The sequence below is a fragment of the Bradyrhizobium sp. B124 genome (assembly GCF_038967635.1).
In the GTDB taxonomy this organism is placed as follows: domain Bacteria; phylum Pseudomonadota; class Alphaproteobacteria; order Rhizobiales; family Xanthobacteraceae; genus Bradyrhizobium.
Genome location: NZ_CP152413.1, coordinates 6,626,861 through 6,680,870 on the forward strand (window position 1 = coordinate 6,626,861; position 54,010 = coordinate 6,680,870).

Below are 54,010 nucleotides of genomic sequence, written 5' to 3' on the forward strand. Positions count from 1 at the left end.
CATGTGGGCAAGCCCACTGCCGGTTGCCGCCATGGTCGTTGCCTGCATCGCCACCAATTCCCGATACTTACTGATGGGCGCCCATCTGCGCCAGCTGTTTGGCGCGTTCGCCCCCCGGAAGATCCTGCTCAGCCTGTTTCTGCTCGCGGATGCATCGTGGCTGATGACGAGTTCGGATGCAGACCGCAATGGACCCGACGCCGGCTATCTACTCGGATCGAGCATCCCCATGGCGATCGGCTGGGTCGGCGGCACTGCACTTGCCTATGCCGCCCCGCTCGCAACCAACGGACCACTGAAGCTCGCCGCCGCACTGCTGCCGACGATGTTCATTGCGACCCTGCTTCCCAGCCAGTGGAAGAACGCGACGTCGCCGTGGCCGTGGCTGACCTCAGCGGTCGTCGCGCTCCTGGTCAGCCGATTCGTGGATCCCAGCTGGTCCATGCTGATCGGGGGCGGATGCGGCACCGTCGTCAGCATGATGGAGCGGACCGATGCGTGACCTGATGAAGAACCTGGACGTTCTCGGCGTGATCTTCATCCTCGGGCTGACATGCTATGCCATGCGCGCCGGTGGATACGTCCTCGCCGCGTCGATGCGCGACGACGGCATCGCCGCCCGGTTTCTCCGGCTCGCGCCCGGCAATCTGTTCATCGCATTCATCGTTGGCGGCTGCCTGTCCGGCGGGCTGGCAGGTCTCGTCGGAACGATGGTCGCGCTCGTGACGATGGCCGTCACGGCGAGGGAATGGGCCGCGTTAGGTGCCGGCTTCGGTGCGGCCTTGGCGGCGTCTACGATCGGGCTGTGACGTCAGCGGTTACTTCGACGCGATCTTGTCCCACTGCTCGCGGGTGCGCGTTTTCAGCAGGTTCCAGTCATGGGCTGCAACATCCCAATTCACGATGGTGCGGGTATCCTGCGCCACTTCGCCATTGGCGACGCTCGACGTCCGCATCGAATCGTAGACGTAGACGCCGCAAACCAGCAGCAGCGCGCCCAAAATCATGCCGAAAAACGTCCGCATCGCTCAATCCCTCCAGTGTCGGTGGAATAACGTCGCGAGGTTCGCTGTGGTTCCGGCGATCGATCAACTGCGCGCGAACACCCGCATCACATAGTCGATGAACACGCGCACGCGTGGCGACAGTTGGCGGTTGCGCGGATAGAGCAGCGATACCGGCACCGACGGCGGCGGGCATTGCTGCAGCACCGGGATCAGCGTGCCGTTGGCGAGGTCGGTTTCGGCATGGAAACGTGGCACCTGCACGAGGCCGAGGCCGAGCCTGGCGCTTGCGAGATAACTTTCGGGGCCGGTCACCGACATCGGCGCGGGCAACGGAAATTGTTTGAGCGCGCCGTCGATCACGAACTCCATCGGGCGCAAGCGGCCGGTCGTCAGCGAGCGAATCCCGATCATGCGATGGCCGTCGAGCGCGAGCGGATCGGTCGGCATGCCGAAGTGCGCAAGGTAGTCCGGCGTGGCGCAGGTCAATCGCTCCAGCATCGTGACCTGCCGCGCGATCATGTCGCTGTCGGGCAATTGGCCGAAGCGCAGCACGCAGTCGACGCCTTCGCGGATCAGGTCGACCCAGCGATCGCTCTCGCTCATGTTGATCTCGATATCAGGATATTGGGCGAGGAAGCCGGGCAGGTTCGGCAGCAGGAAGTGCCGCGCCAAGGTGCCCTGCACTTCGAGCCGCAGCAGCCCCTTCGGCCGCGCGCCGCCGAACGCGCCTTCGGCGTCTTCGAGGTCGGAGATCAGCGACAGGCAGCGGCGGTAATGCGCCTCGCCGTCGAGCGTCGGGCGGACCGTGCGCGTGGTGCGCTCGAGCAGCCGCACGCCGAGCCGCGCCTCCAGCCCCTTCACCGCATCCGTCACCGTCGAGCGCGGCAGGCCAAGATCGTCGGCGGCGAGAGAAAAGCTGCGGCGTTCGACCACCCGGGTGAATACGCGCATCGCGTCGAAGCGGTCCATTATTATCCGGAAAATACGAATAGTGATGCCATAAGATGCATGATTATCCGGCTAATGCCAAGGCCTAGTGTCCTCCCATCGAACGCGGCCTTGGCCGCCAACCTGATGGGAGACTGAAAATGACCAACCAAACCAACAAGGTAGCTCTGGTGACGGGTGCCTCGCGCGGGATCGGCGCGGCGGTTGCCGAACGCCTCGCCAAGGACGGCTTCACCGTCGTCATCAACTACTCCGGCGATGCCAGGCCCGCCCAGGCGGTGGCCGACCGCATCGAGGCCGCCGGCGGCCGGGCGCTGACCGCGAAGGCCGATGTCAGCGACGCCAATGCGGTGCGCGGCCTGTTCGACGCGGCGGAAGCGGCGTTCGGCGGCGTCGATGTGCTGGTCAACAATGCCGGCATCATGAAGCTCGGCAAGATTGCCGACAGCGACGATGCGGCCTTCGACCAGCAGGTCGCGGTCAACCTGAAGGGCAGCTTCAACACCATGCGCGAGGCGGCACGCCGGCTGCGCAACGGCGGACGCATCGTCAATTTCTCGACCAGCGTCGTCGGCACCAAGCTGGAGACCTACGGCATCTATGTCGCGACCAAGGCCGCGATCGAGTCATTGACCGCGATCCTGTCCAAGGAATTGCGCGGCCGCGGCATCACCGTGAATGCGGTCGCGCCCGGCCCGACCGCGACCGATCTGTTCCTCAACGGCAAGTCGGACGAACTGATCGATCGCTTCGCCAAGATGGTCCCGCTGGAGCGGCTCGGCACGCCTGACGACATCGCGAACGCCGTGTCGTTCCTCGTCGGTCCCGACGGCTCCTGGATCAACGGCCAGACCCTGCGCGCCAATGGCGGCCTGGTCTGACGTCCCAACACTTCAACCCAGCTCTCATTCAACCCGCCATCACAAGGATACGTGTCATGAAACAGGTCATCGTCATCACCGGCGCTTCCAGCGGCTTCGGCCGCCTCACCGCCAACGCGCTCGCCAGGGCCGGCCACACCGTCTACGCCTCGATGCGCCACACCACCGGCCGCAACGCCGCCGCGGTCGCCGACATCGAGGAGTTCGCCCGCGACAACAAGGTCGATCTGCGCTCGCTCGAACTCGACGTCGGCTCGCAGGCGTCGGTCGATAAAGCCATCGCCCAGATCGTCGCCGAGGAGGGCCGCCTCGACGTCGTCATCCACAATGCCGGCCACATGGTGTTCGGGCCGGCGGAGGCTTTCACGCCCGAGCAGCTTGCCGAGCTCTACGACGTCAACGTGCTCTCGACCCAGCGCGTCAATCGCGTAGCGCTGCCGCAGCTGCGCAAGCAGGGCAGGGGACTTGTGGTGTGGGTGTCGAGCAGCAGCTCGGCCGGCGGCACGCCGCCCTATCTCGCGCCATACTTCGCGGCGAAGGCCGGCATGGATGCGATGGCCGTGATCTATGCCCGCGAGTTGTCACGCTGGGGCATCGAGACCTCGATCATCGTGCCCGGCGCCTTCACCGGCCGCACCAACCACTTCGCGCATTCCGGCCGTCCCGCCGATCAGGCGCGGGCCGCCGAGTATGAAGCCGGTCCCTATGCCGGCTTCGGCGACGAGATCATGAAGGCGTTTTCGGCGATCGTGCCCGAGGACGCCGACGCTGGCTCGGTGGCCGATGCGATCGTTGAGGTCGTGGACACGCCGTTCGGCAAGCGGCCGTTCCGCGTCCACATCGATCCGACCCAGGACGGTGCCGAGGTCGCCTTCGGCGTGATCGACCGCGTCCGCAACGAGATGCTGCACCGGGTCGGCTTCTCCGACCTGCTCAAGCCGCGGGTGAATGAGTAGTTCGGCACGCGCTCTGTCCACGTCAACGATAAGGATAGTGCCACGCGCATCATCCGTCCCCGTCATCCTGAGGTGCGAGCCTTGCGGCGCACTTGCGCCGCTGGGCGAGCCTCGAAGGGTGCACGGCCTCGATGCAGCCGCGGGGCCGTCGACCCTTCGAGACGCGCTTCGCGCTCCTCAGGGTGACGGGGAGAGAAGTCCCTGTGACGGGGGCATACTTCAAGTGCCGTCAGTTCGTTCACCGTTCAGCCACCGAAAAATCTCCGCATTGATCTCGCGCGGATAGGTGTGGCTGAGATCGTCGATCTCGCGATAGATCACCCTGGCGCCGGCAGCCGACAGCAAGCCTTGCGTCTGCCGCGCGGTCTGCACCGGGAACATCCAGTCGAGCCGGCCATGGGTGATGAAGATCGGCAAGCCGCGCAGCCGCTCGGCATCGGCCATCTCGGCCATCAGCGGATGGAAAGTCGCGGCCACCGGCGCCAGATGCGTGAAGCGCGAGGCGCCGTCGAGCCCGCTCACATAGCTGAACGTGCCGCCGTCGCTCATGCCGGTCAGCAGCATGCGGGTTTCGTCGATACGCCAGCGCGCGCGCGCCTGGTCGATGATGCGGTTGAGGTTCGGCGTATCGGTGTCGTCGCCCATCAGCGCCCAGGTCTGGCCGGTTGCAGTCGGCGCCACCAGGATGGCGCCGCGGCTGCGCGCATCGCGCAACCAGCTCCACAGGAAACCGCGGCCGTTGCCGCTGCCGCCATGCAGCGCCATCACCAGCGGCCAGGTGCGATCAGGCGTGTAATACTCAGGCACATACATCGAGAAGCCGCCGCGGCTGCCCGGTCCGTTGCGCTCGTGGAAGATGCCGGTGTCGGAGTTGGGCGCCGCCGCGAGCTTCGCCTGCAGGTCGGCGTCCTCGCGCAAGTCGGGCGCGATAAAGAAGCCGCTGACCGGGGGCAGCTCGGTCAGCGGATAGAGCGCCTCCTGTGCGCGCGGCAGATAGCGCAGCGCGCGGAACACGCTGACCAGATCGCCTTCGCCATTCTGCACCGCGCGCAGGCCCGCATAGCCGGCCAGTGCCGGTTCGATCGCAGCTTCCAGTGCGGTCTGGATGTGCGCGAATTTCTCCGGCCAATCGGCAAGCCGCGGCCGCACCGCCTGCAGGGCCTTCTCGGGCTCGCCCGCGATCTGCATCACGCGATCGAAGTCCGGTGGGTTGAGGTTGCGCGCGACAAAGGACAGCGATTCCAGCGTCTGCAACAGCGGCGGCAGCACGGCCACGATGTCGTCAACCACGGCCTCGCTCATCGTGCTGCCTCTTTTCTGTCTCTTAATGCAGCCGCGGCGCCTTCAACAGCTTCATGCGGTCGATCGAGGTCAGCGTCACGTCGAAGGTGACGCCCTCGTGGTAGATGGTCAACGGCACGTCGACGCCGGCCGCGCCGAGCGACCAGAGCTTGCGGTAGAAGCCGGTCTGGCTCGTCACCTTGTCGCCGTCGACCGCGAGGATCACGTCCCCGGTCTTCAATTCGGCGCGCGCCGCCGGTCCCTTGCTGGCGACGCCGACCACCACGAGGCGGTTGTCGATCTCGGTCGTGTACATGCCGAGCCACGGCCGCGCCGGCCTGTCGACGCGGCCGAATTTGCGCAGGTCGCCGAGCACCGGATTGAGCAGATCGATCGGCACGATCATGTTGACATGCTCGGCGCGGCCCGAGCGTTCGCGTTCGAGCTGCAGCGAGCCGATGCCGATCAGCTCGCCGGCATTGTTGATCAGTCCGGTGCCGCCCCAGTTCGGATGCGACGGATAGGTGAAGATCGCCTCGTCGAGCAGATATTCCCAGTAGCCGGCGAACTCCTGCTTCGCCGCAATCTGGCTCGCGACCGAGCGCGTGCGGCCGCCGGCGCCGCCGAGTACGACATTGTCGCCGACCTGCGTCGCCGCCGACGAGCCGATCGGCAGCGGCTTGATGTCGAGTTGTCCCAGCGCCTGCACCAGGCCGAAGCCGGATTCGAAATCGAAGCCGAGTGCGTGGCCCTCGACCGCGCGGCCGTCGCCGAGATGCAGCCACACCGTGGCGGCTTCGGTGATCAGATAACCGATCGTCAGCACCAGCCCGTCGTCGATCAAGACGCCGTTGCCGGCGCGCTCGGTGCCGAGCGTCTCAGCGCTGAAGGCGTCAGGCGGAATGATCGAATGCAGCCCGATCACGCTCGTCAGCGCACGATCGAGGTCGTAGCGGTAATCTTCGGGGCGGGGCTGAAAGGCCGCCGGCACTTTCCATTCGGTGGTGGAGGGCATCAAGGATCTCCTGGCGTGCAGGGCGCTGGAACCTCATGGTAGTCCGAGGTTCTGCCGGCAGGGAAGATGGAATGATATACCTTGCGCGGCGGCCTGCACAGCTCATCTGGCATGCAGAGCTGCCCCTCGCAAGATGAACTGAACCTAGTCGCTTTTTGCTGCCGCGCGCGCCGGCATGATGCGGAAGGCGCGATCCTCCTTGATCCACGCGGCGCGCTCGTCGCGCAGCATGGTGCGGCGAACCTTTCCGGAATCATCGCGCGGCGCGGTGCCGACCCGCTCGAAACTTTCCGGATGTTTGTAGCGGCTGAGCCGGTCCTTCAGGAAGTCGCCCATGCCGTCGGCGATCTTCTGCGCATCGGCGCTGTCGGCGAGTTCGAGGATCGCATGCACGCGCTGGCCGAATTCCGGATCGGGCAATCCGACCACGACGCAGGAGCGCACCTCGGGATGTTCGCTGACTGCGGCCTCGACCTCGGCCGGATAGATGTTGGCGCCGCCGCGCAGCACCATGTCGGCGAGCCGGTCGCCGAGATAGAGATAGCCTTCCTCGTCGAGCCGGCCGATATCGCCGAGCGATTCCCAACCATCAGGTCGGCGCTTCGGCGATGCGCCGAGATAGTGATAGGTGGAGCCGGCGCCGTCATTGGGCAGGAAGTAGATCTCACCGGTCTCGCCCGGCGCGACGTCGTTGCCGTCCTCACCGATGATGCGCAAGCGCGCGGTCTCGCCGATCTTGCCGACCGAGCCCTTGTGCGCCATCCATTCGACGCCCGAGATCACGCAGGCGCCCTGCCGCTCCGTGCCGCCATAGAGCTCCCAGACCCGCTCCGGCCCGAGCCATTCGATCCACTTCTCCTTCAGCCAGGGCGGCATCGGCGCCGCCATATGAAACACGATTTGCAGGCTGGAGACGTCGTAGCGGTTGCGCACCTCCTCGGGCAGCGCCCAGATCCGGTGCATCATGGTCGGCACGAAGTTGACCCATTGCACGCGCTCGCGCGCGATCAGCCGCAGCGTCTCCTCGGCGTCGAACTTCACCATGCCGGTCAGCCGTCCGCCGCCGAACAGCGCCGCGTGCGACAAGATGAACGGCGCGTTGTGATAGAGCGGGCCCGGGTTGAGCACCGACGCATCATGTGGCATGCCGAGCAGCAGCGGTGTCGTGGTTTCGAGCACTGCGGGGTTGTGATCGAGGATCACCTTCGGCCGCCCGGTCGAGCCGCCGCTCGTCATCGCCTTCCAGTAGCGCGCGACCGGTGCATCGAGCGGCTCCTCGGAAAATCCTTCCGGCAGGAATTCCACCGGCAGCGAATTCGGCGCATTCCAGTCGGCCTCGCCGCCGACCACCAGTGACGGTTTCAGGATCTCGAGCACCGCGGCGGCCTCGCCGCGCGGCAGCCGCCATGACAGCGAGGTCGGCGTCGCGCCGCATTTCCACACCGCGAAAGTGGTCTCGAAGAACGCGTTGCTGTTGGGCAGCCCGATCGCGACGAAGTCGCCGGGCTTTACGCCCTTGGCGGCAAACGCGCGCGCCCGCGCATTGGCGCGGCGCTCGAGCTCGAGCCAGGTCAGCGTATCGGCGCCGTGACTGATGGCGATCGCGTCGGCGGGCTTGCGTTCGGCATACCAGCGCGGCACGTCGGCGAGGGGGATCAGCATGGGGCGTTTCCGGAAGACAGAGGCGGCTTGAAGCGCTCTTGTTGCAGGGATGTGGCCAGCGCCACGGCCGCTACTTCACCAACTATGCGGTCCCCGTGTCAAGCCAACGACTGCCCATGCGGCCGGTATCCCGCTGATGGAGTTGCGGAATCCTCGTTCGATAAAAGCCGGGGCAAGATTCCGGTAAAGTTCAAGCGATCGCGCTAAGCCGGACTTTACGGGGCGACGGCATTGTGGCCCCTGCGATTGTGTGCCGGGCGCGTCGATCGACGCGCGCGGCCTCCAATGTTTTTCAAGGACCAATGTCTTCAAGGACGACGACGATGGCGAGCAATGGAGCACGGATCAAAATCAGTCGCGAGCCGCGGCGCCAGCTCAACAATCGTGCGGCGTGGATCACGGTGGATGACGGCGTAACCGAGAATGCCTGTGCTGTGGTCGACATCTCGCCCGGCGGCGCCAAGATCACGACCGAGGTCGAGTTCGACGTGAAGGACCGCCTCGCGCTGACGCTGCTCGCCGATCACGCCAAGCGCTACCCTTGCGAAGTGGTCTGGCGTCGCGGCAAGACCTACGGGCTCAAATTCGTGACGGACGCCGAGCCGCACGAACCGGCCGCGGAGCCCGCCGGCGCCATCTAGCACCGCGCCTCAGCGTCCCTGCGCGCTATTGACGTTGCCGGTCGTGCTCACCGAACCGCCGGGAGCGGCCGGCGCCGCGCTGAAGTTGCCGCCGGAGGACGGTGCATAGCGCTGGCCGCTCTGGGCTGGAAGCGCAGTGCCGCCAACGCCGTCCGACGAAGCAGCGCGGTCGCCCGGTCTCGGTGGCAGTGGGGAGCCTCCCGTGCTCTGCGCGAAAAGCTGAGCCGGCGCGAGGGTAAGGCCGGCGGCGAGGATGATGACGAATTTGTTTCTGAACATGGGGTTAGTCCGGATGGTGCGGTGAGGCTCGCGCGGTGGCGAGGTCCGCCAAGCCGCTCGATTGCGTCTGCAATAACGTAAGCGGTGCTGGTCCCGTTCCCAGAGGCTTCCGCCAAATCGCGAAGCAAATATCCGTGTGGTGGATGCGGGCGCCGCGTCGGCTCCGCTAGCCCCGATAGCGCAGTGCATCGACCAACAGCGCGAACGCCGGCGAGGATTGCCGGCGGCTCGGGTAGTAGAGGTGATAGCCGGGAAACGGCGCGCACCAGTCGTCGAGCACCTGGACCAGCTGACCCCTGGCGAGTTGCGCCTGCACCTGATCCTCGGCGACATAGGCAAGCCCAAGCCCGGCCGACGCCGCCTTGATCCGCAAGGCGGTACTGTTGAACACCAATTGTCCATCGACGCGGACCTTGATCGCGCGTCCGCGCTTCTCGAATTCCCAGGCATAGATGCCGCCATGGGTCGGCAGGCGGATGTTGATGCAGGCGTGCTGGGTCAGGTCCTGCGGCCGCTTCGGGCGATCGCGCCGCTTGAAGTAGGACGGCGCCCCGACCACAACCATGCGGAAATCCGGCGCGATCCGCACCGCGATCATGTCCTTTGCCAACTGCTCGCCGAGGCGAACGCCGGCGTCAAAACGTTCCGCGACGATGTTGGCGAGCCCGTTGTCGACGGTCAGCTCCACCTTGATGTCGGGATAGCGCGGCAGGAACTTTTCCAGCGCCGGCCACAGGATGGTCTCGGCTGCGTGCTCGCCGGCGTTGATGCGGATGGTGCCGGCCGGCTTCTCGCGCAGCGCGTTGAGGGCTGTGAGTTCGGCCTCGATCTCCTCGAAGCGCGGCCCGACGCCCTGTAGCAGGCGCTCGCCGGCGTCGGTCGGCGCCACGCTGCGCGTGGTGCGGGTCAGGAGCCGTACGCCCAGCCGTTCCTCCAACGCGCGCATGGTGTGGCTGAGCGCCGATTGCGACACGCCGAGCTGTGCCGCGGCGCGGGTGAAGCTGCGCTCGCGCGCCACCGCGAGGAAGGCAATCAGGTCATTGACGTCATGCCGCGGCATTGATGAATCCTGCTCATAAGTCCATCCCGATTTTTACGTCTAATGGGACGCCTGTGCACGACCTAAATCCCGCAGCGGCAGGTTCCAGCCATTGATGCGGAGAGACGTCATGCAGAAGCGTAAACTCGGTAACAGCAATCTGGAGGTATCGGCGATCGGCCTGGGCTGCATGGGCCTCAGCTTCGCCTATGGCCCAGCGGTCGAGAAAGCCGCAGGCATCGCGCTGCTGCGCGGCGCCGTCGAGCGCGGCGTCACCTTCTTCGATACCGCGGAGGTCTACGGTCCCTTCGTCAACGAGGAGTTGGTCGGCGAGGCGCTGGCGCCGGTTCGCAACGACGTCGTGATCGCCACCAAGTTCGGCTTCGATATCGGCACCATGGCCGAGCGGCATCGGTCGCTGAACAGCCGGCCCGAGCACATCAAGGCGGTCGCGGACGCCTCGCTGAAGCGGCTGAACATCGATGTGATCGATCTGTTCTATCAGCATCGGGTCGATCCCGCGGTGCCGATCGAGGATGTCGCTGGCGCCGTGAAGGACCTGATCGCCGCCGGCAAGGTCCGCCATTTCGGCCTGTCGGAGGCCGGCGTGCAGACCATCCGCCGTGCCCACGCGGTGCAGAAGGTCACGGCATTGCAGAGCGAATATTCGCTGTGGGAGCGCGGGCCGGAAGCGGAGATCCTGCCGGTGCTGCAAGAGCTCGGCATCGGCTTCGTGCCGTACAGTCCGCTCGGCCGCGGTTTTCTCACGGGGGCGATCAGCGCGTCGACGACGTTCGCCAGCGACGACTTCCGCAACCTCGTGCCGCGTTTTTCGCCGGAAGCCCGCCGCGCCAATCAGGCGCTGGTCGATCAGCTCGGCCGCATCGCGGCCGGCAAGGGCGCAACGCCGGCCCAGATCGCACTGGCCTGGCTGCTGGCGCAAAAGCCGTGGATCGTGCCGATCCCCGGCACCACGAAGCTCAATCGGCTCGAAGAAAACATCGGCGCCGCGCGGATCGAGCTGAGCTCCACTGATCTCGCCGACATCGGCAAGGCCGTCGCCGCCGTCGAGGTGCAGGGCGCGCGCTATCCGGAGCAATTGCTCGGGATGGTTGGACGCTGAGTCGAGCCACACACGCAGTGTCGTCCCGGGCTTGACCCGGGACCCATAACCACAAATGGCAATTGTTGTGCGACGCTGGGGCCACAGCCCTCTTCAACACCACAACCCTGTGGTTATGGGTCCCTGCTTTCGCAGGGACGACGATTGTGGAAGCAGGCCCCGCCACACACTCGATGTCGTCCTGGCGAAAGCCAGGACCCATTACCCAAATGCGCGTTGTTGCGCGACGCCGGGGCCACAGCCCTCTGCAACAACACAACCCTGTGGTTATGGGTCCCTGCTTTCGCAGGGACGACGATTGTGGAAGCAGGCCCCGCCACACACTCGATGTCGTCCTGGCGAAAGCCAGGACCCATTACCCCAATGCGCATTGTTGCGCGACGCCGGGGCCACAGCCCTCTGCAACAACACAACCCTGTGGTTATAGGTCCCGGCCTTCGCCGGGACGACGATTGTGGAAGCAGGCCGTGCCACACATTCAGTGTCGTCCTGGCGAAAGCGGAGCGCGAAGGCGTGTGCCACCTAGCGTTCCGTCAGCTTCAGCTCGATGCGGCGGTTGCGCTTGTAGGCGTCTTCGGTCTGCGCGGTGTCGAGCGGCTGGAATTCGGCGAAGCCGGCGGCGACCAGGCGCTGCGCCGGCACGCCGAGCGACACCAGATACTGCACCACCGAGATCGCGCGCGCGGAGGACAACTCCCAGTTCGACTTGAACAGCGGGCTGTTGATCGGCCGCACGTCGGTGTGGCCGTCGACCCGCAGCACCCAGGCGATTTCGGGGGGGATCTGCTTGTCGAGATCGATCAGCGCATTCGCCACGGTGTCGAGCTCGGTCTTGCCTTCAGGCAGCAGCGTTGCCTGGCCGGTATCGAAGAACACTTCGGACTGGAACACGAAGCGGTCGCCGACGATGCGGATATCGGGACGGTTGCCGAGGATGGCGCGTAGCCGGCCGAAGAATTCCGAGCGGTATTTCGACAATTCCTGCACCCGCTGCGCCAGCGCGACGTTGAGGCGCGAGCCGAGATCGGCGATCCGGCTCTGCGATTCCTTGTCGCGCTTCTCGGAGGCGTCGAGCGCCTCCTCGAGCGCCGCGAGCTGGCGGCGCAGCGCGCTGATCTGCTGGTTCAGCACCTCGATCTGCGCCAGCGCGCGCGACGACACGCTCTTCTCGGACTCCAGCGCCTTGTTGAGTTCGTTGGCGCGACCCTGCGCGTCGTTGCCGGAATTGGCGAGCCCCTCATAGAGCCCTTTCATGCGGTCGCGCTCGCCCTCGGCAGAGGCGAGGCCGGCGCGCAGCTGCGACACCTGGTCGTCGAGCGTCAGCTTGGAGAGCTTCTCCAGCGACAACAGGTCGTTGAGCTGGGCGATCTTGGCGTTGAGCTGCTCCAGCGCCTTGTCCTTGCCGGTGACCTCCTGCGACAGGAAGAACTGCACGACGAGGAATACCGACAGCAGGAACACGATCGACAGCACAAGCGTCGACAGTGCGTCGACAAAGCCTGGCCAGTAGTTGAAGCCGGATTCGCTGCGGCGCGAGCGGGCGAGGGCCATTCGGTTTCCCTTTATCTGTTGCCGTCAGTCCTGCGGCGCGTGGCAGACGGCTTCGATATTGTGACCGTCGGGATCGAGGACGAACGCGCCGTAGTAGTTTGCATGATAGTGCGGTCGAATTCCGGGGCGCCCGTTGTTCCGGCCGCCGGCCTTGATCGCGTCGTCATAGAAGCGATCGACGGTGGCACGATCGTTTGCCGTGAAGGCAATGTGGGCGCCGGTCTGCGGTGTAGCGCGCCGACCGATCCAGAAGAAAGCTTTTGGACGCACGCCATAGCCTGCAAACTCTGCACCCTCGGCATACAGGCGGGTGATGCCGAGAGGACGCAAGGCCGCATCGTAGAAGGTCTTGGACCGCTCGATATCGCTGATGCCGATGGTCACGTGGTCCAGCACGTTGGCCTCCGTGGCTCAGCTCTTTTCGGGCTGGCGGGCGAGGCGCTCGAGCAGCCGCTTGATCTCGCGGTTCTGCTCGCCCTGGCCGTCGGCCCATTCGCGGATCATCTGCTGCTCGGTGCGCATATGTGCAACCAGCCCCTGGATCGCCTCGGCAAGATTGGCCATCGCGGCCGTGGTGCTGCGGCCGCCGCCGCCGGCACCACCTTCCTCGAAGGTCGCACGCAGCCGGTCGATCGCGCCCTGCAGGTCGGCACCGCCGGCGCCGACACCGTCGCCGGAAATGCCGCGCACGGTGGTGGCGAGCCAGTCCTCGAGGTCGGTGTAGAAGCGGTTCTGGGCCTGGCTCGATTGCAGGTCGAGGAAGCCGAGGATCAGCGAGCCGGCGAGGCCGAACAGCGAGGACGAAAACGAGATGCCCATGCCGCCGAGCGGCGCGGCGAGGCCCTCCTTCAGCGTATCGAACAGCGCGCCGGCGTCGCCGCCGACCTTGAGCCCGTCGATCACCTTGCCGACCGAGCCGACCGTCTCGATCAGGCCCCAAAAGGTGCCGAGCAGGCCGAGGAACACCAGCAGGCCGGTCATGTAGCGCGAGATGTCGCGGGCTTCATCCAGGCGGGTTGCGATCGAATCGAGCAGATGCCGCATGGTCTGCTGCGAGATCGACATCCGGCCGGTGCGCTCGCCGCCGAGGATCGCGGCCATTGGGGCAAGCAGGGTCGGGCGGCGCTCGATCGCAAGGCCGGGATCGGCGATGCGGAAATTATTGACCCAGGCAACTTCGGGATAGAGCCGGATCACCTGGCGGAACGCCAGGATGACGCCGATCAGCAGCACGGCGCCGATCAGGGCGTTCAGCCCGGGATTGGCGAAGAAGGCGGTGACGATCTGCTTGTAGAGCACCACTCCGACCAGGCCGCAGAGCACCAGGAACACCAGCATCCGCACCAGGAAGATCCTGGGCGAGGACAGCTTGCTCAGTTCGATCTCCATCTCGGAGCGGGAAGGGGGCATTGCCGGGTCATCCGTTCGCGAAGGCCGCATCTGCCAGCAATATGGCACAGCGGCGGAGTGAGGAAAGCCGAATCCAAGGGCGGATGGCAGAACCTTGGGTTGAGACCGGGCGGAGTGTTGCCGCTTTGCGCAGCATTCCGGCGCTTCGGCGCATCAGCCTGTTCGGAAGGTGCCAATCCCGCGCGCGGGTCGCGAGACGAACTCGGGTTGCACGCATCGCTGGGCGAGGCGCGCCACGATCGGCGATTCGCGCGCCGCGCATTACGACTTTGCAATCTGCGGCATTCCCGCACAGGGAAAAGGCGCGTTCCCGCTCACGCAGTCCTTAACGCATTCCCACAGCCTGCGATGGAACCCGCTCACAATGCAGTGACCCGATAAAACATGCCGCGAAATCAGAGCGATAGCGTTCTGTGACAATGAGCCGCCAAGAAACGCATTGCGTCGCAGCAACGAGATTTTATTTTCATTGCAGCAACGCGAGCGCTGTCGCCGTGACACCGCCGTTCGTTTGTTCAAACCTCTCAGGGGCGATCATCTCAATGTCTGGACTTCGCGCGCAATCGGCATGCATTGCTCTGATGCTGGCCGTGACGGCGCCACTGCTTGCTGGCTGCGACGAACCGAATTCGGCAACCGCCGCCGTACAAGCACCCGAGCCGGACGTCAGTGTCGTCACTGTGAAGCAGCAGGCGCGCGCGATGGTGCGCGAGCTGCCGGGCCGCATCGCGCCGACCCGCGTCTCCGAGGTGCGCCCGCGCGTCTCGGGCATCGTCGTCAACCGCATGTTCCATCAGGGCAGCGAGGTGAAGGTCGGCGATCCGCTGTACCAGATCGATCCGCGCCCGTTCGAGGTCGAATTGCAGTCGACCGAGGCGGCGCTGGCGCGCGCCAAGGCGGTGCTGGAGCAGACCTCGCTGCAGGCCCGCCGTATCGCCACTCTCACCAACCAGCGCGCGACCTCGGAGGCCGAGAACGAGAAGGCGATCGCCAACCTGAAGCAGGCCGAAGCCGACGTGCAGGGCCGCGAGGCCGACGTCGCGCGTGCCAAGCTCAATCTGGATTACGCCACCATTCGCGCGCCGATCGACGGCATCATCGGTGCTGCGGTCATCAGCGAAGGCGCGCTCGTCGTGCAGAACGACGCCGCGAGCCTTGCGACCATCCAGCAGCTCGATCCGATCTATGCCGACTTCCAGCAGTCGGTCACCGAGATGAACCAGCTGCGTCGCGCCTTCGAGAGCGGCGATCTCGACCGCATCGAGGCCGACGCGATGAAGGTGCGTCTCGTGCTCGACGACGGCTCGATCTATCCGCTGCCGGGCAAGCTGCTGTTCTCCGACGCCAAGGTCGACGCCCATACCGGGCAGGTCACCCTGCGCGGTGAGTTCCCGAATCCGAATCGAGTCCTGCTGCCGGGCATGTATGTCCGCGTGCAGATCGAGCAGGGCATCGACACCGATGCGATCGCCGTGCCGCAGCAGGCGATCCAGCGCAATGGCGGCGGCGGCAGCGAGGTGTTCGTCGTCAAGGACGACAATCATGTCGCGGTGCAGCCGGTGCGCACCGGCTCGCTGCAGGGCGGTTCCTGGTTCGTGACCGAAGGCCTCAAGGCCGGCGACAAGGTCGTCGTCGAGGGTTTCCAGAAATTCGCCGCCGGCGACAAGGTTCGGCCGCTGGCCTGGCGTGACATCGACGCTGCTGCGGCACCGGATTCGCAGCAGACCGCGCACGCGGTGAAGTGATCCGATATGCCCAACTTCTTCATCGACAGGCCGATCTTCGCCTGGGTCGTCGCGCTATTCATCTGTCTGGTCGGCGCGATCTCGATTCCGCTCCTCGCGGTCGCGCAGTACCCGATCATCGCGCCGCCCTCGATCTCGATCTCGACGAGCTATCCCGGCGCGTCGCCTGAAAACCTCTACAACAGCGTCACGCGGCTGATCGAGGAGGAGCTCAACGGCGCCGCCAACATCCTGAACTTCGAATCGACGTCCGACTCGCTCGGCCAGGTCGAGATCATCGCCAATTTCAAGCCGGGCACCGACACCAGCCAGGCCTCGGTCGAGGTGCAGAACCGCCTCAAGCGCGTCGAGGCGCGGTTGCCGCGCGCCGTGATCCAGCAGGGCATCCTGGTCGAGGAGGCCTCGTCCGCCGTGCTGCAGATCATCACGCTGAACTCGACTGACGGCTCGCTGGATGAAGTCGGCCTCGGCGACTTCATGATCCGCAACGTGCTGGGCGAGGTGCGCCGCATTCCGGGCGTCGGCCGCGCTACGCTGTATTCGACCGAGCGGTCCTTGCGCATCTGGATCGATCCGGCCAAGCTGGTCGGCTACGGCCTGTCCGCCGACGACGTCAACAAGGCGATCACGGCGCAGAACGCCCAGGTCGCCTCCGGCAGCATCGGCGCCGAGCCGAGCACCGACACGCAGAAGATCTCCGCGCAGGTCCTGGTGAAGGGCCAGCTCTCCTCGCCCGACGAGTTCGGCGCGATCATCCTGCGCGCCAATCCCGACGGCTCGACGGTCCGCCTGCGCGACGTCGCGCGGATCGAGATCGGCGGCCTCAGCTACCAGTTCAACACCCGCCTCGACGGCAAGCCGACCGCCGGCCTCTCGGTGCTGCTGTCGCCGAAGGGCAATGCGCTGGCGACCGCGAGCGCGGTCGAAGCCAAGATGAAGGAGCTGTCGCGCTTCTTCCCGGCCAATATCTCCTACGAGATTCCCTACAACATCACGCCCGTCGTGAAGGCCTCGATCGAGAAGGTCCTGACGACGCTGGTCGAGGCGGTGGTGCTTGTGTTCATCGTGATGTTCTTATTTTTGCAGAACATCCGCTACACCATCATTCCGACCATCGTGGTTCCGGTGGCGCTGCTCGGCGCCTGCGCCACGCTGATGATCGCGGGCTTCTCGATCAACATGCTCACCATGTTCGGCATGGTGCTGGCGGTCGGCATCCTCGTCGACGACGCCATCGTTGTGGTCGAGAACGTCGAACGCATCATGGCCGAAGAGGGCCTGCCGCCGAAGGAAGCCACCAAGAAGGCGATGTCGCAGATCACCGGCGCCATCATCGGCATCACGCTGGTGCTGATGGCGGTGTTCGTGCCGATGGCGTTCTTCCCCGGCTCGGTCGGCATCATTTATCGCCAGTTCTCGGTCACCATGGTGGCGGCGATCGCGTTCTCGGCGCTGCTTGCGCTGTCGCTGACGCCGGCGCTGTGCGCGACGCTGCTGAAGCCGGTCGAGAAGGGCCACGGCCATGCCCGCAAGGGCGTGTTCGGCGCCTTCAACCGCGTGCTCGACAATGGCCGTGCCGGCTATGTCCGCACGGTGCAGGCCGGGCTAAAGCGCACCGGCCGCCTGATGCTGATCTATCTCGTGCTGTTCGCAGGCGTCGCCTACGGCTTCGTGCGGCTGCCCGGCGGCTTCCTGCCGGTCGACGACCAGGGCTTCATCACGACCGACGTGCAGACGCCGTCGGAGTCGTCTTATGCGCGGACCGAAGCTGCGGTCGAGCAGGTCGAGAAGTACCTGAAGAATCGCGCCGGCATCGAGAACGTCACGTTCCTCACCGGCTTCAGCTTCCTCGGCCAGGGCATGAACACTGCACAGGCCTTCATCACGCTGAAGGACTGGTCGGAGCGCGGCGCGAAGGATTCCGCCGCCGCCATCGTTGCCGATATCAACCGCGACCTGTCGTCGACGATCCGCGATGCCAGGATCTCGGCGCTGCAGCCGCCGCCGATCGACAACCTCGGCAATTCCTCGGGCTTCTCGTTCCGCCTGCAGGACCGCGGCCAGAAGGGCTATGCTGCGTTGATCGCGGCGTCCGACCGCCTGATCGCGGAGGCCAATGCCAGTCCTGTGCTGCAGAAGGTCTATGTCGAAGGCCTGCCGCCGGCGCCGCAGGTCAATCTGATGATCGACCGCGAGAAGGCCGGCGCGTTCGGCCTCACCTTCGAGGACATCAACAACACGATCTCGACCAACCTCGGCTCGAACTACATCAACGACTTCCCGAACCGCGGGCGCATGCAGCGCGTCATCGTGCAGGCCGACAAGACCAGCCGCATGAACGCGGACGACATCCTCAATTACAATGTGAAGAACAGCCGCGGCCAGCTGGTGCCGTTCTCGGCCTTCGCCACCATCGAATGGTCGAAGGGGCCCACTCAAATCGCGGGCTTCAACTATTATCCGGCGGTGCGTATCTCCGGCGAGGCGAAGCCCGGCTTCACTTCGGGTGATGCGATCGCGGAGATGGAGCGGCTTGCCGACAAGTTGCCGCGCGGCTTCGGCTATGAGTGGACCGGCCAGTCGTTGCAGGAGAAGCTGTCGGGCTCGCAGGCGCCGTTCCTGCTCGCGCTGTCGGTGCTGGTGGTGTTCCTGCTGCTGGCCGCGCTCTATGAGAGCTGGACTATTCCGCTCGCGGTGCTGCTCACGATCCCGCTCGGCATTCTCGGCGCCGTGGTGGCCGCGACGATGCGCGGGCTGTCGAACGATGTCTACTTCACCGTCGGCCTGATCACCATCATCGGTCTCGCCGCCAAGGACGCGATCCTGATCATCGAGTTCGCCAAGGACCTGCGCGCGCAGGGCAAGCCGCTGGTCGAGGCGACCATCGAGGCGTGCAGCTTGCGCTTCCGCCCGATCCTGATGACCGGTCTCGCCTTCGTTTGCGGCGTGCTGCCGATGGCGATCGCCACCGGCGCCGGCGGCGCCAGCCAGCAGGCGCTCGGCACCTCGGTGATGGGCGGCATGATCGCCGTCGTGATCCTGGCACTGCTCTTGGTGCCGGTGTTCTTCGTCAGCGTGCAGCGCGTGCTGGCGGGAGATCGCGAGAAGGCCCCCGCGAACGCCGAGGTCTATGGCCCGCCCGCGCCGGCCAGGATTGGTCATTGATGTCCGAGATCGGGGGCGCCTTGCTTTCGCAGGCCGGCCAATCCAGATTGCATCTCTGGATTGAACGGGGGGCGTGGAGGCAACCCGGGAATTGAGGGCATGTGATGCGGCCGACCGATATTGCGATCTCGAATTATCGCTCCATTCGGCGGCTCACCATGCCCATTCAGCCGCTGTCGGTCTTCGTCGGCGAGAACGGCGTCGGCAAATCCAATCTCTACAAGTCCCTGTCGCTGCTGCGCGACGCGGCGACCGGCCGGATCACGCGCACCATCGCCGATGAAGGTGGATTGAACTCGGTCGGCTGGTCCGGCATCCGCAGGCGGGGCGAGGATGGACGGCTGCGCCTGGAGGTCAAATTCGATCACGTCAAATACGCGATCGAGCTCGGACATCCCGGCCCGCTCGAGGCGGCATTTCCCGGCGAGCCGATGATCAAGTCCGAACGCATCGAGGCGATCCACGGCAAGCGAAAAGTCCTGATGATGGAGCGGACCAATTCGCACGTGAGTGTCCGCGGCGAGAGCGGCGCCTGGAGCGAGCACAAGGATGCGGTGCTGCCGTCGGAAACCGCGCTCGCGGATTTCCTCGACGGCAGGGCGTGCCCCGAGATCGACCTGATCCGAAGCGCGCTGCAGAGCTGGCGCTTCTACCACGATTTTCGCACCGATCCGGCATCGCCGATCCGAAAGCCGTGTCTCGCGATCACGACGCCCTCGCTGAGCGCCGATGGCAGCGATCTGCCTGCCGCTTTGGCAACGCTCAGCGCGATCAGGCAGGATGCGGTCGACTTGCAGGATGCGATCGAGGATGCGTTCCCGGGCGCCGAGCTCCGGGCATGGGCGGAAAACGGGCGGTGCGAGTTCGAGCTGCAGCAGGCGGACGTGCCACGTCCGTTCAAGGCGCACGAGCTATCCGACGGCACGCTGAAATATATTTGCCTGCTCGCCGTGTTCATGGGCTATCGGCTGCCGCCGTTCATCGCGCTGAACGAACCCGAGACCAGCCTGCATCCATCGCTGCTGGCGCCATTGGCGAGGCTGATCGCCAAGGCGTCGCGCCGCGCCGACATCTGGATCGTCACCCATTCGGAACATCTGATGGAGGCGCTGCGAACCGAGAGCGCGGTCCCGCTTCGCCGGGTGATCAAGGCAAAGGGCGCCACCACCATCGAGGGCCTGACCCTCGGCGGTGAATTTCGTGACGGCGAAGACGACGAAGACGAAGATGACGACGACGACGACTAGATTGCGCTGTCGCGTTACTGCCCGAGCGGCTTGAGGATCTTGATCAGCTCGCCGTGCACGAACTCGTTGCCGCAGACGACGTGGCCGGTTTGCAGCGGGTCGTCACTGCCCTGGATGCCGGAGACGGTGCCGCCGGCTTCGCGGACCATCAGCAGGCCCGCTGCGACGTCCCAGGATTGCAGATTGCGTTCCCAATAGCCGTCGAGGCGGCCGGCGGCGACGAAGGCGAGGTCGAGCGAGGCGGCGCCGAAGCGGCGGAAGCCTGCGACCTTGCTCTGCAACGCTGCCATCTCCTGCAGCGCCAGCTGGTGATTGCCGCGGCCGATATGCGGCAGGCCGCAGGCGACCACGCATTCGTTGAGCTGGCGGCGGCCGGCGACGCGCAGCCGCTGGTCGTTGAGGAACGCGCCCTTGCCGCGCTCGGCGATGTAGAGCTCGTCATTGGCGGGATTGTAGATCACGCCGGCGATGATCGTGTCTTCGCGCTGAAGCCCGATCGAGATCGCGAATTGCGGGATGCCGTGCAGGAAGTTGGTGGTGCCGTCCAAGGGATCGACGATCCAGGTGTGGCTCTTGTCGCCACCTTCGCGCTTGCCGCCTTCCTCGCCGAGGAACCCGTAACCGGGCCGGGCCTTTTCGAGGTCGGTGTAGAGCATCTCCTCGGCGCGCTTGTCGGCGAGCGAGACGAAGTTCGCCGGCCCCTTCAGCGACACCTGGAGGTGTTCGATCTCGCCGAGGTCGCGCTTGAGGCTGCGGCCGGCGCGGCGCGCGGCCTTGACCATGACATTGATGAGGGCGGAGTAGAGCATGATGAACGGTTTCTTTGCGATTGTGCTGGAGGGCCGGCCCAAACGTGGTCCCGTCATCCTGAGGAGCGGGGAACGCGCGTCTCGAAGGATGAACGGCCACCAGCCGGGCCGTTCATCCTTCGAGGCTCGCTCCGCTCGCACCTCAGGATGACGGGGCGGGAGGGGAACTGCCTTGGATTGCCGGACTGGGTGCCCTCTGGAGGCCGCCCCGTCAAGGCGTCATTTGACGTTGTTTCCGATCCATTTTCGCGCGGCTGCTTCGCCCTTGGCGCGGTCTTCCTGGCTCATGTCGGCGAGGATGTCGTCGAGATCGGGGTCGCCCTTGCCGGCCGTCTTGGCGACCGTGTGCCATTTCAGCGCCTCGACCTTGTCCACCGGGGCGCCGGCGCCGGTCGCCAGCACGTGGGCGAGGCGGTTTTGCGCGATCGCGCTGTTCTGCCGGGCCGCCTTGCGCAGCATCGCCACTGCCGCCGGCACGTTCCGCGGCGTGCCGGCCCCGTTGTAGAGCGCGATGGCATATTCGACCTCGGCATCGACATTGTCGGCCAGCGACGCGGCCTGCAGCAGCCGGGCCGCCTTTTCGAGGTCCTTCGGCACGCCGGTGCCTTCCTTGTAGAAGGTCGCGAGCGCGTATTGCGCCTCGGGGCTGCCGGCGTCCGCGGCCATCCGCAACAGTTCGGCGGAGCGCTTGAGGTCCTGCGGCAGGGTCTGGCCGTCGAGATAGAGCAGCGCGAGGTTATAGGCCGCCTTCGGCTCGCCGAGCTTGGCCGACGAGGCCAGCAGCTTGACCGCGGAATCCTTGTCCACCGTGCCGCCACGGCCCGCGATCCGCATCATCGCGAGCGCGAACATCGCCTCACGATCGCCGGCATCGGATGCGCGCTTGTACCAATCGTCCGCCTTGACGTAGTCGCGCTTGACGCCGAGCCCGTTGGCATAGAGCTCGCCCAGCATCGTCATTGCCTTGGCATCGTTGCTGTTCTGCGCGCGCACCATCGCCAGATCGAATGCGGTCTTGTACATGCCGCGCTGATAGGCGCCGTAGACGAGATCGACATTGGGATCATCAGGCGTCGGGGTCGGCGAGGGCGTCGGGGTGGCCGTTGGTGTGGCGGCGGGCTTCGGCGCGGGCTTCTTCGCGGCGGGCGCATGCACCTTCGGCTTCTCTTTCGGCGCCTCCTTCTTCGCGGGCGGCGGCGTCTGTGCCGGCGGCGTGATCGAGAGCTGCGCCATCGCACCGCTCGCCAGCATCATGCAGCCGAGCGCAACACCTATCGGACGCAGGCGGTTCATTCCGGCGTCATCCCTCGGCCTTGGCCTGGCCCAACGTGCCGGCATGCGCCTCTGCAATCGCTGCGCCGATCTCGGCGAGTGCCGCCTTGGCGCCGCGCGGATCGGACCAGAGGAGGTCTCCGACCAGCACGAAATCCGCGCCGGCCGCGGCGAATGCCTCGGCTTCCTCGCGCGAGGTCGCAAAGCCGACGCAGGGCGGCTCGAACAATTCGTCCCACCATTCCAGCCGCTCGGCGATCGCCTCAAGCGAGGGCCGCTGTCCGTTGGCGTCGGGCTCGCCGAACAGCACATAATCGGCACCGGCTTCGCCCGCGGCCATGGAATCGTGGCGCGTCGCGAGCCCGCCGACGCCTGCGATGCGGTCGGGTTTCAGCGAGGGCATCGCCTCTTCCATCGCGGCGACGCCGGTCAGATGCGCGCCGTCGGCGCCGGCGCGGGCCACGATGTCGGGATGGCCGTCGATCAGCAGTGCCGCGCCCGCGTTCTGGATCGCAGGCGCCAGCGCCTTGATGGTGGAGATCATGCTGCGCGGATCGGTCTCGCGTAGCCGCACCAAGACGGCCGCGACGTCGGCCGCTGCGAGCAGGTCGGCAAGCTCGGCCGCTAGCCGCGCGGGCTCGTCGACCGGCGGGGTTGCCAGATAGAGGCGCGGCGCCGGCCGCGGCGGAACGGGCTTGGTCGCCAACTATGCCGCCTGTTTCTCGAGGCCGGCTTCCCAATTGCCGGTGCTCGCGAGCCCGTTCATCCGGGCGCGATGCGAGAACGCGCGCTGGCCCGCCGGGACGTTGTCGGGCTTGCCGGACCACGCCTTTTGCGGCGCCGCCTGCAGCGCACGGCCATAGGAGAAGGTCAGCCGCCAGGGCAGGTGGCCGATCTTGTTCATGGCGTCGAGATGCGCGGTCGCCTCCTCGTCGCTCTGTCCGCCGGAGAGGAAAGCGATGCCCGGCACCGCGGCCGGCACGCAACTCTTGAGCAGGCGGATGGTCTTCTCGGCGACTTCCTGCACCGACGCCTGCTTCGGGCATTTCTTGCCCGAGATCGCCATGTTGGGCTTCAGGATCATGCCTTCCAGCGCGACGCGCTGCACCCGCAATTCCTGGAAGGTGCGGTTCAGCACGCGCTGCGTCACCTCATAGCAGCGGTCGATGTCGTGATCGCCGTCCATCAGCACCTCAGGCTCGACGATCGGGACGATCTGCGCGGCCTGGCACAGCGCCGCGTAGCGCGCCAGCGCGTGCGCATTGACGCGGACTGCGGTCTGGGTCGGGATTCGCGGCCCGATATCGATCACGGCGCGCCATTTCGCAAAGCGCGCACCGCGCTCGTAATATTTCTTCAAGCGCTCGGCGAGCTTGTCGAGACCGACGGTGACGAGTTCGCCCGGGCAGTTCGGCAGCGCCTGGGTGCCTTCATCGACCTTGATGCCAGGGATTGCGCCGGCCTGTTCGATCAGCTTGACCAGCGGCGTACCATCCTTGGCATTCTGCCAGATCGTCTCGTCGTAGAGGATGACGCCGGAGATGTACTTGCTCATCGCATCCTGCGAGCGGAACAGCATCTCGCGGTAGTCGCGGCGACTGTCTTCGGTCGAATCGACCTTGATGGCGTCGAAACGCTTCTTGATGGTGCCGGAGGATTCGTCGGCGGCGAGGATGCCCTTGCCCGGGGTGACCATGGCGAGTGCAATTTTGTTGAGGTCAGCGAGGTTCATCGGGGGCGTCCTCCGGAGCCATTGCCTTTGCAAACCAAAATAGGCGGTTCTCGGGCAAATGCCTAGAAAACGTTCGTCGCGGCCGATGTTTGTCGCAGCCGGCGATCAAGCTCCGGGACACCGTTTCCAACTGCGTCAGAGCCGGTGTCCCGCCTTAATGATTCAGGCGAGAAGTTGTCAGGCGATCTCTCAGGCGACCTTGTCAGGCGACTTTGGGATCGAGCGCGCCCGAAGCGTAGCGCTTGGCCATTTCCGCCGTGGTCAGCACCTTCTTGATCTTGCTGGCCTGGCCCGCGGTATTGAACTCCTGCAGGCGCTGCTTGCACAGCTTGGTCATCGCCTCCATCGCGGGCTTCAGGTACTTGCGCGGATCGAACTCTTCCGGATTGTCCTTCAGCACCTTGCGGATCTGGCCGGTCATCGCCATCCGGTTGTCGGTGTCGATGTTGATCTTGCGCACGCCGTTCTTGATGCCGCGCTGGATCTCGGCGACCGGCACGCCCCAGGTCGGCTTCATCTTGCCGCCATTGGCGTTGATGATCTCCTGCAGCTCCTGCGGCACCGACGAGGAGCCGTGCATCACGAGATGCGTGTTCGGCAGCTTGCGATGGATTTCCTCGATCACGTTCATGGCGAGGATGTCGCCGTCGGGCTTGCGGGTGAACTTGTAGGCGCCGTGCGAGGTGCCCATCGCGATCGCGAGGGCGTCGACCTTGGTTTCCTTGACGAACTTCACGGCCTCGTCGGGATTGGTCAGCAGCTGGTCATGCGACAGCTTGCCCTCGGCGCCGTGGCCGTCTTCCTTGTCGCCCATGCCGGTCTCGAGTGAGCCGAGCACGCCGAGCTCGCCCTCCACCGAGATGCCGCCGAGATGGGCCATGCCGGTCACGGTCCTCGTGACGCCGACATTGTAGTCCCAGTCGCCGGGGGTCTTGCCGTCGGCCTTCAGCGAGCCGTCCATCATGACGGAGGTGAAGCCGGCCTGGATCGCGGTCATGCAGGTGGCGGGCTCGTTGCCGTGGTCGAGATGCACGCAGACCGGGATCTGCGGGTAGATCTCGGTGACGGCGTCCATCATGTGCTTGAGCATGACGTCGTTGGCGTAGGACCGCGCGCCGCGCGAGGCCTGGATGATGACGGGTGCGTCGACCTCGGAGGCCGCGGCCATGATCGCCAGCGCCTGCTCCATGTTGTTGATGTTGAAGGCAGGTACGCCGTAATCATGCTCGGCCGCGTGATCGAGCAGTTGCCGCAATGTTATGCGAGCCATTCCATTTCTCCCTGTAATGCGCGTTCGCGGATTGACCTAAATCAACGGTTTTTCAAAACTTCGACGCCCGGCAGCGGCTTGCCTTCCATCCATTCAAGAAACGCGCCGCCCGCGGTCGAGACGTAGGAAAAATCACCGGCGACGCCCGCTTGGTTGAGCGCCGCGACGGTATCGCCGCCGCCGGCGACCGAGACCAGCTTTTTGGCCCGGGTGCGCTCGGCGGCATGCTTGGCCGACACCACGGTGCCGCGGTCGAACGGCGTCAATTCGAAGGCGCCGAGCGGTCCGTTCCAGACCAGCGTCGCGGCGTCGTCGATCGCGGCATGGATGCGCGCGATCGATTGCGGGCCGACGTCCAGGATCATGCCGTCGGCCGGGATCGCGTCGAGGCCATAGGCATGCGACGGCGCGTTGGCGGCGAACTGGTTGGCGACGACCGCGTCAACGGGCAGGATGATCGCGCAATTGGCCGCATTGGCCTTCTCCATGATCCGCAGCGCGGTCGCGGCGAGGTCCTTTTCGGCGAGCGACTTGCCGACGGCGATGCCCTGCGCGTGCAGGAAGGTGTTGGCCATGCCGCCGCCGATCACCAGCGCATCGACCTTGCTCACGAGGTTTTCCAATAGATCGATCTTGGTCGAGACCTTGGCGCCGCCGATGATCGCGATCACGGGCTTGGTCGGGGCTTCCAGCGCCTTGCCGAGTGCGTCGAGCTCGGCCTGCATGGTGCGGCCGGCATAGGCCGGCAGCTTGTGGCCGAGGCCTTCGGTCGAGGCGTGGGCGCGGTGCGCGGCGGAAAAGGCGTCGTTGACCCAGATGTCGCCGAGCTTGGCGAGTTCAGCGACGAAGCCGGCGTCGTTCTTTTCCTCTTCCTTGTGGAAGCGGGTGTTCTCAAGGCAGAGGATGTCGCCATCCTTGAGGGCCGCAACCGCCTTGGCCGCGGGCTCGCCGATGCAATCCTCGGCGAAGGCGACCGGGCGCTTGATTACCTTCGACAGCGCCTCGGCGACCGGCTTCAGCGACTCCTTGGGATCGCGGCCCTTGGGCCGGCCGAAATGGGCGAGCAGGATCACCTTGCCGCCCTTGTCGGAGATCTCGGTGATGGTGGGAGCAACGCGCTCGAGCCGGGTGGCGTCGGTGACGCGGCCGCCTTCCATGGGAACGTTGAGGTCGACGCGCAGCAGCACGCGCTTGCCCTTCACGTTGACGTCGTCGAGGGTGCGGAACGATTTGGTCATGGGCGTTTCCTGTGCGGCCGGACACAGCCGTCCAGTGGACGGCGTCGCTTTCGCTTGCCGATGTCGCGGCCGTTGAGGTCGCGAATGCGGGGGCAAACACGCAGATGCCCGGCGCTCGGCCGGGCATCACGAACAGTCGAATTTAGATCAGCTTGCCGATCGCAACGGCGGTGTCCGCCATGCGGTTCGAGAAGCCCCACTCATTGTCGTACCAGGCCATCACGCGCACCAGCGTGCCGTTCTGCACCTTGGTCTGGTCCATGTGGAAGGTGGCCGAGTGCGGATCGTGGTTGAAGTCGATCGAGACGTTCGGCGCGGTGGTGAAGCCGAGGATGCCCTTGAGTTGCTGCTCGGAGGCGCGCTTCATCGCCTCGTTGATTTCCTTGGCGTCGGTGGCACGCTTGGCGACGATCTTCAGATCGATCACCGAGACGTTCGGGGTCGGCACGCGGATCGAGACGCCGTCGAGCTTGCCCTTCAGTTCCGGCAGCACCAGGCCGATAGCTTTCGCGGCACCGGTCGAGGTCGGGATCATCGACATCGCCGCGGCGCGACCGCGATAGAGATCCTTGTGCAGGGTGTCGAGCGTCGGCTGGTCGCCGGTATAGGCGTGGATCGTGGTCATGAAGCCGGTCTCGATGCCGACCGTCTCGTTCAACACCTTGGCAACCGGCGCGAGGCAGTTGGTGGTGCAGGAGCCGTTGGAGACGACGAGCTGATCCTTGTTCAGCGTGTCGTGGTTGACGCCGTAGACGATGGTGGCGTCAGCGCCATCGGCCGGGGCCGAGACCAGCACGCGCTTGGCGCCGGCGGTGAGGTGCGCAGAGGCCTTGTCCTTGGCGGTGAAGATGCCGGTGCATTCCAGCGCGATGTCGACGCCGAGGGCCTTCCACGGCAGCTTGGAGGGATCGCGCTCGGCCGAGACCTTGATCTTGTTGTCGCCCACGCTGATCGAATCGCCATCGACGGTCACGGTGCCCGGAAAGCGGCCATGCACGGAATCGAAGCGCAGCAGGTGCGCGTTGGTCTCGACCGGGCCGAGGTCGTTGATGCCGACCACCTCGATGTCCTTGCGGCCGGACTCGGCGATGGCGCGCAACACATTGCGGCCGATACGCCCAAACCCGTTGATCGCGACGCGGATTGCCATGCTGTGTCTCCTCTAAAAGCTGCTGCCGGCCCCGTGGGAGGTGTCCCACGAGGGTTTTACGGCGGAACGCCCGGTTCAGCCGGACGCGAGCGGAAAAGATGGAGCTTTGGTAATCCTTTTTCGCGGCAAGCTCAACCTTCGACCGGCGGGTGTCAGGCCGGCGTCAGACGCGCTTCAGGGCAGCGTTAACGACGGCCTCCGCAGTAATGCCGAAATGCGGGAAAAGGTCCTTCGCCGGGGCGCTGGCGCCGAAACCGTGCATGCCGACGAATTCACCGTCGCGGCCGATCACGGCATCCCAGCCCCAGCGCACCGCGGCCTCGATCGCGATCTTGACCGGGGCGTTGCCGATCACGGCATTTTGCCGCTCGGCGGGCTGCGCCAGCAGCAATTCCAGCGACGGGACCGAGACGACCCGCGTCGCGATGCCGCGCCCGGCGAGCTGCTTCTGCGCCTCGACCGCGATCTGGACCTCGGAACCGGACGCGAACAATGACACTTTTGCGTCGCCTTGCGCCGCGACTAGTTCGTAGGCGCCGTGGCTGCACGGATTGTCGTTCGGCGCCGTGGTGCGGAGCTGCGGCAGGTTCTGGCGGGTCAGCGCCAGCACGGTTGGCCCGTCGATCCGGTTGAGCGCGAGTTCCCAGCACTCGGCGGTCTCGACCGCGTCGCAGGGACGGAACACGCGCATGTTGGGCATCGCGCGCAGCGCGGAGAGATGCTCGACCGGCTGGTGCGTCGGGCCGTCCTCGCCGAGGCCGATCGAATCGTGGGTCATCACATAGACCACGCCAGTGCCCATCAGCGCCGACAGCCGCATCGCACCGCGCGCATAGTCGGTGAACACCAGGAAGGTGGCGCCGTTCGGCGCGAAGCCGCCATGCAGGAAGATGCCGTTGAGGCACGCCGCCATGCCGTGTTCACGGATGCCGTAATGGATGAAGCGGCCCTTCGGGGTCTTGGCGGCGAACCCCACTGCCGACTTCGCCTTGTTGTTGTTGGAGCCGGTGAGGTCGGCGGAGCCGGCCACGAATTCCATCGGCATCGCGGCGGCGATCACTTCGATCGCGGCTTCCGACGACTTGCGGGTCGCGACGTTGAGCGGATTTTCCAGCAGGCCCTTCTTGAAGGCGCGCAGCCCCTTGGCGAGCGATTGCGGCCGTTCGTGACGCAGGCGGCGCTCGAACTCGGCGCGCTTGCGGTTGCCGAGCTGCGCGAACTGCTCGTCCCACGCCTTGTGCTCGGCGGCGCCGCGGGCGCCCGCCTCACGCCAGGCCTTCAGCACGTCGTCGGGCACCGAGAACGGCTCGAGCGAGATGCCGAGCTTCTCCTTGGCGCCCTTGAGCTCGGCGGCGCCGAGCGCCTCGCCATGCGCCTTGGCGGTGCCGGCCCTGGTCGGTGCGCCGAAGCCGATCGTGGTCTTACAGGCGATCATCGAAGGCTTGCTGGATTTCTGCGCACGGGTGATCGCAGCGGCGATCGCCTGCGGATCATGGCCATCGATCAATTCGGCGGCCCAGCCGGCGGACTTGAAGCGCTTCACCTGGTCGACGGAATCGGAGATCGAGGTCGGGCCGTCGATCGAGATGCCGTTGTCGTCGTACAGCACGATCATCTTGTTGAGGCGCCAGTGGCCGGCCAGCGCGATCGCCTCCTGCGAGATGCCTTCCATCAGGTCGCCGTCGGAGGCGAGCACATAGGTGTGGTGGTTGACGATCTTCTTGCCGAACTCTGCGGCGAGCATCTTCTCGGCGAGCGCCATGCCGACTGCGGTGGCAATGCCCTGGCCGAGCGGGCCGGTGGTGGTCTCAATGCCTTTGGTGTGGAAATTCTCCGGGTGTCCCGGCGTCAGCGATCCGAGCTGGCGGAAATGCTTGAGCTGGTCGAGCGTCATGTCCTTGTTGCCGGTCAGGTACAGCAACGCATAGAGCAGCATCGAGCCGTGGCCGGCCGACAGCACGAAGCGGTCGCGATCGGGCCACGCCGTGTCGGCGGCATCGAATTTCAAGAATTTGGTGAACAGGACGGTCGCGATGTCGGCGGCGCCCATCGGCAGGCCGGGATGGCCGGAATTCGCCTTCTCGACGGCGTCCATGGCAAGGCCACGGATCGCATTGGCCATACGGGTGTGATCGACCTGCGTCATGATGAAAAGTCCGCCTGGAATGAGGAGCTGAATGCTGGACGCATCGGGGCGGGCAGCCGCGATACGCGCGTGGATGGCCTTACGGGTTGGAGGGTGGATTAGCACCTCAATTCCGCAAGTCCAAGGCGATGAAACGCCCCAAAACGGGGAAAAGTTGCTCAAAATGGCCCAATTTCATTGAACGGTGCATAGTTTGGCGCCGCCGTTGCACTCGGCTCGCTTGCCACGTAAATTTCGTCCGCTAACCGCTTGCCGAACCGCCAGTTTTGCCGTGCGGCAGGCTTGTTTCCGGCAGGCTACTCCAGCTAGCCAATTTGAAGGGTCCACACCGCGTGTCATGAGTGATCGTCTCACCAACGGCTCTGGCAATACCGAGGCACCGCTCGCCGATATCGATGCTGCGACAAAGCGGCTGATGGCAGCGCTCGATGCGCTGGAGAGCTCGGTGGAGCGGCGCCGCGAGGCCGACCGCGACGAAAACGAATTGGCGAGCCGGATCCAGGCGCTCGGCGCCGATCGCTCCAGGCTTGCCGACGAACTCGACGGATCGCTGGTGAAGACGCGCAAGCTCGAGCGCGTCAATCGCGACATCGCAGAAAAGCTCGATGCAGCGATCGGCACCATTCGCGCCGTGCTCGAGGGCGGAGAAGGCAGATGAGCCACATCAACGTCACCATCAACGGCCGGCAATACCGGATGGCCTGCGAGGAGGGCCAGGAGGTGCGGCTCCTGAAGCTCGCAGAAAACCTCCAGCAGCGCGTCGAGTCGCTGCGCGGCAAGTTCGGCGAGATCGGCGATGCGCGGCTCACCGTGATGGCGGCGCTCACCGCCTGCGACGAACTGGTCGATGCGGGTGCACGCATCCGCAGCCTCGAGGAAGAGGTCGAGCAGCTACGCAATGCCCGCACAGCCGCCACCGACCGCGCCCGCGCGACCCAGACCGCGGTCTCCAACGCGCTCAACGCCGCCGCCGAGCGGATCGAGCGCACCACGCAGGTGCTCAACCGCACCATCGGCGGCGGCATCGCGATCGGCTGAAGTTCGCGGCAGCTTCACCTGCGGGCCGGACTGAAATGATCGGACGCCACCGGATGCGATCTATTTGCCCGCATCTGCCAACGATCGTTTGCCGGACCGAATGATTGGCACATGGCGCGTTAGCGCTCCGGCCGCACCGCGACCCGATATGTCGACGTGATATGGGCGCAAGGGTCTGGTTCGCCGTCGCAAGTCAGCCAGCATTCGAGATAATGCAGGCGGCGGCCGCGGCGCACGATGCGCGCCTCCGCGATCAGATCCGAAGCCCTGGCTGGCCGCAGGAAGGTGATGTTGAAGCCTGCCATCACCGGGATAACGTTGGCTCCGAGGGCCGCCAGGACGCAGCCGTACATCGTGGTGTCGGCAAGGCCCATCACCGTCGGTCCCGAAAACACGCCGCCGCTGCCGTCTTGCCACAACTCGGCTCCCATGAACGCCTGCCGATACGGAAGCCGGACGCGGATCGCGTTCGGTCCGACGTTCTCGACGATCTCGCCGTGGTGGTCGATGCTCGGCAGGTTTCGGATGATCGCCCGCCGCACTTGCTCGGCATCCAGCAGAGGCTCAATGGAGCGTGCCGTCTCGTGTTCACGCATGGTGCTCTCCGGGAGAGATTCTGAACTGCGTCTGGGGTCGGAAGTCCCTGGGGCCGCCGCGCCAACCTGCGCTTGTCCAAGCCGAATAACAATGTTATTCATTAGGAACGATGTTACAAAACCGGCAAGGAGTCAATGTCTGCCGCTGCGCAAACCTATCAGACGACCCTCGACCTTCATCGTCGTCGCGTGATCGTTGACGCCGCGCGTCGTGTATTTGAGGCCAGCGGCCTCGAAGGCGCGTCGATCAGGGCGATCGCGCAAATGGCCGGGTGCACGACCGGCGCGATCTACCCGCTGTTTCGATCGAAGGAGGAAGTATTCGCGGCGGTGCTGGGTGAATCGTTGTTGGCAGTCACTGAAGAAGTCAGGGCAGCGATGGACGGCATCGCTGTTCCCGCGAAATCCCTTCGACGCGGCACCCTTGCAATATACAAATATTACGACGCGCATCCGTCCGAGCTGACGCTGTCGCTCGTGCTGTTCAATGGGGAGCGCAAGAAGAAGCTCGGGTCCGGATTGGACGAGGCCCTCAAGCGGCAACTGGACGCTCTGCTCGCTCTGCTCGCGGAGCAGGTCCGCAAGGCCACGGCGAAGCCGTTTCTGCCGATGGTCCGTATCGAGGCCACCGCGCTTATCACGCATCTGGTCGGGTTGCTCGTGCTCAAGCACGGGGGAAGGATCGATGTGCTCGGCAACAACGCGCCGGTTCTGCTGGCGCACTACACCAAGAACATGGTTGCGCGGCTGAGCGGCAGAGGCTGATTGAGGGGCCAGCTCGGTCGGCGATCGGGCGGCGGGGCCGGCTTTGGCTCGCCCGCTTCCTCTGGTGCCGCGACGGAGCGCACGCCAGGCACCGGATGTTTTGCACTCCGGCGGAAGCCGAGCACGGCGCCGGCGCCTGATTTGCGGAAGTCCGCCCCTTGTTTGCGGAAGTCCGCCCCTTGCCGCTGGCGGAACCGGCACTTCGTCGCTACATTGGCCCTGCGAAGCTGCGTCGTGCGTCAGGAGCCATATATCCCCGGGGCCTTATCGATCCTTTAGGGAACTGTCCCTGGCCGGGTCCGTGGACCCGGACATATGGTGCCCACCTACTTTCGTAGGGAACTCCGGGATCGAGCGCTCCAACGGCCTCTGCGGCTTCGCACTGATTTTTGCTGTTGCCTTGTCGTCGCGCTGCGGCGGTTTGATTAGCAGTTCCCCCGCAATGGGTCTCGTCATCGGCTCGCCCGCTGGCAGGCTCCTCGCGGGGTGTCCAGTACGCCGCGGCCTGGTCAAACGAATGCTAGCGTTTCTGAGTGCCGGCTCGTTCGCGTTTTGCGGACGATGACAGCGGAAGATGGATCATGCACGCAGCTCCATCGAAGGCCGAGCTTCGGGCGCTTGCCCTCGCCAAGCGCGACGCGCTGAGCGATGAGCAGCGCGCGGCGGCCGCCGAAGCCCTCGCCAAGCGCGGCGCGCCGTTCGAGATCACGCAAGGCATGATCGTCTCGGGCTATGCGCCGATCCGCAGCGAGCTCGATCCGGCCCCGCTGATGAAGAAGCTTGCCGAAAAGGGTGCGCGGCTTGCGCTGCCCTGCATCAATGCGCGCGGCCAGTCGCTGACCTTCCGCAGCTGGTCGCCGCAGGACCGGCTGATGCTCGGGCCGCTCGGCATTCCCGAGCCGTCGCCGGCCGCGGCCGAGGTGCATCCCGACGTGATGCTGGTGCCGCTTGCGGCCTTCGACAAGCTCGGCCACCGCATCGGCTACGGCGCCGGCTATTACGACTATACCTTTGCACATCTGCGCAAGGCCAAGCATGTGATCGGGGTGGGGGTCGCCTTTGCTGCACAGGAAACCAAGGCCATTCCGGCGCTGTCGCACGACGTCCCGCTCGATTATGTGCTAACGGAGCGCAAGACGTTCGATTTCCGGAGTAGCTAGCCTTGCGTATTCTGTTCGTTGGTGACGTCGTCGGCAGGACCGGCCGCACCGCCATCTCAGACCACCTTCCCGGCATGATCAAGGACTGGTCGCTCGATCTCGTCGTCGTCAACGGCGAGAACGCCGCCGGCGGCTTCGGCATCACCGAGGCGATCTACCAGGAACTGCTCGATGCCGGGGCGGACGCGATCACGCTCGGCAACCACGCCTGGAATCAGAAGGAGGCGCTGGTCTTCATCGAGCGCGCGCCGCGCCTGATCCGGCCGCTGAATTTCCCGCGCCATTCGCCGGGACGCGGCGCCACGCTGGTCGACACCAAGAGCGGCAAGCGCGCGTTGATCCTCAACGCGATCGGCCGCGTCTTCATGGAGCCGTCCTCGAACGATCCGTTCAGCGCGATCGAGCGCGAACTCGAGGCCTGCCCGTTGCGCGAGGGCTGTGACGCCATCGTGCTCGATTTCCATGCCGAGGCGACCTCCGAGAAGCAGGGCGTCGGCTTCTTCTGCGACGGCCGCATCAGCCTCGTGGTCGGGACCCATACCCATGTGCCGACCGCCGATCATCAGGTGCTGCCCGGCGGCACCGCCTATATGAGCGATGCAGGGATGACCGGCGACTATGATTCGGTGATCGGCATGCAGAAGGAGGAGCCGCTGCAGCGCTTCCTCACCGGCATTCCCTCCGGTCGTTTCGAGCCGGCCGGAGGCGTTGCGACGCTGAGCGGCGTCGCGGTCGAGACCGACGATGCGACCGGGCTTGCGGTGAGGGTCGCGCCGGTGCGCGCCGGCGGGCGGCTCGAGCCCGCGGTGCCGAGCTTCTGGACGTAGCGTGTAGCCCGGATGAAGCGAAGCGAAATCCGGGGGCCCTCGCAAGTTGAGAGACTGCTCCCGGATTGCGCTTCGCTCCATCCGGGCTACGCGTATCCGTATCCGTCATTGCGAGCGAAGCGAAGCAATCCACAGTCTCGGCGTGCGCAGAGCGATGGATTGCTTCGTCGCTATCGCTCTTCGCAATGACGACTTGCCGTCAGCCCTGCCGAAAACCCATCCGGAATGCGCCCCAGTGGCGGCCGTTCACGAAGATCGGCGACGACACGTCCTTCATCAGCACGAAATTACCGCCGCCCATGTCGCGGCGATAGGTCTGTAGCAGGAACGGCTTGGTATTGGCCGCGACCTTGCTCACCGCGCGGTCGTTGAACAGCCGGCGGTTGCGGCAATTGGCGTTGTTCCACACCGGGTCCGGTCCCTGCGGCAGCCGGTAGTTCGGATTGTGGGTCGGCAGATAGCCGCTCCGCGCCCAGGCGACGCAGAACACGATGCGCGGATCGCTCTTCTGGATCGGGTCCTGGATCGCAGGCAGCACGCGGTCGGTGAAGCTGACATAGTCGGTCAGATATTGCTTCGGATTGGTGCCCGCGATCTCGCGATAATTCTCGTCCATCAATTGCGCAAGCGTGATCTCGCCGCCTGCGACGGCCTTCTCGAACAGCTCCGAGACCTGTTTCGCGGTGTCGATCACGACGCGGATCAGCGGCGCATCGCTGGTCTCGACGCCGCTGTCGGCGATGGTCACGATCAGGCTCTCGGACAGCTCGAGCAGCTTCGCGACGCGGCCGTCGGCGTGCTTGAGGTCGCGCGAGGAGAGATCGACGCCCTTGGCGAGCTCGTTCAGCTCCGCGATCACGGTGTCGCAATGGCCGAGATTGGAGGTCGCGGCGCGCGCCACGCTGCCGATCTCGGCGCCGACCGATGAGAAGCCTTCCTGCACACGCATGATGATGCCGGAGATCTGCCGAGCGCCTTCGCCGGCGCTCTTGGCGCGCAGCGAGGCGTCGCTGCTCTCGCCGATCAGGCTGCCGATCTGGCCGTCGAGATCGCGCACGGTGTCGGAAATCTGATGCGTCGCCTGGCGCGTTGCCTCGGCAAGGTTCTTCACCTCGCTTGCGACCACGGCAAAGCCGCGGCCGGCATTGCCGGCGCGCGCGGCCTCGATCGTGGCGTTGAGCGCCAGCAGATTGGTCTGCTTGGCGATCGCCTCGATCGAACCGGAGACCTTGGCGACCTGGCTCAGCGCGGAGCCGACCGCGGCGAGCCGCGCCTCGATGCGTCCGACCGCCGCGACGAGCTCCGCGATATGGCTGACCGCCGTCTCGACCGCGTTGCGCGATTCCGCGATCTGGCCGACCGCGGCGGATGCGGTCGTCTGCACCGCCTGCGATGCATTGGCGATGGCGTGATTGGCCGAGACCATGATCTCGGCGGTCTCCTGCAAATGATGGAACCGCTCCGACTGGTTGGTGACGCGGTTCGCGACCTCCTGGACGTTGCCGGCGATGTCGGCAAGCTCGACCCCGAGACCGCCGATGCGGTCGGCAAGCTGGTCGACCAGCCGTTCGGCCAGCGTCCGGTTCGATGACGTATCCAGCACTGCAAGCTGCGCCGCCGACATGTGTTTCCTCCGTTACAGCAGCCCGTCGCGCCGCCGCAGCATTCCCCATTCCAGTCTAAAGCTTGATTCGGTCCGCCGGTCTTGCCTGAGCGTGCACTGCGTAGCCCGGATGCGGCGCAGTGCGTGTCGCCGCGTAGCCCGGATGCAGCGAAGCGCAATCCGGGGTTCTCGTCCGACGGTACATTGGTCCCGGATTACGCTTCGCTGCATCCGGGCTACCTGAGCGTTCAAAGCCTGTACGCGGTGCGGAACGCGCCCCAGTGCCGGCCCCGCACGCGGATCGGCACGTCGATCTCGCGCATCATCACGGTGGTGCCGTTGCCCATGTCACGCGCGTAGCTTTGAACCAGATAGGCGCGCTCATTATGCGCGGCGGCGAGGCCCGCGGGATCGTTGAAGATACGGCGATTGCGGCAATTGGCGGTGTTGTAGGCCACGTCGCCCGGCCGCTGCGGCTGCGAGTAGATCTTGTTATGGACCGGCAGGTAGCCGTTCCGGTCGACCGTCGCGCAGAACGCCAGGCGCTTGTCCTTGGCGAGGAACGCCTCGAGCAGAGCGGGCAGCGCGCGATCCGCCCAATCCAGCATCCTGGTGCGATACTGCACCGGGTTGGTGCCTGCGATCTCGACATAGTCGGTGTCGAACATGTCAGCGATCGTGATCGCGCCGCTTGCCAGTCCGTCCTCGAAGAGCTTGCTCAGCGTGCGACCCGCTTCCATCGCCCGGGTGACGAGTTCGGCGTTCTCCTCGTGGATCGCCCACATCCGGTCTTCGATCTTCTCGCGCAGCGCGGCGGACGCCGCCTCGAAGCGCGCCTGGCTGCCTGCCTTGGAGCGGTCGCCGATCCTGATCCGGCAGCCGCCGACGTCCTGCAAGGTAGCGGTCAGCGTCTCATGGGTGGGCAGCTTCTCGGCATCGGGCCCGCCGATCAGGATGCCGTCCATCGCGATCTCGTAGACCGGCGCGGTGATCATGCCGCGCGCGGTCGTGATCTCGATTGTGAGACTGCAGGGCAGGCGCTCGTTCTTGCGCGGATCGCCGCGCTCGTCCTGGCGCAGCAGCACCGCGCAGCGCGCCTTCAGCTTCTGGGCGAAGCCGGTCACCGCCTTGCCGGCCTTGGCGACATTGTCGCCATGCGCGGCAGCTTCGCGCGTTGCCGAGTCGATCTCGCCGGCGCTGGTGCCGACCGAGACGATGAAGTGGGAGGCGGAGGCCGCGTTCTGGCCCATCTCGCCGGTGATCTGGTTCTGCTCGGCGACCGCGCCGTTGACGTTCTCGAACACCGGCCGGATCTTTTCGATCGCCTGCGAGATGCGGTGGACGGCGTCCGCCGATCCGGTGGCGTCCTTCTGCAACGCCTCGATCTTGCGCGTGATCTCTTCGGTTGCGCTCTGGGTCTGCACTGCGAGCGCCTTGACCTCGGTGGCGACCACCGCGAAGCCCTTGCCGGCCGCGCCGGCGCGCGCCGCCTCGATGGTCGAGTTGAGCGCCAGCAGCGTGGTCTGCCGCGCGATCTGCGCGATCAGGTTGACGACATTGCCGATCGCGGCCGAGGATTCGCGCAGGCGATCGACATTGGCGGTGGCCTCGCGCGCCGCGGCCGCGGCATCGTCGGCGAGCTGGCTCGCGCTGCGCACCTGCGCGCCGATGCCTTGGGCGGAATGGGTGAACCGGTCGGCGGCCTCCGAGAACGTCGTCGCGGTGCTCTGCGCATCGCTGCTGCGGCCGGTCAGCGCGTCGGTGCGGGCGCGGATGGTCGCGAGCTTGGCGGCCGTCGCCTCGGCGCCGTCGGCCACCGAGCCTGCGGCGCGCTCAAGCTGGCGCATCATCGCGCCGAGCTCGAGTTCCAGCAATTCCAGGATCTCCCTGGACGAATCCTTGGCCGAATCAGTCTCGGTCGAGGCTTCAGCCGCGGCAGCCGCGGTTGGAACCTGCTGCGCGGCCGGCTCCGGCACTTGCTTTCGAAACAAACCGAACGCCATGGGGGCTCTGTGGGGCTGTTGGAAGTTGCCTTGGAAAGTTGCGGCGGGACGGGGCGATCCTCGCATCCGGGCATGAAATCATGGTTAACAAGTGCCTCATATTCCGGCTTGCGGTAGTATTCCCGGACCAGATGGCCCCCGCCGACCTTTGATTTTGACCGCCAGGGGCCTATAAGGCCGCGTTTTCCACCCCTGTTCAGACCCTACGTTCGAAGAGACGTCGCATGGCCGGCCATTCCCAATTCAAGAACATCATGCACCGCAAGGGCCGGCAGGATGCCCAGAGGTCGAAGCTTTTCGGCAAACTGGCCCGCGAAATCACCGTGGCGGCCAAGCTCGGCACCCCGGACCCGGCGATGAACCCGCGGCTGCGCGCCGCCGTGGTCGCCGCCCGCGCCGAGAACATGCCCAAGGACAATATCGACCGCGCCATCAAGAAGGCCCTTGGCAATGAGGGCGAGAACTATGACGAGATCCGCTACGAGGGCTATGGCCCCGGCGGCGTTGCCGTGATCGTCGAGGCGCTGACCGACAACCGCAACCGCGCCGCCTCCGACATCCGCTCCTTCTTTACCAAGTCGGGCGGCAATCTCGGCGAAACCGGTTCGGTCGCCTTCATGTTCGATCACACCGGCATCATCGAATACGACGCCAAGGTCGCCTCCGACGACGCCATGCTGGACGCCGCGATCGAGGCCGGCGCCGACGACGTGGTCTCCAGCGAAGCCGGTCACGAGGTCTACGCCTCGCAGGAAACCTTCCGCGAGGTCGCAAAGGCGCTGGAAACGAAGTTCGGCGAGCCGCGCAAGGCGGCGCTGACCTGGAAGCCGCAGAACACCGTCGCGGTCGACGACGAGACCGGCGAAAAGCTGTTGAAGCTGATGGACCTGCTCAACGAGCACGACGACGTGCAGAACGTGTACGCCAATTTCGAGGTGTCCGACGCGCTGCTCGCGAAGATGGGCGGTTAAGAGCCTCGCTCATCGCCCCAAACTCCGCTGTCATCGCCCGACTTGATCGGGCGATCCAGTATTCCAGAGACCGTCGTTTGATCCGAGAGGCCGCAGCGCACTGGATCCCCGCTTTCGCGGGGATGACGAGCCAGGGCTGGATGACAAGCACGTTGCGATGCCACGCCGAGCAGGGGACGAACCTCCGTTTGTGTTTCGTTCTCCCGGCTCAGGCGGTATCACTACCCCATGACATCGCAGCCGATTCGCTCTCCCGTCCGCATCATCGGTATCGATCCGGGTCTCCGCCGCACCGGCTGGGGCGTGATCGAGACCGAGGGCAACCGTCTGGTCTATGTCGCCTGCGGTTCGGTCGAGCCGCCGGACGATCTGCCGCTGGCGAGCCGGCTGCTTGCGATCCATGAGGGACTCGCCGCGGTGCTCGGCGACTACCGACCGGCGGAGGCCGCGGTCGAGCAGACCTTCGTCAACAAGGACGGCGTTGCCACGCTGAAACTCGGCCAGGCCCGCGGCGTCGCCATGCTGGCGCCCGCAATGTTCGGTATCTCGGTCGCCGAGTACGCGCCGAACCAGGTCAAGAAGACCGTGGTCGGCGCCGGACATGCCGAGAAGAACCAGATCCAGGTGATGCTGAAGATCCTGCTGCCGAAAGCCGAGCCGCCGTCCGCCGACGCCGCCGACGCGCTCGCGGTCGCGATCACCCACGCCCATCACCGCCAGAGCACCGCGCTGCGCCTCAGGGTGGCGAACCTATGATCGGCAAGCTCAAGGGCCTGATCGATTCCTATGGCGAGGATTACGTGATCCTCGATGTCGGCGGCGTCGGTTATCAGGTGCATTGCGCGAGCCGCACGCTGCAGGCGCTGCCACAGCCGGGCGGCGCCGCCGTGCTCTCGATCGAGACCTATGTCCGCGAGGATCAAATAAAACTGTTCGGTTTCCGCTCGGATATCGAGCGCGAGTGGTTTCGCCTGTTGCAGACCGTGCAGGGCGTCGGCGCCAAGGTTGCGCTCGCGGTGCTCGGCACGTTGCCGCCGACCGATCTCGCCAATGCCATCGCGCTGCGCGACAAGGCGGCGGTGGCGCGCACGCCGGGCGTCGGACCCAAAGTGGCCGAGCGCATCGTCAGCGAATTGAAGGATAAGGCGCCGGGCTTTGCCGATGTCGATCCCGCGGTGGTGCAGCTCTCGGGCGCGATCGACAACAACCGTGCGCCGCGCCCGGTCACCGACGCGATCTCCGCGCTGGTCAATCTCGGCTACGGCCAGCCGCAGGCCGCCGCCGCGATCGCGGCCGCCTCGCGCAGCGCCGGTGAGAGCGCCGAGACTGCGCAGCTGATCCGGCTGGGGCTTAAGGAATTGTCGAAGTGAACACTCCCTCGCGCATCGTCACGCCCGAACGCCGTTCCGACGATGTCGGCGACACCGCGCTGCGTCCGCAGTCGCTGACGGAGTTCGTCGGCCAGGCCCAGGCGCGCAAGAATCTCTCGATCTTCATCGAAGCCGCCAAGAAGCGCGGCGAGGCGCTCGATCACGTGCTGTTCGTCGGTCCCCCGGGCCTCGGTAAGACCACGCTGGCGCAGATCGTCGCGCGCGAGCTCGGTGTCGGCTTCCGTGCCACCTCCGGCCCGGTCATCGCCAAGGCCGGCGACCTTGCGGCGCTGCTCACCAATCTGGAAGAGCGTGACGTGCTGTTCATCGACGAGATCCATCGCCTGAGCCCGGCGGTCGAGGAAGTGCTCTATCCCGCGATGGAGGATTTCCAGCTCGATCTGATCATCGGCGAAGGCCCCGCGGCGCGCTCGGTGAAGATCGAGCTGTCGAAATTCACTCTCGTCGGCGCGACGACGCGCGCGGGCCTGCTCACCAATCCGCTGCGCGATCGCTTCGGCATTCCGATCCGGCTCAATTTCTACACCGTGGAAGAGCTCGAGAAGATCGTCACCCGCGGCGCCCGCGTGCTGAACATCGGCATGAGCCCTGATGGCGCCAACGAGATCGCGCGCCGCGCCCGCGGCACGCCGCGCATCGCCGGCCGCCTCTTGCGCCGCGTGCGCGACTTTGCCTCCGCAGCGGATGCCGACGCCATCGATCGCGGCATCGCCGACCGTGCGCTGAGCGCGCTCGAGGTCGACAGCGCAGGCCTCGATGCGATGGACCGGCGCTATCTCACCACCATCGCCTTGAACTATGGCGGCGGTCCGGTCGGTGTCGAGACCATGGCGGCCGCGCTATCCGAGCCACGCGATGCGATCGAGGACATCATCGAGCCCTATCTGATCCAGTGCGGCTATTTGCAGCGCACCCCGCGCGGAAGACTGCTCACCTCACATGCCTTTCGCCATCTCGGTCTTGCCGAGCCGAACCGCGATCCCTCGCAGTTCGGCCTGTTCGGCGGCAATGGCGATGAAGACTGAGCCACCTCGCTCTCGAAGACGTGAACAGACGTGTTGACGCAGCGCATCGCGCTGCACGGTAACCTTGCCCGCTAACCATTGCGACGTCTCTGCAGGCCGTCTGCACAAACGCGGCCCAATTTCGCTCCAATCAAAGGGCCTATCATGGACCAGGCATCACCGATCAAGCGTCCATGATTTCACGTCGACATTTTCTGCGCACCGCCGGCGGATTGACCGCTGCCACCGCTTCGACCGCGGCCTATGGCTTGAGCGAGCCGGTCGTCCGCCTCACGCTGACGCGCTACGATCTGTCGCCGCGGCAATGGCCTTCGGACTTTCCGCTCAAGATCGCCGCGATCGCCGACATTCACGCCTGCGATCCATGGATGTCGCTCGATCGCATCGCTGAGATCGTCGAGCGGACCAACGCGCTGAACCCCGACATCATCGTGCTGCTCGGCGACTATGTCGCGGGGCTGCGCCACGTCACCCGCTTCATTCCGGCCTCGGAGTGGGCCGCGGTGCTGAAAGACCTGAAGGCGCCGCTCGGCGTCCATGCCGTGCTCGGCAACCACGATTACTGGGAAGACAAGACGGTACAGCGCCTGGGGCAGGGCACGCCCGTCGCGCGCCGTGCGCTGGAGCGCGCCGGCATCCCGGTCTACGAGAACGATGCGGTGCGGCTCACCAAGGATAACCGCCCGTTCTGGCTCGCCGGTCTCGGCGACCAGCTCGCCTATCTGCCGGCGCGGCGCTATCGCGAGGTCCGGCGCATCGGCGTCGACGATCTCAACGCGACGCTCGAAAAAGTCACCGACGACGCGCCGGTGATCCTGCTCGCGCACGAGCCTGACGTCGCGCTCCGCATGCCCTCGCGCGTCGCGCTGCAGCTGTCCGGCCACACCCATGGCGGCCAGATCCGGCTGCTCGGCTGGTCGCCGGCGGTGCCGGTGAAGCGCGGCATGCGGCTCGCCTATGGTCATTTCAAGCTGAAATGCGACGTCGTCGTCTCCGGCGGCCTTGGCTGCAGCATCATGCCGTTCCGCCTCGGCGTGCCACCCGAGATCGTGCAGGTCACGCTCGGTGCAAAGGGGCCGGTGGTGTCCTGATCGCGCTTGCGTGATCGGGCAATTTGCGCAAAACGATTGTTCTCACGAGGGCAATCGAGGGGCCGCAATTGACCTTCCCCCATATCGACGGTGCGATCCGCGATGGCCGACACCATATGCAGGTCCGTGTCTACTACGAAGACACCGATTTTTCCGGCATCGTCTACCACGCCAATTATTTGCGCTTCATGGAGCGCGGGCGCACCAATCATCTCCGATTGATGGGCGCCGAGCAGAACGCGCTGTTCGAGGAGGCGCAGGAGGAGACCGGCGGCTTCGCCTTCGTGGTGCGCTCGATGACGCTGGACTTCCTCAAGCCCGCGCGGATGGACGACATGCTCGACGTCGTGACCTGGCCGATCGCGGTGAAGGGCGCCTCCATCATGCTCGCGCAGGAGGTCAGGCGCGGCGATGACGTGCTTGTGAAGGCGCAGGTGCGCGTCGCCTTCGTCAGTCAGGGCCGGGCACAGCCGATTCCGAAGTCCATCCGTGCGTTGATGAAAGCCGATCTGGCCTAGCTATCGGGCGATAGGAAACGCCCCATCGACTCTGCGCGGCGTGGCGATAGATTTGTGTGCGACCAACCAACCGCGAGGGATCGCCGATGTCACGCCCGCCGCTGCCGCCCTTTACCCGCGAGACCGCCGCGCAGAAGGCGCGCATGGCGGAAGACGCCTGGAATTCGCGCGACCCGGTTCGGGTTGCCGGCGCCTATACCGAGGACAGCCGTTGGCGCAATCGCGCAGAGGTGTTTCAAGGCCGCGAGGCGATCGTGGCCTTCCTGACCCGCAAATGGGAAAAGGAGCGGGAGTATCGCCTGATCAAGGATCTCTGGGCGTTCGACGGCAACCGCATCGCGGTGCGCTTCCAGTATGAATGGCACGACGCCGGCGGCAACTGGTTTCGCTCCTACGGCAACGAGCAATGGGAGTTCGACGAGCACGGCCTGATGCGCCGGCGTGAGGCCTCGATCAACGACATCGCGATCGCAGAGAAGGACCGCCGTTTCCACTGGCCCGCGCCGGGCCCGCGTCCGGCCGACGTGCCGGGCCTGGGGCAGGAGCCGTTCTGATCCGCTCTTCGTAGGCCGGATGAGGCCAACGGGTCGCGCGAACGCGCGCCCGATGACAGGCTCCGCGAAATCCGGGCAGTCTCTCCTGTTGCGAGATCGATCCCGGATTGCGCTGCGCTCCATCCGGGCTACGGGTCGTTGTGGGGACTCATCGAAAACGTTTGCGCGTGTCGATGAGGGTTGGTTTATGCTGGTCGGCGATTGCAACCTCACCGCGTCCGCCGGATCCACTACATGCCAATTGAACGTTCTGCCGCCTTTGCGCTCGCAGGCTTCCTCCTTGCGACTGCTCTCAATCTTGTCCAGCCCGCGGCTGCGCGGAGCAGCGCAGACCATTCCGCAAAATGGGGGGCGCTGTTTCGGACTCAAGTCGCCAAGTGTTGGCGTAAACCTGCCCCCGTTGGGGACGAGGCAGCGAACATAAAGTTGGTTCTCGAGATTAAGCTGACGCGCGAGGGCTCGCTGGCGGAGCAACCGTCGGTGTCGTCGCAGAACAGTCCGGCCGTGTCAGACTACTCCCAGGCCTATCGCAAGAGCGCGCTGCAAGCGATCACGCTCTGCCAGCCATATTCCTTGCCGGCCGAATATTACGATGAATGGAAATACTTCATGCCGGTGTTTCTTGAGATGCCGTCCCCTCTCGGCGGGAAGGGGAAGCCTGCAGCCGGGGAGCTCGATAAGCGGAAGCTTTCGATTTGCCGAGGCTGCTGACGTAACAGCAGGCAGCGCATGCGGAAGCAGCCCCTCACCCCAACTCTCTCCCCGTGAAGAACGGGGGAGAGGGGGCGCAGTGTCCTTACGCCGCTGCCTTGTGGCGCGCGATCTCGGCCTTGTAGAGCTCGAACTCCTCCGCGACTGCTTTCGCGACCGACGGCCGTGTCCTCAGCCGCTCGTAATACGCCTTCAGCGCCGGCCATTTCGCGAGCTCGATCGGCGGGGTTGCCATGGTCCAGTTGATGACCGTGACGAGGTAGGCGTCGGCGACGCTGAAATGATCGAGCAAATACTCGCGGCCTTTCAGGTGATCCTCGACATAGTCGAGCCGCGACACGTATTTCTCCAGCGCGTAGGACTTGGCTTCCGGCGGCGCCTTCTTGTCGAGCAGCGGCAGGAACAGGCCCTTGTGCAGCTCGGTGCCGATGAAGCACAGCCATTGATGCAGCTTTGACCGCTCGGCGTTCGACGCGGTGCCGATGCCGGCGCGCGGGAACTGGTCGGCGACATATTGCAGGATCGCCGCATTCTCGGTCAGCACCACGCCATCGTCGGTGCGCAGCGTCGGCACGAGGCCAAGCGGGTTGACCTTGTTGAAGTCGGTGCCGTCGCTGCGGACCTGCTTGGTCTTCGGGTCGACCTCGAGATAGTTGGCCGGCTGGCCCGCTTCATAGAGCGCGACGCGGGTCGCCATCGAGCAGGCGAGCGGCGAGAAATAAAGGTCCATGGTGTCTCCTTGGGGCGGTCTGGCGCGGGTGTCCCGGCCGTTGTTGATTTTTGTACTGTCTTGGATAATATTGGTGCGGTCAAGGAATTTGATGCGAAATGGTACAAAAAAATAAGAGGCCGCCATCTGCTGCCAAAATCGAGGCGCCTGTCGCACCGAAGCGGCGCGGGCGGCCGCGCGCCTATGAGCCCGAGGTCGCGCTCGGCAAGGCGCTCGATCTGTTCCGCCGTGACGGCTTTGCCGCGACCTCGCTCGACGATCTGAGTGCTGCGACCGGCATGAACCGGCCGAGCCTCTATGGCGCGTTCGGCGACAAGCGCGAGCTCTACATCAAGAGCTACCAGCGCTATCGCGACGACGCGCGCGCGGCGATGGCCGACATCTTCCGCGCCGACGCGCCGCTGCGCGAGCGGCTCGAGCGCATCTATCGGATCGCGCTCGACATCTATATCTCCGGCGAGTCCGGCCCGCGCGGCTGCTTCACCGTGATGACCGCAGCGTCCGAGGCGGTGTCGGATCCTGGTATCCGCACCATGGTGGTGGAGGGGCTGACCGAGCTCGACAAGGCGTTCGGCATCTGCTTCCGCCATGCCAAGGAGCGCGGCGAACTGCCTGAGGGCGCCGATCCGGCGGCACTGGCGCATCTTGCCTCAGCCACCATCCACACCATCGCGATCCGTGCCCGCGCCCGCGTGCCGCGCAAGGAGCTCGAGGCGATCGTGAAGGGCGCCCTCGACGTGCTGTGCGCGGCCAAATAGAGGCGACGAAATTTCTTCGGCAGCAAATGTCGGGCGCTGTTTTTCCCGCCCGTCTTCCGTAAGGTCCCTCAACCTACGGAAGTGGAATATCATGGGAAAAGTCAGGACTTCGGCGTTCTCGGTCTCGATCGACGGATTTGGCGCCGCGCCACGGCAGAGCCTCGAAAATCCATTCGGCGAAGGTGGCATGGCGCTGCCCGGCTGGTTCCTCCAGACGCGGACGTTCCGCCAGACCTTCGGCCAGGACGGCGGCAGCACCGGGCTCGATGACGAGATCGCGCGCAAAGCGATGGAAAATATCGGTGCCTGGATTCTGGGCCGCAACATGTTCGGCCCGATCCGCGGGCCGTGGCCGGATCATGCCTGGAAGGGCTGGTGGGGCGCCAATCCGCCGTATCACACGCCGGTGTTCGTGCTGACCCATCACGCGCGGCCTGACATCGAAATGGAAGGCGGCACCACGTTTCATTTCGTGACCGACGGCATTCACGCCGCGCTCGAGCGGGCGCGCGCCGTTGCGGGGGACAAGGACATCCGGGTCGGCGGCGGCGTGTCGCTGGTGCGCCAATTCCTTCAGGCACGCCTGCTCGACGAGGTGCAACTGGCGCTGTCGCCGGTGCTGCTCGGGGCCGGCGAGAATCTGTTCGCTGGCATTGATCTGCCCGCGCTCGGCTATGCCGTCGTCTCGCATGTCGCGAGCCCGAACGCCACGCACGTCACCTTCGCGCGCACGACATCCTGAACGGTTCACGCCCGCGTCAGCGGCCAAATTGGCCGTTGACGCGACCGCCGTTCGGTCGTATTTAACCCATAGGTTATTTAACCGATGAGCTAAGTGCATGCCGCTCGACCCCCTCACTTCGACCTTCGCGGCGCTGGCCGATCCGACCCGGCGCGCGATCCTGGCGCGGCTCGCGCTCGGTGAGACCTCGGTGATGGAACTGGCAAAGCCGTTCGACATGAGCCTGCCGGCGATCTCCAAGCACCTGAAGGTGCTGGAGCATGCCGGGTTGATCTCGCGCGGGCGCGAGGCGCAGTGGCGGCCGTGCCGCATCGCGCCTGCTTCGTTCAAGCAGGTCGATGGCTGGCTCGGGAATTTCCGCCGCTTCTGGGACGAGAGCTTCAATCGCCTCGACGGCCTGCTCGAGGAGATGAAGGCGGAGGAGGCCGCAAAGGCCCCGCCGCACACCACCCGTAAAGTCAGAGTAAAGAAGGAGAAGCAACGTGGACGCACGCGTGGATAAGACGCTGAGGATCACCACCCCGTCGGATTTCGAGTTCGCCATGACGCGCCAGTTCGACGCGCCGCGGCGGTTCGTGTTCGACGCCATGACGAAGCCCGAATACGTCGTGCGTTGGCTCGGCTGCGAGCAACTCGCAATGCCGGTGTGCGAGATCGACCTGCGCGTCGGCGGCGCCTATCGGTTCGTGTTCCGGTCGTCCGACGGCGTCGAGCACATCCTCACCGGCACCTATCGCGAAGTGGTGCGCCCGGAGCGGCTGGCGTTCGGCGAAACCTTCTCGATGCCCGGCTTCACCAGCGACGAATATCTCGTCATCTCGACCTTCGTCGAGGAAGGCGGAACGACCACGCTGACCACCACCATCCGCCATCCCACCAAGGAGGCGCGTGACGGTCATCTCAATTCCGGCATCGACAAGGGCGTCGAGCCCGCCTACGACCGGCTCGCGGAGATTGTTGCCGAGATGGGCTGAGGCTGCGGCCTCTCCACTTGTCGTCCCGGCCGAGTGCGCGCTTGCGCACGGAGCCGGGACCCATAACCACAGGACATCGTTGTTGTGCAGGATGGTTCCCCGCGCGTGCCCTGGTGAGGGGCCGCGGAGTATGGGTCCCGGCCTTCGCCGGGACGACACCGAATTTAGTACCCCCGCTTGCGATCGACGAGATTTTCGAGCGCGCCGCCTTGCTCGAAGCGCGCGATCTGCTGCGCGACGTATTTCGAGATCTCGTCGGCGTCGGTGTCGGCGGCGTTGTGTGGGGTCAGCACCACCTTCGGGTGGCTCCAGAACGGGCTGTCTTGCGGCAGCGGCTCGGTCTCGAAGACGTCGAGCGAGGCCGCGCCCAGCGTGCCGTCGTCGAGCGCGCGCAGGATGTCTTCCTCGTTCTGCAAGCCGCCGCGGCCGGCATTGATGATGACGGGCGCGCCGAGCGGGCTGCTACGATTGAGCTTCGCGAACACGTCGCGGTTCAGCACGTGGCGGGTATCCGGCGTCAGCGGCAGCAGGCAGACCAGGATGTTGGTCTCGCGCAGGAACGCCTCCAGCCCCTCGGTGCCGTGGTGGCAGGCGATGCCGTCGATCCGCTTCTCGCTGCGGCTCCAGCCGACGACGCGGAAGCCGAGCGCGCGAAGCGCGTGTGCCGAGGCCGCGCCGAGCGTGCCGAGCCCCATGATGCCGACGGTGATCGCGCCGGCCGCCCACTGATATTTCGGCGCCCAGCGCCTCAATCGTTGCGACTCCCGCAGATAAAGCTCCTGGCGGTGATGCATCAACACATGCAGCACGACATATTCGGTCATGCGATCGGTGAGATCGCCGACAGCGACCCGTACCAACGGCACGTCGGGCAGCGAGCGGTCGGCCATCAGCGCGTCGACGCCGGCGCCGAGGTTGAAGATGACGCGCAGGTTCCCGAACGCGGCGAGCTCGCCCGGCTTCGGCTTCCACACCGCGGCATAGTGCACCTCGGCGGGATCGAGCGCGCCATCCGGCAGCAGCACCACGCGGCGGTCCGGGCAGACCGTGTCAAACCGCGCCTTCCAGCGCGCCGACGACCAGTTTTCCGAGCCGCCATTGATCAGCAGCGCCAGTGCGCCCTTACCCATCCGGATACCTCCAATTTCAATGTGATATGTATCACAGAGCGAGCCTGGCCCGCTCCCTAGTCTCCTGCCATCAACCGGGGAGAACTTCCATGCGCAAGCTGATCCTGATCGCGGCTTTCATCGCAGCCACCGCCGCCACCGCTCACGCCGGCCAGAGCCGCGGCCTCGTGCTCGCAAACGCCGATGCACCCGCGCAGGCGCAACCGGCCGTTGCGCCGGCGCAGGCCGAGACCCAGCCGGCCCCGTCGCAGGCGCAGCCGGCGGAGCCTTCGAGGCAGCAAGCCTCCCGGCCAACGAACAGGAGCCACGCCAACCGCCGGGAGAGCGAAGAAGCCAAGGCGCGCCGGATCGCCGCCCGCTACGGCGTCTACTGGTAGTCGCACCATGAACGTCGTGGTGACGGCATGACGCGCCATCGCCGTGGCCCAAGACGTAGTCAGTCGCGGCGCGCCATGAACGTCGGCCAAATCCATCGCCGATATCCGGAACTTAAATTTCTTTCGCTCCTCCTGTCGGCAGCGGGCATAATCGTTCGTTCTTGCAATGAACGGAGATGCCTTTTCGATGCTGTACGCCATCCTCTGCTATCATGACGAAGACATGGTCGGTTCCTGGAGCAAGGAACACGACGCCTCGGTCATGCAGAAATTGTCGGTCGTGCAGGACAAGCTCGCCAAGCAGGGCCGGCTCGGCCCGGTGGCGCGGCTGCTGCCGACCACCGCGGCGACCACGCTGCGCAAGGAAAACCCGCCGCTGGTGCTCGACGGTCCGTTCGCCGAAACCAAGGAACAGCTGCTCGGCTTCTATCTGGTCGAGGGCAAGAACCTCGACGAGGTGCTCGACATCGCGCGCGACCTCGGCGAGGCCAATCCCGGCGGCACCTATGAGATCCGCCCGGTCGGCTATTTCACTCCGGGGAGCGCAAAGGCGTGAGCATGACCGACACCGCCTGGATCGATGCCGCGCTGACGTCGGCGCGTCCCCAGGCGGTTGGCGCACTGCTGCGCTACTTCCGCAATCTCGATACCGCCGAGGAAGCTTTCCAGAACGCCTGCCTGCGGGCGCTGAAGAGCTGGCCGCAGAACGGCCCGCCGCGCGATCCCGCGGCGTGGCTGATCATGGTCGGCCGCAATGTCGCGATCGACGACATCAGGCGCAGCAAGAAGCAGGAGGCGTTGCCCGACGACGACCAGGCGATCTCCGACCTCGGCGATGCCGAGGAAGAGCTCGCCGAGCGGCTCGACGGCTCGCATTACCGCGACGACATCCTGCGGCTCTTGTTCATCTGCTGTCACAAGGATCTGCCGGCGACCCAGCAGATCGCGCTCGCGCTGCGCATCGTTTCCGGCCTGTCGGTGAAGCAGATCGCGCGCGCCTTCCTGGTCTCGGAAGCCGCGATGGAGCAGCGCATCACGCGGGCCAAGACGCGCGTCGCCGACGCCAATGTGCCGTTCGAGACACCGGGCGCGGTCGAGCGCAGCGAGCGGCTCGTCTCGGTCGCCGCGATGATCTATTTGATCTTCAACGAGGGCTATTCGGCGAGCGGCGATACCGCTCAAATCCGCTCGCCGCTGTGCGAGGAGGCGATCCGGCTGGCCCGCCTGCTGCTGCGGCTGTTCCAGAGCGAGCCGGAGATCATGGGGTTGACCGCGCTGTTGCTGTTGCAGCACGCCCGCGCCGCCGCGCGGTTCGACGCCGACGGCCAGGTCATCCTGCTCGACGACCAGGACCGCAGCCTGTGGAACCAGAAGCTGATCGCCGAAGGCCTCGCGCTGATCGACAAGGCGATGCGCCATCGCCGCAGCGGGCCCTATCAGGTGCAGGCCGCGATCGCCGCACTCCACGCCCGCGCGGAAAAGCCCGAGGATACCGACTGGACCCAGATCGACCTGCTCTATGGCGCGCTCGAGATCATGCAGCCATCGCCGGTGATCACGCTCAACCGGGCTGTTGCGGTCTCCAAGGTGAAGGGGCCTGAAGCCGCGCTCGAGATGATCGAGCCCTTAGCGCCGCGGCTCTCCAATTACTTCCATTATTTCGGCGTGCGCGGCGCCTTCCTGATGCAGCTCGGCCGCAACGAGGAGGCCCGCGTCACCTTCGACCGCGCCATCGCGCTCGCCAACACCACCGCCGAAGCCGCCCATATCCGCATGCATATCGACCGGCTGATGCGCGACAGCCAGCCGCGCAATGTGAAGGCGAAGTAGTCCCCCAACATTGCTGCTCGTCATGCCCGGCCTTGTGCCGGGCATCCGCGTCTTTGGATGCCGCGAAGAAGGAAGACGTGGATGGCCGGGACGAGCCTGGCCATGACGAATCTCAAAAAATCTTCACCGTCCTTGTCGGCCCCGTTCCCCGTCGTTCGTCATGAAGGCAGAGCATCACCAAGCGTTACGGAGCCCGCCATGCCGACGATCGTCGACACCGAAGTCTCAAAGCCCGCCCGCATCACCGGCCGCGTCATGAGCGGCGTGGTTATCCTTTTCCTGCTGTTCGATGGCGCGATCAAGCTGTTGCCATTGCCTGTCGTCACCGAGACCATGGACAAGATGGGCTTTGGTGCGAGCGACACGCTGGCGCGCAGCCTCGGCATCATCACCATCGTCTGCACGCTGCTGTACTCGGTGCCCCCGACCTCGATCCTCGGCGCCATCCTGCTCACCGGCTATCTCGGCGGCGCGATCGCGTCCCATGTGCGGATCGGCAGCCCGCTGTTCAGCCACACGCTGTTCGGGCTCTATCTCGGCCTGATGGTGTGGGGCGGGCTCTATCTGCGCGACGGCAATCTGCGCGCGCTGCTTCCGTTCCGCCGCTGAGCTATCCTCTTCATTCATCTACCTGGAGACCATCATGTTCGAGACCATTGCCATCATCGCTGTCATTCTCGCGGTCGCGATCGCCGTCATCCTCGTCCTCGCGGCGACCAAGCCGAGCACATTCCGCGTCACGCGTGCGACCAGCATCAATGCGCCGGCGGAACGGATATTTCCATTGATCGACGATTTCCGGCAGTGGACGGTCTGGTCGCCCTACGAGAACCGGGATCCGGCCATGAAGCGCAGCTATGACGGCGCCGGGCGCGGACAGGGGGCGGTCTATGCCTGGGACGGCAACAAGAATGTCGGCACCGGCCGCATGGAGATATTGCAGTCGTCCGCGCCGTCGAAGATCGTCATCAAGCTCGACTTCCTCAAGCCGTTCGAGGGCCACAACACCGCCGAGTTCACAATGCTGCCGCAGGGAGATGCGACCAGCGTCACATGGACCATGTATGGTCCGGCCGTCTTCATGTCGAAGGTGATGCAGGTGTTCATGAACCTGGATCATATGATCGGCAAGGATTTCGAGGCCGGTCTCGCCAATCTGAAGAAGCTGACTGAAAAATAGCGAGCGTTTTCGAGCGAAGTGGTTTCCGGTTCGCGTGAAGAAAACGCGTCAAAACGAGAATCTAGCCCAGGGAGCATGTGATGCAGGTCAACCCCTATCTCTCCTACGACGGCAATTGCGGCGCCGCGCTGAACTTCTACCAGAAGGTTCTCGGTGCGCGGATCGAGGAAACCTATCCTTACGGCGAGGGCAATCCGGAGATGCAGACGCCGCCCGGCTGGAAGGACAAGATCATGCACGCCAGGGTCTCGATCGACGGCGAGATCATCATGGCCTCCGACGCCCCGCCCGGCCACTTCCAGAAGCCGCAGGGGTTTCACGTCTCGCTGCAGGTCGAGGATCCCAGGGAGGCCGAGAGCCGCTTCAAGGCGCTGTCCGAAGGCGGCACGGTCACCATGCCGTTCGGCAAGACCTTCTTCTCCAACGGCTTCGGCATGTGCGTCGATCAGTTCGGCATCCCCTGGATGGTGAACTGCCCGCAGCAGATGTAGGCCGCACGCCCGGTCGGGACCGTCATCCTGAGGTGGCCGCTTTTTCAGCGGTCCTCGAAGGATCGACGGCCCGGCTGTTGCGACTGCGGGCTGAGCCATCCGGGCCGTGCATCGTTCGAGGCTCGCCCAGCGGCGCAATTGCGCCGCAAGGCTCGCACCTCAGCGATGACGGGTTTGGGATCGCAGCGTGGGCATGGCGTCGACGTGCCTTTGCCCACATTACAAGCTGCAATTCTCACCTGCACCGCGGATAGATCGCCGCGAGCTCGCGGCCGCGCAGCAGCAGCAGGCGTGAGGTCAGGCCGCCGCGGCGCACGATCCAGCCGCGCACCGGCGCCGGATAGGCCTCCAGCACCGCCTCGGATGCTTCCGGCTCCGCATAGGTTCGGCCGCGCCGGTCGATCGAACGCGCGGCGTGGAAGCCGAGCACGGCGCGCCGCGTCACGCAGATGCGGTCGCCCGGCACCATCGAGAGCACCAGCGTGCAGGCCGACAGGCACGGCCCGTCGATCACCACGCGCTCACCTGACTCGCGCACCTTGTCGAACAGTTCGATAAACGGGCCGACCTGCCCGCCGGGGCTGGCGAGGATGCGGACGTCGGCCTGCGCGCAGCCAATCGTTGCGCAGAGGGCTGCCGCCGCGACAAACATTTTCATCAGCGCAATCCCTGCCGACGATGCGGTCGAGGTCCCGCCGCATCCGAAGCCGCAAGACTCGCGCCCGAATGGGGCATCGTCAAGACCGATGCCCCATTCGCGATGACAGGCGGGCTCAGGCTGCCCGGTTCTTGAGCGCGCCCACGATCGCCGTGAGCACTGCGCCGGCGACGCCGCCGCCGGCGACCTGTCCGATGATGCTGCCGATGTCAGGCGTCGCGCCGGAATTGGCGAGCAGCGGAATCAGCATACCCAGAAGCTGTCCGCCCGCGCCGCCGCCGATGGCGCCTGCGATGGTGTTTCCGAGCGTGCCGAGATCGATGTTCTTGGCCGCTCCGGCGGCGACATTGCCGCCGACGGCTCCGCTGATGACTTGAATGATCAGATTGATGAGGACTCCCGACATGACGCGATTTCTCCCCGGTATCTGGTTCAGCATGGCTGAGGCGCCGAATGGCGTCCCACCGGCGCAGACGTTAGGCCTGCGGCGCGCAGAGGTCATGCTGCGCACGCGAAGATTGCGGCCCATGCGGGCGGTATGCACCGGCTTTTTGGGGATTGGTTCGGCTAACCTGCAGCTTTAGCCCGCGCCGGAGACGCCGGCCTCGGCAAAGGTCGCCATGCCGCCATGACAGGCGAGCGCCGCGCGCAGCAGCAGGATCGCAACCCCTGCGCCGGAGGCTTCGCCGAGCCGCATCTCGAGATCGAGCAGGGGCGCGAGCTGCAGTTCGCGCAGCAGCTGGCGATGGCCGAGCTCGGCCGAGACATGCCCGGCGCGGCAATGCGCGAGGCTATCAGGCGCAAGCCGCGCCAGCGGCAGCACCGCCGATGTCGCGACGAAGCCGTCGAGCAGCACCGGGATGGATCGTGCCCGCGCTGCCAGCACGGCGCCCGCGATGGCCGCGAGCTCGCGGCCGCCGAGCGCGACGGCGACTGCGAGCGGATCGTCGAGCAGGCTGCGATGCAGCTTCAGCGCGGTATCGATCACGGTGCGCTTGCGCAGCAGGCCGGCATCATCGACGCCGGTGCCGCGGCCGGCCCAGCGCGCGCCGCGCCCGCCCATCAATGCCGCGCACAGCGTGGCGGCGACCGTGGTGTTGGCGATGCCCATCTCGCCGACGACGAGCAAATCGCATCGCTCCGGCACCGTGCGCCAGCCGGTGTCGAAGGCGACGAGGAAATCGGCGCCGTCCATCGCCGTCGCCATCGTGAAATCGCGGGTCGGACGTGCGAGCTCGAGCGGCTCGACGCGCAGCTCGGCCCCGGCAAGCCTGGCGATCTGGTTGATCGCGGCGCCCCCCGCGGCGAAATTCGCCACCA

At 65.7% G+C, this 54,010-nt stretch carries 58 protein-coding genes and 1 other RNA gene (2 of these 59 cut by a window edge); 33 read left to right on the forward strand and 26 right to left on the reverse strand.

Annotation, left to right across the window (positions count from 1 at the left end; all coding sequences use genetic code 11):
* A protein-coding gene (locus tag AAFG13_RS31530; RefSeq protein WP_342709217.1) for an AzlC family ABC transporter permease crosses the window boundary here: on the forward strand, nucleotides 1-502 show its 3' portion. 137 nt of this gene lie to the left of the window's left edge; 502 of the gene's 639 nt are visible here — the last part of the coding sequence; its start codon lies beyond the left edge, outside the window; its stop codon occupies nucleotides 500-502.
* On the forward strand, nucleotides 495-809 hold the full coding sequence (locus AAFG13_RS31535; protein ID WP_342709218.1) for an AzlD domain-containing protein: 315 nt from the start codon (nucleotides 495-497) through the stop codon (nucleotides 807-809). The genes AAFG13_RS31530 and AAFG13_RS31535 overlap by 8 nt, the downstream gene beginning before the upstream one ends.
* A 9-nt stretch (nucleotides 810-818) precedes the next feature.
* On the opposite strand, the gene AAFG13_RS31540 is transcribed toward AAFG13_RS31535, so the two are convergent.
* Nucleotides 819-1,025, reverse strand: a complete 207-nt coding sequence (locus AAFG13_RS31540; RefSeq protein WP_176533628.1) for a hypothetical protein — start codon at nucleotides 1,023-1,025, stop codon at nucleotides 819-821.
* Nucleotides 1,026-1,088: 63 nt separating this feature from the next.
* Nucleotides 1,089-1,976, reverse strand: coding sequence for a LysR family transcriptional regulator (locus AAFG13_RS31545; RefSeq protein ID WP_342709219.1), 888 nt, complete (start codon nucleotides 1,974-1,976; stop codon nucleotides 1,089-1,091).
* 119 nt (nucleotides 1,977-2,095) lie between these two features.
* Here AAFG13_RS31545 and AAFG13_RS31550 point away from each other — a divergent pair, with 119 nt between their 5' ends.
* Nucleotides 2,096-2,836: an SDR family oxidoreductase gene (locus tag AAFG13_RS31550; protein ID WP_342709220.1), complete on the forward strand. Its 741-nt coding sequence runs from the start codon at nucleotides 2,096-2,098 to the stop codon at nucleotides 2,834-2,836.
* 56 nt (nucleotides 2,837-2,892) lie between these two features.
* Nucleotides 2,893-3,792 (forward strand): SDR family oxidoreductase, encoded by a 900-nt coding sequence (locus tag AAFG13_RS31555; protein WP_342709221.1) that lies wholly within the window; start codon nucleotides 2,893-2,895, stop codon nucleotides 3,790-3,792.
* A 219-nt stretch (nucleotides 3,793-4,011) separates the two neighbouring features.
* On the opposite strand, the gene AAFG13_RS31560 is transcribed toward AAFG13_RS31555, so the two are convergent.
* The 3 genes from AAFG13_RS31560 to AAFG13_RS31570 all read right to left on the reverse strand — a co-directional run bounded on the left by AAFG13_RS31560 (nucleotide 4,012) and on the right by AAFG13_RS31570 (nucleotide 7,750).
* Nucleotides 4,012-5,094, reverse strand: coding sequence for a phospholipase (locus AAFG13_RS31560; RefSeq protein ID WP_342709222.1), 1,083 nt, complete (start codon nucleotides 5,092-5,094; stop codon nucleotides 4,012-4,014).
* A 22-nt stretch (nucleotides 5,095-5,116) separates the two neighbouring features.
* Nucleotides 5,117-6,088 carry a S1C family serine protease gene (locus AAFG13_RS31565; protein ID WP_092123604.1) on the reverse strand — a complete coding sequence of 324 codons (972 nt, stop codon included), beginning with the start codon at nucleotides 6,086-6,088 and terminating at the stop codon, nucleotides 5,117-5,119.
* 144 nt (nucleotides 6,089-6,232) lie between these two features.
* On the reverse strand, nucleotides 6,233-7,750 hold the full coding sequence (locus AAFG13_RS31570) for an AMP-binding protein (RefSeq protein WP_342709223.1): 1,518 nt from the start codon (nucleotides 7,748-7,750) through the stop codon (nucleotides 6,233-6,235).
* Nucleotides 7,751-8,073: 323 nt separating this feature from the next.
* On the opposite strand from AAFG13_RS31570, the gene AAFG13_RS31575 reads away from it, so the two are divergent.
* Nucleotides 8,074-8,391, forward strand: a complete 318-nt coding sequence (locus tag AAFG13_RS31575; protein WP_342709224.1) for a PilZ domain-containing protein — start codon at nucleotides 8,074-8,076, stop codon at nucleotides 8,389-8,391.
* 9 nt (nucleotides 8,392-8,400) lie between these two features.
* Here AAFG13_RS31575 and AAFG13_RS31580 read toward each other — a convergent pair whose 3' ends face one another.
* Together AAFG13_RS31580 and AAFG13_RS31585 are read right to left on the reverse strand one after the other, a co-directional pair.
* Nucleotides 8,401-8,670: a hypothetical protein gene (locus AAFG13_RS31580; protein ID WP_342709225.1), complete on the reverse strand. Its 270-nt coding sequence runs from the start codon at nucleotides 8,668-8,670 to the stop codon at nucleotides 8,401-8,403.
* 166 nt (nucleotides 8,671-8,836) lie between these two features.
* Nucleotides 8,837-9,730 (reverse strand): LysR family transcriptional regulator, encoded by an 894-nt coding sequence (locus AAFG13_RS31585; RefSeq protein ID WP_342709226.1) that lies wholly within the window; start codon nucleotides 9,728-9,730, stop codon nucleotides 8,837-8,839.
* Nucleotides 9,731-9,839: 109 nt separating this feature from the next.
* Between AAFG13_RS31585 and AAFG13_RS31590 the strand changes: the two genes are divergently transcribed.
* On the forward strand, nucleotides 9,840-10,832 hold the full coding sequence (locus AAFG13_RS31590) for an aldo/keto reductase (RefSeq protein ID WP_342709227.1): 993 nt from the start codon (nucleotides 9,840-9,842) through the stop codon (nucleotides 10,830-10,832).
* Between the two features lie 522 nt (nucleotides 10,833-11,354).
* Here AAFG13_RS31590 and AAFG13_RS31595 read toward each other — a convergent pair.
* Genes AAFG13_RS31595 through AAFG13_RS31605 form a run of 3 tightly spaced genes read right to left on the reverse strand, consistent with a single transcriptional unit; the run spans nucleotide 11,355 to nucleotide 13,793 of the window.
* Nucleotides 11,355-12,383: a peptidoglycan -binding protein gene (locus AAFG13_RS31595; protein WP_212314026.1), complete on the reverse strand. Its 1,029-nt coding sequence runs from the start codon at nucleotides 12,381-12,383 to the stop codon at nucleotides 11,355-11,357.
* A 24-nt stretch (nucleotides 12,384-12,407) separates the two neighbouring features.
* Nucleotides 12,408-12,779, reverse strand: a complete 372-nt coding sequence (locus AAFG13_RS31600; protein ID WP_342709229.1) for a VOC family protein — start codon at nucleotides 12,777-12,779, stop codon at nucleotides 12,408-12,410.
* 15 nt (nucleotides 12,780-12,794) lie between these two features.
* Nucleotides 12,795-13,793 carry a flagellar motor protein MotA gene (locus AAFG13_RS31605; RefSeq protein WP_212314024.1) on the reverse strand — a complete coding sequence of 333 codons (999 nt, stop codon included), beginning with the start codon at nucleotides 13,791-13,793 and terminating at the stop codon, nucleotides 12,795-12,797.
* Between the two features lie 542 nt (nucleotides 13,794-14,335).
* On the opposite strand from AAFG13_RS31605, the gene AAFG13_RS31610 reads away from it, so the two are divergent.
* The 3 genes from AAFG13_RS31610 (at nucleotide 14,336) to AAFG13_RS31620 (ending at nucleotide 19,950) form a co-directional block, all read left to right on the forward strand.
* Complete coding sequence (locus AAFG13_RS31610; protein ID WP_212314022.1) at nucleotides 14,336-15,538, forward strand: efflux RND transporter periplasmic adaptor subunit; 1,203 nt, start codon at nucleotides 14,336-14,338, stop codon at nucleotides 15,536-15,538.
* Between the two features lie 6 nt (nucleotides 15,539-15,544).
* Nucleotides 15,545-18,703: a multidrug efflux RND transporter permease subunit gene (locus tag AAFG13_RS31615; RefSeq protein WP_342709230.1), complete on the forward strand. Its 3,159-nt coding sequence runs from the start codon at nucleotides 15,545-15,547 to the stop codon at nucleotides 18,701-18,703.
* 104 nt (nucleotides 18,704-18,807) lie between these two features.
* The gene (locus tag AAFG13_RS31620) at nucleotides 18,808-19,950 is read left to right on the forward strand and encodes an AAA family ATPase (RefSeq protein ID WP_342709231.1); all 1,143 of its coding nucleotides are present in this window, start codon (nucleotides 18,808-18,810) and stop codon (nucleotides 19,948-19,950) included.
* 14 nt (nucleotides 19,951-19,964) lie between these two features.
* Here the strand turns inward: AAFG13_RS31620 and AAFG13_RS31625 are convergent, their stop codons facing one another.
* From AAFG13_RS31625 to tkt, 8 genes are all read right to left on the reverse strand, one after another.
* The gene (locus AAFG13_RS31625) at nucleotides 19,965-20,759 is read right to left on the reverse strand and encodes an inositol monophosphatase family protein (RefSeq protein WP_212314016.1); all 795 of its coding nucleotides are present in this window, start codon (nucleotides 20,757-20,759) and stop codon (nucleotides 19,965-19,967) included.
* Nucleotides 20,760-20,978: 219 nt separating this feature from the next.
* The gene (locus AAFG13_RS31630; RefSeq protein WP_212314014.1) at nucleotides 20,979-22,052 is read right to left on the reverse strand and encodes a tetratricopeptide repeat protein; all 1,074 of its coding nucleotides are present in this window, start codon (nucleotides 22,050-22,052) and stop codon (nucleotides 20,979-20,981) included.
* 7 nt (nucleotides 22,053-22,059) lie between these two features.
* Complete coding sequence (locus AAFG13_RS31635; protein ID WP_212314012.1) at nucleotides 22,060-22,737, reverse strand: thiamine phosphate synthase; 678 nt, start codon at nucleotides 22,735-22,737, stop codon at nucleotides 22,060-22,062.
* Entirely contained in the window at nucleotides 22,738-23,763 is a 1,026-nt protein-coding gene (locus tag AAFG13_RS31640; RefSeq protein ID WP_212314003.1) for a class I fructose-bisphosphate aldolase, read from the reverse strand. It lies immediately after the preceding gene.
* Nucleotides 23,764-23,965: 202 nt separating this feature from the next.
* Entirely contained in the window at nucleotides 23,966-25,033 is a 1,068-nt protein-coding gene (gene fba / locus AAFG13_RS31645) for a class II fructose-bisphosphate aldolase (protein ID WP_207833091.1), read from the reverse strand.
* Between the two features lie 41 nt (nucleotides 25,034-25,074).
* On the reverse strand, nucleotides 25,075-26,271 hold the full coding sequence (locus tag AAFG13_RS31650) for a phosphoglycerate kinase (RefSeq protein ID WP_342709232.1): 1,197 nt from the start codon (nucleotides 26,269-26,271) through the stop codon (nucleotides 25,075-25,077).
* A 142-nt stretch (nucleotides 26,272-26,413) separates the two neighbouring features.
* On the reverse strand, nucleotides 26,414-27,421 hold the full coding sequence (gene gap / locus AAFG13_RS31655) for a type I glyceraldehyde-3-phosphate dehydrogenase (RefSeq protein ID WP_173638784.1): 1,008 nt from the start codon (nucleotides 27,419-27,421) through the stop codon (nucleotides 26,414-26,416).
* Between the two features lie 163 nt (nucleotides 27,422-27,584).
* The gene (gene tkt, locus AAFG13_RS31660; RefSeq protein ID WP_342709233.1) at nucleotides 27,585-29,567 is read right to left on the reverse strand and encodes a transketolase; all 1,983 of its coding nucleotides are present in this window, start codon (nucleotides 29,565-29,567) and stop codon (nucleotides 27,585-27,587) included.
* Nucleotides 29,568-29,904: 337 nt separating this feature from the next.
* On the opposite strand from tkt, the gene AAFG13_RS31665 reads away from it, so the two are divergent.
* Both AAFG13_RS31665 and AAFG13_RS31670 read left to right on the forward strand, forming a co-directional pair.
* Nucleotides 29,905-30,225: a DUF4164 domain-containing protein gene (locus AAFG13_RS31665; RefSeq protein WP_342709234.1), complete on the forward strand. Its 321-nt coding sequence runs from the start codon at nucleotides 29,905-29,907 to the stop codon at nucleotides 30,223-30,225.
* Nucleotides 30,222-30,605 carry a cell division protein ZapA gene (locus AAFG13_RS31670; protein ID WP_092123645.1) on the forward strand — a complete coding sequence of 128 codons (384 nt, stop codon included), beginning with the start codon at nucleotides 30,222-30,224 and terminating at the stop codon, nucleotides 30,603-30,605. Before AAFG13_RS31665 ends, AAFG13_RS31670 begins: the two co-directional genes overlap by 4 nt.
* A gap of 119 nt (nucleotides 30,606-30,724) precedes the next feature.
* Here AAFG13_RS31670 and AAFG13_RS31675 read toward each other — a convergent pair whose 3' ends face one another.
* A complete protein-coding gene (locus AAFG13_RS31675; protein WP_212313995.1) occupies nucleotides 30,725-31,201 on the reverse strand; it encodes a PaaI family thioesterase in 477 nt (158 codons plus the stop codon).
* 135 nt (nucleotides 31,202-31,336) lie between these two features.
* Between AAFG13_RS31675 and AAFG13_RS31680 the strand changes: the two genes are divergently transcribed.
* The 4 genes from AAFG13_RS31680 (at nucleotide 31,337) to AAFG13_RS31695 (ending at nucleotide 33,953) form a co-directional block, all read left to right on the forward strand.
* Nucleotides 31,337-31,966: a TetR/AcrR family transcriptional regulator gene (locus AAFG13_RS31680; protein ID WP_342709235.1), complete on the forward strand. Its 630-nt coding sequence runs from the start codon at nucleotides 31,337-31,339 to the stop codon at nucleotides 31,964-31,966.
* 221 nt (nucleotides 31,967-32,187) lie between these two features.
* Nucleotides 32,188-32,348: non-coding RNA, 6S RNA (ssrS, locus tag AAFG13_RS31685), on the forward strand.
* Nucleotides 32,349-32,547: 199 nt separating this feature from the next.
* Nucleotides 32,548-33,126, forward strand: a complete 579-nt coding sequence (locus tag AAFG13_RS31690; protein ID WP_342709236.1) for a 5-formyltetrahydrofolate cyclo-ligase — start codon at nucleotides 32,548-32,550, stop codon at nucleotides 33,124-33,126.
* Between the two features lie 2 nt (nucleotides 33,127-33,128).
* On the forward strand, nucleotides 33,129-33,953 hold the full coding sequence (locus AAFG13_RS31695) for a TIGR00282 family metallophosphoesterase (protein ID WP_212313991.1): 825 nt from the start codon (nucleotides 33,129-33,131) through the stop codon (nucleotides 33,951-33,953).
* 199 nt (nucleotides 33,954-34,152) lie between these two features.
* Here AAFG13_RS31695 and AAFG13_RS31700 read toward each other — a convergent pair whose 3' ends face one another.
* Nucleotides 34,153-35,577: a methyl-accepting chemotaxis protein gene (locus tag AAFG13_RS31700; protein ID WP_342709237.1), complete on the reverse strand. Its 1,425-nt coding sequence runs from the start codon at nucleotides 35,575-35,577 to the stop codon at nucleotides 34,153-34,155.
* 227 nt (nucleotides 35,578-35,804) lie between these two features.
* Nucleotides 35,805-37,559, reverse strand: coding sequence for a methyl-accepting chemotaxis protein (locus AAFG13_RS31705; protein ID WP_342709238.1), 1,755 nt, complete (start codon nucleotides 37,557-37,559; stop codon nucleotides 35,805-35,807).
* 224 nt (nucleotides 37,560-37,783) lie between these two features.
* Between AAFG13_RS31705 and AAFG13_RS31710 the strand changes: the two genes are divergently transcribed.
* The 8 genes from AAFG13_RS31710 (at nucleotide 37,784) to AAFG13_RS31745 (ending at nucleotide 43,820) form a co-directional block, all read left to right on the forward strand.
* A complete protein-coding gene (locus AAFG13_RS31710) occupies nucleotides 37,784-38,530 on the forward strand; it encodes a YebC/PmpR family DNA-binding transcriptional regulator (RefSeq protein WP_212313988.1) in 747 nt (248 codons plus the stop codon).
* Nucleotides 38,531-38,758: 228 nt separating this feature from the next.
* Complete coding sequence (ruvC, locus tag AAFG13_RS31715) at nucleotides 38,759-39,286, forward strand: crossover junction endodeoxyribonuclease RuvC (RefSeq protein WP_212313987.1); 528 nt, start codon at nucleotides 38,759-38,761, stop codon at nucleotides 39,284-39,286.
* Nucleotides 39,283-39,900, forward strand: a complete 618-nt coding sequence (gene ruvA / locus AAFG13_RS31720; protein WP_342709239.1) for a Holliday junction branch migration protein RuvA — start codon at nucleotides 39,283-39,285, stop codon at nucleotides 39,898-39,900. Before ruvC ends, ruvA begins: the two co-directional genes overlap by 4 nt.
* Nucleotides 39,897-40,946, forward strand: coding sequence for a Holliday junction branch migration DNA helicase RuvB (ruvB, locus tag AAFG13_RS31725; RefSeq protein WP_212313983.1), 1,050 nt, complete (start codon nucleotides 39,897-39,899; stop codon nucleotides 40,944-40,946). The genes ruvA and ruvB overlap by 4 nt, the downstream gene beginning before the upstream one ends.
* Nucleotides 40,947-41,119: 173 nt before the next feature.
* Nucleotides 41,120-42,037: a metallophosphoesterase gene (locus tag AAFG13_RS31730; protein ID WP_212313981.1), complete on the forward strand. Its 918-nt coding sequence runs from the start codon at nucleotides 41,120-41,122 to the stop codon at nucleotides 42,035-42,037.
* A 68-nt stretch (nucleotides 42,038-42,105) separates the two neighbouring features.
* Nucleotides 42,106-42,555, forward strand: a complete 450-nt coding sequence (gene ybgC / locus AAFG13_RS31735) for a tol-pal system-associated acyl-CoA thioesterase (protein WP_342709240.1) — start codon at nucleotides 42,106-42,108, stop codon at nucleotides 42,553-42,555.
* An 86-nt stretch (nucleotides 42,556-42,641) separates the two neighbouring features.
* Nucleotides 42,642-43,109 carry a nuclear transport factor 2 family protein gene (locus AAFG13_RS31740; RefSeq protein ID WP_097676708.1) on the forward strand — a complete coding sequence of 156 codons (468 nt, stop codon included), beginning with the start codon at nucleotides 42,642-42,644 and terminating at the stop codon, nucleotides 43,107-43,109.
* 234 nt (nucleotides 43,110-43,343) lie between these two features.
* Entirely contained in the window at nucleotides 43,344-43,820 is a 477-nt protein-coding gene (locus tag AAFG13_RS31745; protein ID WP_342709241.1) for a hypothetical protein, read from the forward strand.
* Nucleotides 43,821-43,905: 85 nt separating this feature from the next.
* Here AAFG13_RS31745 and AAFG13_RS31750 read toward each other — a convergent pair whose 3' ends face one another.
* On the reverse strand, nucleotides 43,906-44,550 hold the full coding sequence (locus tag AAFG13_RS31750; protein ID WP_342709242.1) for a glutathione binding-like protein: 645 nt from the start codon (nucleotides 44,548-44,550) through the stop codon (nucleotides 43,906-43,908).
* A 98-nt stretch (nucleotides 44,551-44,648) separates the two neighbouring features.
* Between AAFG13_RS31750 and AAFG13_RS31755 the strand changes: the two genes are divergently transcribed.
* The 4 genes from AAFG13_RS31755 (at nucleotide 44,649) to AAFG13_RS31770 (ending at nucleotide 47,024) form a co-directional block, all read left to right on the forward strand.
* Nucleotides 44,649-45,308, forward strand: coding sequence for a TetR/AcrR family transcriptional regulator (locus tag AAFG13_RS31755; RefSeq protein ID WP_342709243.1), 660 nt, complete (start codon nucleotides 44,649-44,651; stop codon nucleotides 45,306-45,308).
* A 91-nt stretch (nucleotides 45,309-45,399) separates the two neighbouring features.
* Nucleotides 45,400-46,050 (forward strand): dihydrofolate reductase family protein, encoded by a 651-nt coding sequence (locus tag AAFG13_RS31760; RefSeq protein WP_342709244.1) that lies wholly within the window; start codon nucleotides 45,400-45,402, stop codon nucleotides 46,048-46,050.
* A gap of 97 nt (nucleotides 46,051-46,147) precedes the next feature.
* Complete coding sequence (locus tag AAFG13_RS31765; protein ID WP_223966800.1) at nucleotides 46,148-46,552, forward strand: metalloregulator ArsR/SmtB family transcription factor; 405 nt, start codon at nucleotides 46,148-46,150, stop codon at nucleotides 46,550-46,552.
* On the forward strand, nucleotides 46,545-47,024 hold the full coding sequence (locus AAFG13_RS31770) for an SRPBCC domain-containing protein (RefSeq protein WP_342709245.1): 480 nt from the start codon (nucleotides 46,545-46,547) through the stop codon (nucleotides 47,022-47,024). The genes AAFG13_RS31765 and AAFG13_RS31770 overlap by 8 nt, the downstream gene beginning before the upstream one ends.
* A gap of 164 nt (nucleotides 47,025-47,188) precedes the next feature.
* Here the strand turns inward: AAFG13_RS31770 and AAFG13_RS31775 are convergent, their stop codons facing one another.
* Entirely contained in the window at nucleotides 47,189-48,154 is a 966-nt protein-coding gene (locus tag AAFG13_RS31775; RefSeq protein ID WP_342709246.1) for a glyoxylate/hydroxypyruvate reductase A, read from the reverse strand.
* A gap of 89 nt (nucleotides 48,155-48,243) precedes the next feature.
* Here AAFG13_RS31775 and AAFG13_RS31780 point away from each other — a divergent pair, with 89 nt between their 5' ends.
* From AAFG13_RS31780 to AAFG13_RS31805, 6 genes are all read left to right on the forward strand, one after another.
* Nucleotides 48,244-48,531, forward strand: coding sequence for a hypothetical protein (locus tag AAFG13_RS31780; protein ID WP_212313965.1), 288 nt, complete (start codon nucleotides 48,244-48,246; stop codon nucleotides 48,529-48,531).
* Between the two features lie 187 nt (nucleotides 48,532-48,718).
* On the forward strand, nucleotides 48,719-49,087 hold the full coding sequence (locus AAFG13_RS31785; RefSeq protein ID WP_092126677.1) for a YciI family protein: 369 nt from the start codon (nucleotides 48,719-48,721) through the stop codon (nucleotides 49,085-49,087).
* Nucleotides 49,084-50,361: an RNA polymerase sigma factor gene (locus tag AAFG13_RS31790; RefSeq protein WP_173638761.1), complete on the forward strand. Its 1,278-nt coding sequence runs from the start codon at nucleotides 49,084-49,086 to the stop codon at nucleotides 50,359-50,361. Before AAFG13_RS31785 ends, AAFG13_RS31790 begins: the two co-directional genes overlap by 4 nt.
* 198 nt (nucleotides 50,362-50,559) lie before the next feature.
* Nucleotides 50,560-50,970: a DoxX family protein gene (locus tag AAFG13_RS31795; protein ID WP_176533584.1), complete on the forward strand. Its 411-nt coding sequence runs from the start codon at nucleotides 50,560-50,562 to the stop codon at nucleotides 50,968-50,970.
* 34 nt (nucleotides 50,971-51,004) lie between these two features.
* On the forward strand, nucleotides 51,005-51,541 hold the full coding sequence (locus tag AAFG13_RS31800; protein ID WP_342709247.1) for an SRPBCC family protein: 537 nt from the start codon (nucleotides 51,005-51,007) through the stop codon (nucleotides 51,539-51,541).
* Between the two features lie 80 nt (nucleotides 51,542-51,621).
* The gene (locus AAFG13_RS31805) at nucleotides 51,622-52,032 is read left to right on the forward strand and encodes a VOC family protein (protein WP_212313958.1); all 411 of its coding nucleotides are present in this window, start codon (nucleotides 51,622-51,624) and stop codon (nucleotides 52,030-52,032) included.
* A 235-nt stretch (nucleotides 52,033-52,267) separates the two neighbouring features.
* On the opposite strand, the gene AAFG13_RS31810 is transcribed toward AAFG13_RS31805, so the two are convergent.
* The 3 genes from AAFG13_RS31810 to cobT form a co-directional block, all read right to left on the reverse strand.
* Complete coding sequence (locus tag AAFG13_RS31810) at nucleotides 52,268-52,690, reverse strand: hypothetical protein (RefSeq protein ID WP_212313956.1); 423 nt, start codon at nucleotides 52,688-52,690, stop codon at nucleotides 52,268-52,270.
* A gap of 115 nt (nucleotides 52,691-52,805) precedes the next feature.
* Nucleotides 52,806-53,096: a hypothetical protein gene (locus tag AAFG13_RS31815; protein ID WP_016842535.1), complete on the reverse strand. Its 291-nt coding sequence runs from the start codon at nucleotides 53,094-53,096 to the stop codon at nucleotides 52,806-52,808.
* A 174-nt stretch (nucleotides 53,097-53,270) separates the two neighbouring features.
* Nucleotides 53,271-54,010, reverse strand: partial view of a nicotinate-nucleotide--dimethylbenzimidazole phosphoribosyltransferase gene (cobT, locus tag AAFG13_RS31820; protein WP_212313953.1) — the 3' portion only. Its footprint extends 274 nt past the window's final position; only the last 740 of its 1,014 coding nucleotides appear in the window; its start codon lies off the right edge, out of view; its stop codon occupies nucleotides 53,271-53,273.

Bases quoted from the DNA above. Each gene is read 5' to 3' on its own strand.
- AAFG13_RS31535 (WP_342709218.1), top strand. From the start codon at position 495: ATGCGTGACCTGATGAAGAACCTGGACGTTCTCGGCGTGATCTTCATC.
- AAFG13_RS31540 (WP_176533628.1), bottom strand. From the start codon at position 1,025: ATGCGGACGTTTTTCGGCATGATTTTGGGCGCGCTGCTGCTGGTTTGC.
- AAFG13_RS31545 (WP_342709219.1), bottom strand. From the start codon at position 1,976: ATGGACCGCTTCGACGCGATGCGCGTATTCACCCGGGTGGTCGAACGC.
- AAFG13_RS31550 (WP_342709220.1), top strand. From the start codon at position 2,096: ATGACCAACCAAACCAACAAGGTAGCTCTGGTGACGGGTGCCTCGCGC.
- AAFG13_RS31555 (WP_342709221.1), top strand. From the start codon at position 2,893: ATGAAACAGGTCATCGTCATCACCGGCGCTTCCAGCGGCTTCGGCCGC.
- AAFG13_RS31560 (WP_342709222.1), bottom strand. From the start codon at position 5,094: ATGAGCGAGGCCGTGGTTGACGACATCGTGGCCGTGCTGCCGCCGCTG.
- AAFG13_RS31565 (WP_092123604.1), bottom strand. From the start codon at position 6,088: ATGCCCTCCACCACCGAATGGAAAGTGCCGGCGGCCTTTCAGCCCCGC.
- AAFG13_RS31570 (WP_342709223.1), bottom strand. From the start codon at position 7,750: ATGCTGATCCCCCTCGCCGACGTGCCGCGCTGGTATGCCGAACGCAAG.
- AAFG13_RS31575 (WP_342709224.1), top strand. From the start codon at position 8,074: ATGGCGAGCAATGGAGCACGGATCAAAATCAGTCGCGAGCCGCGGCGC.
- AAFG13_RS31580 (WP_342709225.1), bottom strand. From the start codon at position 8,670: ATGTTCAGAAACAAATTCGTCATCATCCTCGCCGCCGGCCTTACCCTC.
- AAFG13_RS31585 (WP_342709226.1), bottom strand. From the start codon at position 9,730: ATGCCGCGGCATGACGTCAATGACCTGATTGCCTTCCTCGCGGTGGCG.
- AAFG13_RS31590 (WP_342709227.1), top strand. From the start codon at position 9,840: ATGCAGAAGCGTAAACTCGGTAACAGCAATCTGGAGGTATCGGCGATC.
- AAFG13_RS31595 (WP_212314026.1), bottom strand. From the start codon at position 12,383: ATGGCCCTCGCCCGCTCGCGCCGCAGCGAATCCGGCTTCAACTACTGG.
- AAFG13_RS31605 (WP_212314024.1), bottom strand. From the start codon at position 13,793: ATGCCCCCTTCCCGCTCCGAGATGGAGATCGAACTGAGCAAGCTGTCC.
- AAFG13_RS31610 (WP_212314022.1), top strand. From the start codon at position 14,336: ATGTCTGGACTTCGCGCGCAATCGGCATGCATTGCTCTGATGCTGGCC.
- AAFG13_RS31615 (WP_342709230.1), top strand. From the start codon at position 15,545: ATGCCCAACTTCTTCATCGACAGGCCGATCTTCGCCTGGGTCGTCGCG.
- AAFG13_RS31620 (WP_342709231.1), top strand. From the start codon at position 18,808: ATGCGGCCGACCGATATTGCGATCTCGAATTATCGCTCCATTCGGCGG.
- AAFG13_RS31625 (WP_212314016.1), bottom strand. From the start codon at position 20,759: ATGCTCTACTCCGCCCTCATCAATGTCATGGTCAAGGCCGCGCGCCGC.
- AAFG13_RS31630 (WP_212314014.1), bottom strand. From the start codon at position 22,052: ATGAACCGCCTGCGTCCGATAGGTGTTGCGCTCGGCTGCATGATGCTG.
- AAFG13_RS31640 (WP_212314003.1), bottom strand. From the start codon at position 23,763: ATGAACCTCGCTGACCTCAACAAAATTGCACTCGCCATGGTCACCCCG.
- fba (WP_207833091.1), bottom strand. From the start codon at position 25,033: ATGGCTCGCATAACATTGCGGCAACTGCTCGATCACGCGGCCGAGCAT.
- AAFG13_RS31650 (WP_342709232.1), bottom strand. From the start codon at position 26,271: ATGACCAAATCGTTCCGCACCCTCGACGACGTCAACGTGAAGGGCAAG.
- gap (WP_173638784.1), bottom strand. From the start codon at position 27,421: ATGGCAATCCGCGTCGCGATCAACGGGTTTGGGCGTATCGGCCGCAAT.
- tkt (WP_342709233.1), bottom strand. From the start codon at position 29,567: ATGACGCAGGTCGATCACACCCGTATGGCCAATGCGATCCGTGGCCTT.
- AAFG13_RS31665 (WP_342709234.1), top strand. From the start codon at position 29,905: ATGAGTGATCGTCTCACCAACGGCTCTGGCAATACCGAGGCACCGCTC.
- AAFG13_RS31670 (WP_092123645.1), top strand. From the start codon at position 30,222: ATGAGCCACATCAACGTCACCATCAACGGCCGGCAATACCGGATGGCC.
- AAFG13_RS31675 (WP_212313995.1), bottom strand. From the start codon at position 31,201: ATGCGTGAACACGAGACGGCACGCTCCATTGAGCCTCTGCTGGATGCC.
- AAFG13_RS31680 (WP_342709235.1), top strand. From the start codon at position 31,337: ATGTCTGCCGCTGCGCAAACCTATCAGACGACCCTCGACCTTCATCGT.
- AAFG13_RS31690 (WP_342709236.1), top strand. From the start codon at position 32,548: ATGCACGCAGCTCCATCGAAGGCCGAGCTTCGGGCGCTTGCCCTCGCC.
- AAFG13_RS31700 (WP_342709237.1), bottom strand. From the start codon at position 35,577: ATGTCGGCGGCGCAGCTTGCAGTGCTGGATACGTCATCGAACCGGACG.
- AAFG13_RS31705 (WP_342709238.1), bottom strand. From the start codon at position 37,559: ATGGCGTTCGGTTTGTTTCGAAAGCAAGTGCCGGAGCCGGCCGCGCAG.
- AAFG13_RS31710 (WP_212313988.1), top strand. From the start codon at position 37,784: ATGGCCGGCCATTCCCAATTCAAGAACATCATGCACCGCAAGGGCCGG.
- ruvC (WP_212313987.1), top strand. From the start codon at position 38,759: ATGACATCGCAGCCGATTCGCTCTCCCGTCCGCATCATCGGTATCGAT.
- ruvA (WP_342709239.1), top strand. From the start codon at position 39,283: ATGATCGGCAAGCTCAAGGGCCTGATCGATTCCTATGGCGAGGATTAC.
- AAFG13_RS31730 (WP_212313981.1), top strand. From the start codon at position 41,120: ATGATTTCACGTCGACATTTTCTGCGCACCGCCGGCGGATTGACCGCT.
- AAFG13_RS31740 (WP_097676708.1), top strand. From the start codon at position 42,642: ATGTCACGCCCGCCGCTGCCGCCCTTTACCCGCGAGACCGCCGCGCAG.
- AAFG13_RS31745 (WP_342709241.1), top strand. From the start codon at position 43,344: ATGCCAATTGAACGTTCTGCCGCCTTTGCGCTCGCAGGCTTCCTCCTT.
- AAFG13_RS31750 (WP_342709242.1), bottom strand. From the start codon at position 44,550: ATGGACCTTTATTTCTCGCCGCTCGCCTGCTCGATGGCGACCCGCGTC.
- AAFG13_RS31755 (WP_342709243.1), top strand. From the start codon at position 44,649: ATGGTACAAAAAAATAAGAGGCCGCCATCTGCTGCCAAAATCGAGGCG.
- AAFG13_RS31760 (WP_342709244.1), top strand. From the start codon at position 45,400: ATGGGAAAAGTCAGGACTTCGGCGTTCTCGGTCTCGATCGACGGATTT.
- AAFG13_RS31765 (WP_223966800.1), top strand. From the start codon at position 46,148: ATGCCGCTCGACCCCCTCACTTCGACCTTCGCGGCGCTGGCCGATCCG.
- AAFG13_RS31775 (WP_342709246.1), bottom strand. From the start codon at position 48,154: ATGGGTAAGGGCGCACTGGCGCTGCTGATCAATGGCGGCTCGGAAAAC.
- AAFG13_RS31780 (WP_212313965.1), top strand. From the start codon at position 48,244: ATGCGCAAGCTGATCCTGATCGCGGCTTTCATCGCAGCCACCGCCGCC.
- AAFG13_RS31785 (WP_092126677.1), top strand. From the start codon at position 48,719: ATGCTGTACGCCATCCTCTGCTATCATGACGAAGACATGGTCGGTTCC.
- AAFG13_RS31795 (WP_176533584.1), top strand. From the start codon at position 50,560: ATGCCGACGATCGTCGACACCGAAGTCTCAAAGCCCGCCCGCATCACC.
- AAFG13_RS31800 (WP_342709247.1), top strand. From the start codon at position 51,005: ATGTTCGAGACCATTGCCATCATCGCTGTCATTCTCGCGGTCGCGATC.
- AAFG13_RS31805 (WP_212313958.1), top strand. From the start codon at position 51,622: ATGCAGGTCAACCCCTATCTCTCCTACGACGGCAATTGCGGCGCCGCG.
- AAFG13_RS31810 (WP_212313956.1), bottom strand. From the start codon at position 52,690: ATGAAAATGTTTGTCGCGGCGGCAGCCCTCTGCGCAACGATTGGCTGC.
- AAFG13_RS31815 (WP_016842535.1), bottom strand. From the start codon at position 53,096: ATGTCGGGAGTCCTCATCAATCTGATCATTCAAGTCATCAGCGGAGCC.